Annotated in this window: 47 protein-coding genes, 1 tRNA gene and 2 pseudogenes (2 of these 50 running past the window's edge); 48 read left to right on the forward strand and 2 right to left on the reverse strand. The window is 62.8% G+C overall.

Annotation, left to right across the window (positions count from 1 at the left end):
• From E1742_RS23320 to E1742_RS23335, 4 genes are all read left to right on the forward strand, one after another.
• Positions 1–215, forward strand: the end of a protein-coding gene (locus tag E1742_RS23320) for an acyl-CoA dehydrogenase family protein (RefSeq protein ID WP_134387471.1). It extends 964 nt beyond the left edge of the window; 215 of the gene's 1,179 nt are visible here — the last part of the coding sequence; its start codon lies beyond the left edge, outside the window; the stop codon is at positions 213–215.
• Positions 215–604: a RidA family protein gene (locus tag E1742_RS23325; RefSeq protein WP_134387472.1), complete on the forward strand. Its 390-nt coding sequence runs from the start codon at positions 215–217 to the stop codon at positions 602–604. The genes E1742_RS23320 and E1742_RS23325 overlap by 1 nt, the downstream gene beginning before the upstream one ends.
• 83 nt (positions 605–687) lie before the next feature.
• On the forward strand, positions 688–1,272 hold the full coding sequence (locus E1742_RS23330) for a serine acetyltransferase (protein ID WP_134387473.1): 585 nt from the start codon (positions 688–690) through the stop codon (positions 1,270–1,272).
• Between the two features lie 117 nt (positions 1,273–1,389).
• Complete coding sequence (locus E1742_RS23335; RefSeq protein WP_134387474.1) at positions 1,390–2,094, forward strand: PEP_CTERM-anchored TLD domain-containing protein; 705 nt, start codon at positions 1,390–1,392, stop codon at positions 2,092–2,094.
• A 254-nt stretch (positions 2,095–2,348) separates the two neighbouring features.
• Here E1742_RS23335 and E1742_RS23340 read toward each other — a convergent pair.
• Positions 2,349–2,422: transfer RNA gene (locus E1742_RS23340), tRNA-Arg, on the reverse strand.
• Positions 2,423–2,524: 102 nt separating this feature from the next.
• Here E1742_RS23340 and E1742_RS23345 point away from each other — a divergent pair.
• The 44 genes and pseudogenes from E1742_RS23345 (at position 2,525) to E1742_RS23560 (ending at position 56,883) form a co-directional block, all read left to right on the forward strand.
• Positions 2,525–4,429, forward strand: coding sequence for an ATP-binding cassette domain-containing protein (locus tag E1742_RS23345; RefSeq protein WP_134387475.1), 1,905 nt, complete (start codon positions 2,525–2,527; stop codon positions 4,427–4,429).
• Between the two features lie 120 nt (positions 4,430–4,549).
• On the forward strand, positions 4,550–5,272 hold the full coding sequence (locus tag E1742_RS23350; RefSeq protein ID WP_134387476.1) for a CAAX prenyl protease-related protein: 723 nt from the start codon (positions 4,550–4,552) through the stop codon (positions 5,270–5,272).
• Between the two features lie 29 nt (positions 5,273–5,301).
• Entirely contained in the window at positions 5,302–6,510 is a 1,209-nt protein-coding gene (gene epsL, locus E1742_RS23355) for an XrtB/PEP-CTERM-associated polysaccharide biosynthesis outer membrane protein EpsL (protein ID WP_229466269.1), read from the forward strand.
• An 11-nt stretch (positions 6,511–6,521) separates the two neighbouring features.
• Positions 6,522–7,905, forward strand: a pseudogene (locus E1742_RS23360) (undecaprenyl-phosphate glucose phosphotransferase).
• 62 nt (positions 7,906–7,967) lie between these two features.
• Positions 7,968–8,033 (forward strand): annotated as a pseudogene (locus E1742_RS27435) (hypothetical protein); the annotation flags it as partial.
• Positions 8,034–8,094: 61 nt separating this feature from the next.
• Complete coding sequence (locus E1742_RS23370) at positions 8,095–9,024, forward strand: EpsD family peptidyl-prolyl cis-trans isomerase (RefSeq protein WP_229466271.1); 930 nt, start codon at positions 8,095–8,097, stop codon at positions 9,022–9,024.
• A 31-nt stretch (positions 9,025–9,055) separates the two neighbouring features.
• The gene (gene epsE, locus E1742_RS23375) at positions 9,056–9,844 is read left to right on the forward strand and encodes a polysaccharide export protein EpsE (protein WP_134387477.1); all 789 of its coding nucleotides are present in this window, start codon (positions 9,056–9,058) and stop codon (positions 9,842–9,844) included.
• Between the two features lie 29 nt (positions 9,845–9,873).
• Entirely contained in the window at positions 9,874–11,277 is a 1,404-nt protein-coding gene (epsF, locus tag E1742_RS23380) for a chain length determinant protein EpsF (protein ID WP_134387478.1), read from the forward strand.
• Positions 11,278–11,290: 13 nt separating this feature from the next.
• A complete protein-coding gene (epsG, locus tag E1742_RS23385; protein ID WP_229466272.1) occupies positions 11,291–12,169 on the forward strand; it encodes a chain length determinant protein tyrosine kinase EpsG in 879 nt (292 codons plus the stop codon).
• Positions 12,169–13,068, forward strand: a complete 900-nt coding sequence (xrtB, locus tag E1742_RS23390) for an exosortase B (RefSeq protein ID WP_371860181.1) — start codon at positions 12,169–12,171, stop codon at positions 13,066–13,068. The genes epsG and xrtB overlap by 1 nt, the downstream gene beginning before the upstream one ends.
• The gene (epsI, locus tag E1742_RS23395) at positions 13,065–13,748 is read left to right on the forward strand and encodes an exosortase-associated protein EpsI, B-type (RefSeq protein ID WP_134387480.1); all 684 of its coding nucleotides are present in this window, start codon (positions 13,065–13,067) and stop codon (positions 13,746–13,748) included. Before xrtB ends, epsI begins: the two co-directional genes overlap by 4 nt.
• A 9-nt stretch (positions 13,749–13,757) precedes the next feature.
• A complete protein-coding gene (locus E1742_RS23400; protein ID WP_134387481.1) occupies positions 13,758–15,338 on the forward strand; it encodes a hypothetical protein in 1,581 nt (526 codons plus the stop codon).
• Positions 15,335–16,600, forward strand: coding sequence for a lipopolysaccharide biosynthesis protein (locus tag E1742_RS23405; protein ID WP_134387482.1), 1,266 nt, complete (start codon positions 15,335–15,337; stop codon positions 16,598–16,600). Before E1742_RS23400 ends, E1742_RS23405 begins: the two co-directional genes overlap by 4 nt.
• A complete protein-coding gene (locus E1742_RS23410; RefSeq protein WP_134387483.1) occupies positions 16,597–17,307 on the forward strand; it encodes a glycosyltransferase family 32 protein in 711 nt (236 codons plus the stop codon). The genes E1742_RS23405 and E1742_RS23410 overlap by 4 nt, the downstream gene beginning before the upstream one ends.
• A gap of 326 nt (positions 17,308–17,633) precedes the next feature.
• A complete protein-coding gene (locus E1742_RS23415; RefSeq protein WP_229466273.1) occupies positions 17,634–19,859 on the forward strand; it encodes a DUF4962 domain-containing protein in 2,226 nt (741 codons plus the stop codon).
• A gap of 852 nt (positions 19,860–20,711) precedes the next feature.
• Entirely contained in the window at positions 20,712–21,368 is a 657-nt protein-coding gene (locus E1742_RS23420; RefSeq protein WP_134387484.1) for a PEP-CTERM sorting domain-containing protein, read from the forward strand.
• A gap of 1,140 nt (positions 21,369–22,508) precedes the next feature.
• On the forward strand, positions 22,509–24,353 hold the full coding sequence (locus E1742_RS23425) for a DUF1800 domain-containing protein (RefSeq protein ID WP_229466274.1): 1,845 nt from the start codon (positions 22,509–22,511) through the stop codon (positions 24,351–24,353).
• 11 nt (positions 24,354–24,364) lie between these two features.
• Positions 24,365–25,792, forward strand: coding sequence for a DUF1501 domain-containing protein (locus tag E1742_RS23430; RefSeq protein WP_134387485.1), 1,428 nt, complete (start codon positions 24,365–24,367; stop codon positions 25,790–25,792).
• Positions 25,793–25,998: 206 nt separating this feature from the next.
• On the forward strand, positions 25,999–27,231 hold the full coding sequence (locus E1742_RS23435) for a glycosyltransferase (protein ID WP_134387486.1): 1,233 nt from the start codon (positions 25,999–26,001) through the stop codon (positions 27,229–27,231).
• Positions 27,232–27,270: 39 nt separating this feature from the next.
• Positions 27,271–28,368, forward strand: a complete 1,098-nt coding sequence (locus E1742_RS23440) for a glycosyltransferase (RefSeq protein ID WP_206076703.1) — start codon at positions 27,271–27,273, stop codon at positions 28,366–28,368.
• A 280-nt stretch (positions 28,369–28,648) separates the two neighbouring features.
• On the forward strand, positions 28,649–29,962 hold the full coding sequence (locus tag E1742_RS23445; protein ID WP_134387488.1) for a phenylacetate--CoA ligase family protein: 1,314 nt from the start codon (positions 28,649–28,651) through the stop codon (positions 29,960–29,962).
• 117 nt (positions 29,963–30,079) lie between these two features.
• Entirely contained in the window at positions 30,080–32,080 is a 2,001-nt protein-coding gene (locus tag E1742_RS23450) for a heparinase II/III family protein (RefSeq protein WP_134387489.1), read from the forward strand.
• A gap of 478 nt (positions 32,081–32,558) precedes the next feature.
• Positions 32,559–33,869, forward strand: a complete 1,311-nt coding sequence (locus tag E1742_RS23455) for a nucleotide sugar dehydrogenase (RefSeq protein WP_134387490.1) — start codon at positions 32,559–32,561, stop codon at positions 33,867–33,869.
• Entirely contained in the window at positions 33,853–35,109 is a 1,257-nt protein-coding gene (locus E1742_RS23460; protein WP_134387491.1) for a glycosyltransferase family 4 protein, read from the forward strand. The genes E1742_RS23455 and E1742_RS23460 overlap by 17 nt, the downstream gene beginning before the upstream one ends.
• Complete coding sequence (gene galE, locus E1742_RS23465) at positions 35,110–36,108, forward strand: UDP-glucose 4-epimerase GalE (protein ID WP_134387492.1); 999 nt, start codon at positions 35,110–35,112, stop codon at positions 36,106–36,108.
• A gap of 18 nt (positions 36,109–36,126) precedes the next feature.
• Positions 36,127–37,299: a nucleotidyltransferase family protein gene (locus E1742_RS23470; protein ID WP_134387493.1), complete on the forward strand. Its 1,173-nt coding sequence runs from the start codon at positions 36,127–36,129 to the stop codon at positions 37,297–37,299.
• Positions 37,296–38,714, forward strand: a complete 1,419-nt coding sequence (locus tag E1742_RS23475) for a mannose-1-phosphate guanylyltransferase/mannose-6-phosphate isomerase (protein ID WP_134387494.1) — start codon at positions 37,296–37,298, stop codon at positions 38,712–38,714. The genes E1742_RS23470 and E1742_RS23475 overlap by 4 nt, the downstream gene beginning before the upstream one ends.
• Positions 38,715–38,972: 258 nt before the next feature.
• Positions 38,973–40,262, forward strand: a complete 1,290-nt coding sequence (locus E1742_RS23480) for a N(5)-(carboxyethyl)ornithine synthase (protein ID WP_206076704.1) — start codon at positions 38,973–38,975, stop codon at positions 40,260–40,262.
• 104 nt (positions 40,263–40,366) lie between these two features.
• Complete coding sequence (locus tag E1742_RS23485) at positions 40,367–41,371, forward strand: TIGR03790 family protein (RefSeq protein WP_307721895.1); 1,005 nt, start codon at positions 40,367–40,369, stop codon at positions 41,369–41,371.
• Between the two features lie 213 nt (positions 41,372–41,584).
• Positions 41,585–44,572 carry an ExeM/NucH family extracellular endonuclease gene (locus E1742_RS23490; protein WP_134387496.1) on the forward strand — a complete coding sequence of 996 codons (2,988 nt, stop codon included), beginning with the start codon at positions 41,585–41,587 and terminating at the stop codon, positions 44,570–44,572.
• 10 nt (positions 44,573–44,582) lie between these two features.
• Entirely contained in the window at positions 44,583–45,224 is a 642-nt protein-coding gene (locus E1742_RS23495; RefSeq protein WP_134387497.1) for an NF038129 family PEP-CTERM protein, read from the forward strand.
• Positions 45,225–45,400: 176 nt separating this feature from the next.
• Entirely contained in the window at positions 45,401–46,147 is a 747-nt protein-coding gene (locus tag E1742_RS23500) for a LuxR C-terminal-related transcriptional regulator (RefSeq protein ID WP_134387498.1), read from the forward strand.
• A 479-nt stretch (positions 46,148–46,626) separates the two neighbouring features.
• Positions 46,627–47,067: a type II secretion system major pseudopilin GspG gene (gspG, locus tag E1742_RS23505; protein WP_134387499.1), complete on the forward strand. Its 441-nt coding sequence runs from the start codon at positions 46,627–46,629 to the stop codon at positions 47,065–47,067.
• Positions 47,068–47,121: 54 nt separating this feature from the next.
• Complete coding sequence (locus tag E1742_RS23510; protein WP_134387500.1) at positions 47,122–48,309, forward strand: type II secretion system F family protein; 1,188 nt, start codon at positions 47,122–47,124, stop codon at positions 48,307–48,309.
• Positions 48,306–50,009 (forward strand): GspE/PulE family protein, encoded by a 1,704-nt coding sequence (locus E1742_RS23515; protein WP_189568714.1) that lies wholly within the window; start codon positions 48,306–48,308, stop codon positions 50,007–50,009. The genes E1742_RS23510 and E1742_RS23515 overlap by 4 nt, the downstream gene beginning before the upstream one ends.
• Complete coding sequence (locus E1742_RS23520; protein WP_134387501.1) at positions 50,002–50,835, forward strand: hypothetical protein; 834 nt, start codon at positions 50,002–50,004, stop codon at positions 50,833–50,835. Before E1742_RS23515 ends, E1742_RS23520 begins: the two co-directional genes overlap by 8 nt.
• Positions 50,832–51,383 carry a PilN domain-containing protein gene (locus E1742_RS23525; RefSeq protein ID WP_307721896.1) on the forward strand — a complete coding sequence of 184 codons (552 nt, stop codon included), beginning with the start codon at positions 50,832–50,834 and terminating at the stop codon, positions 51,381–51,383. Before E1742_RS23520 ends, E1742_RS23525 begins: the two co-directional genes overlap by 4 nt.
• The gene (locus E1742_RS23530) at positions 51,380–51,928 is read left to right on the forward strand and encodes a hypothetical protein (protein WP_134387502.1); all 549 of its coding nucleotides are present in this window, start codon (positions 51,380–51,382) and stop codon (positions 51,926–51,928) included. The genes E1742_RS23525 and E1742_RS23530 overlap by 4 nt, the downstream gene beginning before the upstream one ends.
• Positions 51,925–52,473 carry a hypothetical protein gene (locus tag E1742_RS23535; RefSeq protein WP_134387503.1) on the forward strand — a complete coding sequence of 183 codons (549 nt, stop codon included), beginning with the start codon at positions 51,925–51,927 and terminating at the stop codon, positions 52,471–52,473. The genes E1742_RS23530 and E1742_RS23535 overlap by 4 nt, the downstream gene beginning before the upstream one ends.
• Positions 52,473–54,509, forward strand: coding sequence for a secretin GspD/PilQ domain-containing protein (locus E1742_RS23540; protein ID WP_134388317.1), 2,037 nt, complete (start codon positions 52,473–52,475; stop codon positions 54,507–54,509). The genes E1742_RS23535 and E1742_RS23540 overlap by 1 nt, the downstream gene beginning before the upstream one ends.
• Positions 54,509–54,997 carry a type II secretion system protein gene (locus E1742_RS23545; protein ID WP_134387504.1) on the forward strand — a complete coding sequence of 163 codons (489 nt, stop codon included), beginning with the start codon at positions 54,509–54,511 and terminating at the stop codon, positions 54,995–54,997. The genes E1742_RS23540 and E1742_RS23545 overlap by 1 nt, the downstream gene beginning before the upstream one ends.
• Before the next feature lie 5 nt (positions 54,998–55,002).
• On the forward strand, positions 55,003–55,383 hold the full coding sequence (locus tag E1742_RS23550; protein ID WP_134387505.1) for a type II secretion system protein: 381 nt from the start codon (positions 55,003–55,005) through the stop codon (positions 55,381–55,383).
• 4 nt (positions 55,384–55,387) lie between these two features.
• Positions 55,388–56,230 (forward strand): type II secretion system protein, encoded by an 843-nt coding sequence (locus E1742_RS23555; RefSeq protein WP_189568717.1) that lies wholly within the window; start codon positions 55,388–55,390, stop codon positions 56,228–56,230.
• 173 nt (positions 56,231–56,403) lie between these two features.
• Positions 56,404–56,883 carry an FxDxF family PEP-CTERM protein gene (locus tag E1742_RS23560; RefSeq protein WP_134387506.1) on the forward strand — a complete coding sequence of 160 codons (480 nt, stop codon included), beginning with the start codon at positions 56,404–56,406 and terminating at the stop codon, positions 56,881–56,883.
• A gap of 219 nt (positions 56,884–57,102) precedes the next feature.
• On the opposite strand, the gene murJ is transcribed toward E1742_RS23560, so the two are convergent.
• A protein-coding gene (murJ, locus tag E1742_RS23565; RefSeq protein ID WP_134387507.1) for a murein biosynthesis integral membrane protein MurJ crosses the window boundary here: on the reverse strand, positions 57,103–57,671 show its 3' portion. The gene runs 982 nt beyond the window's last position; 569 of the gene's 1,551 nt are visible here — the last part of the coding sequence; the start codon falls outside the window, past its right edge; it ends in the stop codon at positions 57,103–57,105.

The following is a 57,671-nucleotide window of genomic DNA, read 5'->3' on the forward strand; positions in this document are numbered from 1 at the left end:
AGGAGGCGGCGATGGCGAAGATGACGGCAACGGAGACGGCGCAGGAAGTCATCGACGCGGCCGTGCAGCTGTTCGGCGGCCTGGGCGTCGTCAGCGGCCATCCGGTGGAGCGCCTGTATCGCGAGATCCGCGCGCTCCGAATTTACGAAGGCGCGACGGAAGTACAGCAACTGATCATCGCGCGCGAGCTGCTGCGCGCGGCGGAGGCGCCGTGATGGAAGTGCTGCAACCGCCGGGCTGGGCGCGGCCGAAAGGCTATGCCAACGGCATCGCCGCCAGCGGCAGGATGGTGTTCGTCAGCGGCATGATCGGCTGGGACGGCGATGGCGTCTTCCACAGCGACGATTTCGCCGCGCAGACGCGCCAGGCGCTGGTCAACATCGTGCAGGTGCTGGCCGAGGCAGGCGGCCGTCCGGAACATATCGTGCGGATGACGTGGTATGTGGTGGACCGGGAAGAGTACCTGGGTGCCCAGCGCGAGATCGGGGCGGCCTATCGCGACGTGATCGGCCGCCACTATCCGGCCATGACGGCGGTGGCGGTCAGTGCGCTGATGGAGGCGCGGGCACGGGTGGAAATCGAGGTGACGGCGGTCGTCCCGTAGCATCGATTTGTTGTCGGAAAAGCTGCGCTAAATGCAATACAATACCAAATTATTATTATTGAGCGTTCCGACGCAATCAGTCCATGAGCCTGACACCCTTGCAAGCCGACACGCATCGATTCTATGGCCGGTCCAGCACCGCATTGGTCGTGCGTGGTTTCCTGACGAACCGGACGTTCCGTCCGCTGATCACGCTGCGATGGTGCCAGAATCTGCGCCGCAGTGGCGTCGGGCGCCTGTTGCTTCCGTTCTGCAAGGTACTGCACCGGTTTGCGACGCATAACGCGTGCATGGACTTGAGCTGGGCCACCGTGATGGGGCCTGGCGTCGTGCTGACGCATGGCTGGGGACTCGTCGTCAGTCCGGGGGCGCGGATCGGTGCCAACGTTACGTTGTTTCACGGTGTCACCCTGGGACGACGCGATCGTATCGCGGCGGACGGCACGCGGCAGATTGGCTACCCGACGCTGGAAGATGAAGTGTGGGTCGGGGCGCACGCCGTGATCGTCGGCGCCATCACGATCGGCCGCGGCAGCCGTATCGGCGCGGGGGCGTTCGTTACGGAAGATATTCCACCGTACAGTGTCGTTACCGGTAACCCGGGTCGTATCGTCAAGTCGCAATGCACCCCGGATGTTTACAATCCGGCGCCCGTCGGCACGGACTGACCGCCGAGGGGCGCGCTATTCCGCAAAAACCCCGCACACGGCGAATCGCTGCGCGGTGATTTCCGGGTGCCGGGTTACAATCAAGCTGTGTTCGCTTGATGTATTCTCGGAGGCTATATGAAGGCTTTATTGAAGAGTGTCGTCGGCATCTGCTCGGCGGCGTTGATGGGTGTTGGGACCCCTGCAAATGCAGGCTTGCTGATCCCTTCCGATGAGCAGAGTCTTACCGCATGGCTGGGTGAAGGTCCGATCAGCCTGAGCGCTCTTTACGCCAAGCAGGCCGGCGACAGTGCCGCCGACTTTCACGCGGCGGTGAATGGGAAAGGCAAGACAGTATTCGTTGCCGAGGTTACGACGCAGGAAGGCGCCAGCTTCCTGGTTGGGGGATACAACCCGCATAGCTGGAATTCCAGCGGCGGCTATACGATGACCAGCGCTAACGCGGACCGTAAGGCATTCCTGTTCAATCTGTCGACCGGGGCCGTGCACCGTCAGATGCAGCGTGGCGTGGGCACGGAACAAATCGGCGCGTACCAGACGTTCAACGACAATGCCCTCGGACCAACGTTCGGCTCGGGTCACGATTTCTCCATCAGCGAAGACCTCCAGTCGGGTTATTCGCTGCTGTATTCGTACGCCGAAGCCGGGCTGGGAAACCTGAATCGCAGTATCGCCGACGGTTCGTACTTTAGGAGCATGGACGATCTGTCGATCGGTCAGCTGGAAGTCTATTCGGTGGCGGTCGTGCCCGAACCGGCGCAGATATCGCTGCTGCTGGGCGGGCTTGCGGTCGTCGCTGTGGCTCGCCGGAAGAAGCGCTGACCCAGGTCGGGCGTCCGCAGGCGCCTGACGCTGAACACTGGATGGTCAGGATGAGGCTCCGGCAGCTCTCCGGTTGCCGCGGTTGCTTGCGCTCGCGCCAGTTGGTCGCGCACGGCGGCCCCATATGACCACGTGCAGCTCGAAAGGCCGTTTCTTGCGGGCATTCACCGGATAACCTCGTAGCGTCGGGATGCCACCGCGCATTCGGCTGCAGGAATGGCCAATCGCGCTCTGGATGCTTTGGCGCCGGCTGCTGGTCCCCCGACTGGAATCGAACCAGTATCCCACGCTTAGGAGGCATGTGCACTATCCATTGTGCTACGGGGAGGACGCTGAGCGAGCGCAATTATAGCCGACCAGGCGGCAAATGTTAGTGTCCATCGCGGTCTGTCGGTACAATGCCGGCTTCACGCATTGAAAGCAGGTCATCATGGCAGTCATTTCCCTCTCGCAAGCGCAGCTGGCCTTTGGCCACCATGCGCTCCTCGATCACGCCGAATTTTCGCTGGAAACCGGCGAACGCGTCGGGCTGATCGGTCGTAACGGCACCGGCAAGTCTTCGCTGCTGAAAATTATTTCGGGCCGCCAGAAGCTGGACGACGGCCTGCTGGTCATGCAGCAGGGTGTGCAGATCGCGTATGTCGAGCAGGAGCCCCAGTTCGAGCCGGAGATGTCCGTGTTCGACGCCGTGGCGTCCGGGCTGGGCGAACTGCCGGCGCTGGTCAAGGAGTACGACGCACTGACGGGGCAGTTCGGCCAGGGCGACGACGAAGCGCTGATGGAACGCATGCACGACATCCAGGTCAAACTGGATGCCGCCGATGCCTGGAGCATCAACAACAAGGTCGAGCAGACGCTGGAGCGCCTCAACCTGGGTGCGGACGCGCTGATGAAGACGCTGTCGGGTGGCATGCAGAAGCGCGTGGCGCTGGCCCGCGCGCTGGTGGCGGGACCGGATGTCCTGCTGCTGGACGAACCGACCAACCACCTGGACTTCACGTCGATCCAGTGGCTTGAAGGCTTGTTGCGCGATTTCAGGGGCAGCGTGCTGTTCATTACCCACGACCGCTCGTTCCTGGACAATGTGGCGACCCGGATCGTCGAACTGGACCGTGGGCGGCTGATGTCGTATCCCGGCAACTTCACGACCTACCAGACCCGCAAGGCGGAGCAACTGGCGATCGAGGAAATCGAGAACGCCAAGTTCGACAAGTTCCTGGCGCAGGAAGAAGTGTGGATCCGCAAGGGCGTGCAGGCGCGCCGTACCCGCGACGAAGGCCGCGTACGCCGGCTCGAGCGACTGCGCGAGCAGCGCGCCGTGCGCCGCGACCAGCAGGGCCAGGTGCGCCTCGAGGTCACGTCCGGCGAGCGTTCCGGCAAGATCGTTGCGGAACTGGAGAACGTGGGCAGGCATTTCGACGACAAAGTCATCGTGCGCGACTTCACGACGACGATCCTGCGCGGCGACAAGGTCGGCCTGATCGGTGCCAACGGCGCCGGCAAGACGACGCTACTCAAGCTCATCCTGGGTGAGGACCAGCCTGACAGCGGCACGGTCAAGCAGGGCACCAAGCTGCAGGTGGCGTATTTCGACCAGATGCGCACGCAGCTGAACGAGGAAGCCAGCCTGGCCGACACGATCTCGCCCGGCAGCGAATGGGTCGAAGTCAATGGCCAGAAGAAGCACGTGATGAGCTACCTGGGCGACTTCCTGTTTGCGCCGGAACGCGCCCGCTCGCCCGTCAAGACGCTGTCCGGTGGCGAGCGCAACCGCCTGCTGCTGGCACGCCTGTTCGCCAAGCCGGCCAATGTGCTGGTGCTCGACGAACCCACCAATGACCTCGATATCGATACGCTTGAGCTGCTCGAGGAGCTTCTGGAAGAGTACCAGGGCACCGTGTTCCTCGTCAGCCACGATCGCATGTTCCTCGACAACGTCGTGACGCAGGTCATCGTCGCCGAAGGCGACGGTGTGTGGCGCGATTATATTGGCGGCTATACCGACTGGGAACGGGTGCGCGCAACCGCGGCCGCGGCGGTGCGCAAGCCCGAGGCGAAGGGCGACGGCAAATCCACAAAGGCTGCCCCGGCGGCGCCGACGGCGCCGAAAAAGAAGCTCAGCTTCAAGGAGCAGCGCGAACTCGATGAGCTGCCGCAAACGATCGCATCGCTGGAGGCGGAGCAGGCGTCGCTGAACGTTATGCTGACAGACCCGGATCTTTACAAGAAGGGCCCGGCCGAGGCCAAGCTGTTGCAGGAACGCATGACGAACATTGAGGATTCGCTGATGAAGGCGCTGGAACGCTGGGAAGAAATCGAGTCGCGCGCCGGCTGACGGCCGTTTGTTTCATTTCCGTTACGCACGATTGTTACGGTACAGGTCGGCCAAGTTGTTGTAAAATTTGCCAAAGTGGCTGCGCTGGGTCGGCCATCTTGACGGAACTTGGAAACACCTATGACATTGCCGCAGCGATCGACCAATACCCCAGCCGCAGTATCCCCGCGCGCCAACGCGCCCGCCGGGGGCGCTGTCTCGCGTATTCTCCCTTTTGCCGCCTACATCGCATTTATCGCCATTGCTGACGCGCTCAGCTGGCTGGGCGTGTCCGAGCGCGACCTGCGCTGGCTGTACCCGATCAAGATCGCCGTCGTCGTCGCGTTGCTGCTGACCTTCCGGCGCGCTTATTCCGAATTGGCCCGGCCCAGGATGAGTATGCGGTGTGCCGCGTTGTCGGCGGCGGTCGGCGTCGCCGTGCTGGTGCTGTGGATTAACCTCAACGCCGGCTGGATGCAGATCGGCGCGTCCGCAGGATACGATCCGCGCAATGACACGGGAGGCATCGACTGGCTGCTGGTGGCTATCCGGCTGGCTGGCGCTGCTCTCGTCGTTCCCGTGATGGAGGAACTGTTCTGGCGCTCCTTCCTGCTGCGCTGGCTTGAGGAGCGCGACTTCCTGAGCGTCGATGCGGCCCGCGTCGGCATGCGCTCCGTGCTCGTCACGGTCGTGCTGTTCGGCATCGAGCATAATCTCTGGCTGGCCGGCATCGTGGCCGGTGCTGCGTACAGCTGGCTGTACATGCGTACAAGAAATCTTTGGTCCCCCATCCTCGCGCATGCGATCACGAACGGCTTGCTGGGGGTGTGGGTAATTCAGACCGCCAGCTGGACTTACTGGTAATATTGCGGGATAGACAACAATTGAGTGTAATGATGCTGAACGATAAGTCCAATGTTGTAAGGTATGCGCCGATCGCCTTCGCCGCGTGGCTGTGCTCCGGTGCCGCCCAGGCGCAAATCAGCGATACCATCCATCCGATTGCCGTCATCGGCTACACCTATGACGATAACCTGCTGCGCCTGTCCGACAACGTGGCTCCAGGCGAGCAGCGGTCGGACCGCATGAGATCGGCGCAGGCTGGGCTGTTGTTCGATCGCCAGATCAGCCGCCAGCGCCTGACGGGCCGCGCCAAGGTGTCGCGCGTCACATTCGAACACTACGACCAGCTCGACTACAACGGCAAGGATTTCGCGGCCGACTGGGCCTGGCAGCTGGGTAACCACCTCAACGGCAATGTCGGCGGCACGTACGTCGAAACGCTGACGTCCTTTACCGACTACCACAACGACGAGCGCAACGTGAGAACGCAGAGCTCGCGCTATGGCAACGCGGCGTGGCGCTTCCACCCGAGCTGGCAAGTGCGCGGCAGTTTCGTGCGCAACAAGTTCGAATACGAATTGCCGGCGCAGCGCCTGAACAACCGTACCGAGGACATCAGCGAGGCGGGCACCGATTTCCTGGCGGCCAGCGGCAGCAAGTTCGGTATCGTTGCCCGGCGCCTGGAGGGGAAGTACGACACCCCGCGCCTCGTAAATGGTCAGCGCCTTGATGACGATTACGTGCAGGACGAGCTGAAAGCCAATGTCTACTGGCTTGCCAGCGGCATCACGCAGGTCCGGCTGCTGGCCGGCTACGCTAAGCGCAAGCACGACCGCTTCACCAGCCGCGATTCGAGCGGCGCGAACGGCCGGGTGACTGTCAACTGGGCGCCGCTCGGCAAGGTCCGGTTCACGGCGGGCGCCTGGCGCGAGTTCGCGGCGGTCGAGAGCTCGATCATCACAAACAGCCTGAACAAAGGTGTCAGTGTCGGTGCAACCTGGGATATTTCCGCCAAGGTGCAGGCGAGCGTGACGGCCCGCCGCGAGAAGCGCCAGTTCGAACAGACGTCCGCGGCGATCTTCACGGGTGACGGCGACGACAAACTCGAGGGGAACACGGTGACGCTCGTCTGGGCACCGCTGCGCAGCGTCCAGATCAGCGCCAGTGGCTTCCTGGACAAGCGCACGGGCAGCCGCCTGGTCGGCTCCAGCGACTACCGCGCCAAGGGCGCGTCAATTAATGCCAGCGTGCAGTTCTGAAGAAGTTCGCAATGACAATCAACGAAATTCCACTGATTTCTTTCTTTCAGCGCATCCTCGATCCGCTGATCATCATGGGCATGCTGTATGCATCCTCGATGCTGTACGGCGAGCCCTTTACCGGCTATTCTCTGGTGCTGATGATACTGGCGTTCTTCATCTCTTCCGCCATCTATCAGCACATCGACCCATACCGCACCTGGCGCAGCGGCCGGATGCTGGCATATTCGCGTGACGTGACGGTAGGGTGGGCGCTGACCGCAGCGGTCCTCGTCCTGCTGGGCTCGGTAAGCGGCCTGGACTACCACTACGAGGAGCGCGTGGTCCTGACGTGGTTCGTCGCCACGCCGTTTGTCCTGCTGGCCAGCCACCTGGCCGCACGCAAGGTGGGAACCAACCCGGCCAGTGCCAGCGAGGTGCGCTCGGTGCTGATCGTCGGCGTCAACGACGTCGGCATCAAGTTCGCGCAGACGACCGAGCGTTACCCCGGTCTCTTCATGCAGGTGCGCGGATTCTTCGACGACCGTACGGCGGACCGCCACCCGGCGAACCTGAGCTACCCGGTACTGGGCAAGATGAGCGACGTGGCGGCGTTTGTCCGCGAGAGCAACATCAAGATGATCTTCATCAGCCAGCCGATCTCGGCCCAGCCGCGCATCCGCAAGTTGCTCGACGAACTGCAGGACACGACGGCGTCGGTCTACTTCCTGCCCGATATTTATGTATTCGACCTCATGCAGGCCCGGTTCGACAGTGTCGGCGGCATGCCCGTCATCGCGATCTGCGAGACGCCATTCACCGGTTTCAACAGCCTAGTCAAGCGGGCCAGCGACATCGTGCTGGCACTGATCATCCAGTTGCTGCTGTCGCCGCTGATGTTGCTGATCGCCATCGCGGTGAAGATGAGCTCTCCGGGCCCGATCATCTTCCGGCAGCGCCGCTATGGCCTGTACGGCGAACAGATCTACGTCTACAAATTCCGTTCGATGACGGTCACCGAAGACGGCGCCAACGTCGTCCAGGCAAAGAAGGGCGATCAGCGTGTAACGAAAGTGGGGGGGCTTCCTGCGCAAGACGTCGCTGGACGAGTTGCCACAGTTTATTAATGTGCTGCAGGGCAGGATGAGTATTGTCGGGCCGCGGCCCCATGCAGTGGCGCACAATGAGCAATATCGCAAGCTTATCAAGGGATACATGTTGCGGCACAAGGCCAAGCCGGGCATTACCGGCTGGGCCCAGGTCAACGGCATGCGTGGCGAGACGGACACACTGGACAAGATGGAAGCGCGCATCCGCTACGACCTGGACTACCTGCGCAGCTGGTCGCTGTGGCTCGACCTGTGGATCATCATCAAGACAGTCAAGGTGGTATTAGCGCGCGAAAACGCGCACTGATAAAGCGTAGTTTAAGCATTTATTCAGACATGGCCACCCGTAGACCGTTAGAATAGTGACAACGCAGGTTTGTCATCACGCCGACGGGACGCAAGGTGCATTATGTTGCCAAATTGCTTCTAGTGTGATAATTTTGCAAATGTTCAATCGCCCGTCATTGCGCGATATCAATTAATCGGAGGAGTAATCTTGAAAGACATCCAGCAGTCTCGGTTCAAACGCTCGATGATGTGCACTGCGGCCATGCTGCTGGTCGCGACGCTTGCCGCATGCGGTGGCAAGGCAGAGAAAAAGCCGGGTCAGGCGCTCGCCAGCGTCAACGGTCAGGAGATCACGGTGTTGCAGCTCAATGAGGAGCTGATGCGCGCCAACGTGCCTGCCGCGCGCCAGGAAGCGGCGCGCAAGCAGATGCTCGAAGCGCTGATCGACCGCCAGTTGCTCGAATCCGAGGCTACCAAGGAGAAGATGGACCGCGATCCGAAGGTCATGCAGGCGATCGAGCGTGCCAAGTCGACCATCGTGGCGCAGGCCTACCTGCAAAAGCGGGTCGGCACGATTGCTCGTCCGACGGCGACGGAAGTCGAGGAATACTTCAACAAAAACCCGCAGTTGTTCGCCAGCCGCAAGGTCTTCGACATGCGCCAGCTCGTCCTGGCCTCGAGCGACGTAACTGACAATGTCAAGGCGGCGATCGATGCCTCGAAGTCGCTGGATGAAGTCGCGGCCTGGCTCGATGAGCACAAGGTGAAATACGGTCGCGGTCAGCTGGCACGTTCGACGCAGGAACTGCCACCGGAGCTGGCCGGCAAATTGCTGGCGATGCCGAAGGGCCAGCTGTTCATCATCCGCGAAGGTGACCGCAGCATGCTGCTGTCCATCAACGAGGTGAAGGATGCTCCGGTCACGCTGGCACAGGCAACGCCGCAAATCGAGCAGTTCCTGGTCAACAAAAAGAACAAGGAAGCAGCCGAAGCGGAACTCAAGCGTCTGCGCGCCTCTGCGAAGATCGAGTACCTCGGCCAGACGCAGGCACCGGCCACGGCGGCGGCACCTAACGCCGGCGCGCAGCCGGCGGCCAACCCCGACGCGCATGCACGCGGCGTGGCCGGGCTGAAGTAACACGACAATAAATCAATACAAGAGGGATAAAATGTTCAAGCGATTCATGTTTTGGCTGGCCGCCTTGATGCTGGCAGGCGCCGCCGGCTTTGCCTCCGCGCAATCGACGCTGGGCCCGGGGGACGTCGTCAAGATTTCCGTGTACGGCAGCCCCGATCTGGGACTGGAAACACGGGTGACCGACAACGGCACCATTACGTTCCCGCTGGTGGGGCAGGTGCAGGTGGGCGGCTTGTCCGTGCCACAGGCGGAAAAGAAGCTTGCCGGTCTGCTTGAGAGCGGCGGCTATGTCCGCAAGGCCCAGGTCAACATCATCGTGACCGGCGCGCAAAGCAGCCTGGTATCCGTCCTGGGCAATGTTAACCGTCCAGGCCGCTACCCGCTCGAGGCGAAGCGCACCGTTATGGACCTGCTGGCCGTTGCAGGCGGCATTGGTCCGGACGGCGGCGATACCATTACGCTGATCCGCAAGGTGAACGGCAAGCCGACCAAGGAATCCATCGACATCATCGAGATGGTCCGCACCGGTCAGCTGAACCGTGACCTGGAGCTGGCGTCGAACGACATCATCTATGTCGAACGTGCACCACGCTTCTACATCTACGGCGAAGTGCAGCGCCCGGGCGCGTTCCGGCTCGAGCGTTCCATGACAGTGCTGCAGGCACTGTCGGTTGGCGGCGGCCTGAGTCAGCGCGGTACGCAGCGCGGCATCGTCATCAAGCGTCGCGACGAACAAGGCAAACAACAGATCATTCCGGCGAAACATGACGACCTGGTCCAGACGGACGATGTAGTGTATGTGAAGGAAAGCTGGTTCTGACCCGCATTAAACCCATTTGAGAGTTTGCTATGAATTTCCACCAGTTTTTCCTGATCCTCCGCGCTCGACGCTGGATTCTGTTCGCGACGTTGCTGTTGACGGTCGGCGCGACGATGATCGTCAGCATGCTGCTGCCGAAGACCTACAAGGCCTCGGCATCCGTGCTGATGAACTACAAGGGTGTCGACCCGGTGACCGGTCTGGCCATGCCCGGCCAGCTGATGCCCGGCTATATGGCCACCCAGATCGACATCATCTCCAGCAAGAACGTCGCACTGCGGGTGGTTGACAGGATGAAGCTGGCGGAAAGCCCTGCCGTCATTGCGCAATACAACGAGGCAACCAAAGGCGAGGGCACCGTGCGCGACTGGCTGGCCGATCTGCTGCTGCAGAAGGTGGAAGTCCAGCCTTCGCGCGAAAGCAGTGTCGTCAACATCAGCTTCTCCGGCAGCGATCCGCAGTTCGTCGCAGCCGTGGCAAACTCGTTTGCCGAGGAATACCAGCGTGCCACCATCCAGCTGAAGGCCGATCCGATGAAGAAGGCCACCGGCTACTTCAACGACCAGACCAAGCAGCTGCGCGACAACCTGGAAGCGGCGCAGAGCCGCCTGTCGAAGTACCAGCAGGACCACGGTATCGTCAGTGTCGACAACCGCCTGGACGTCGAAACCCAGCGCCTGAACGACCTGTCGGCGCAGCTCGTGGCGGCGCAGTCGCAGGCGATGGAGGCAACTTCGCGCCAGCGTTCCGCACAGGGCAACGCCGATGCGCCGGACGTGGCCAATAACCCGATCGTGCAGAATCTGAAGATGAGCCTGGCGACCGCCGAGAGCAGGCTGGCGGAAATCGGCCAACGCCTGGGTCGTAATCATCCGCAATATCTCAGCGCCCGTGCCGAGGCGGATCGCCTGCGCACCGAACTGACTACCGCGACGCGCTCGACGTCGGCTTCGGTCGGCAACAACGCTTCCATCCTTGTGCAGCGCGAAGGCGCGCTGCGCCAGGCCCTGGCGGAACAGAAAACAAAAGTGCTGGAACTGAACCGTACCCGCGATGAGATGAACGTCCTGCAGAAGGATGTCGAAAGCGCGCTGCGTGCCTTTGACGTGACGTCGCAGCGTCTGGCGCAGACCCGTATCGAAGGCCAGGCGGACCAGTCCGACGTCGCAATACTGAACCCGGCGGTGGCCCCGCTGCGCCCATCGGGTCCAAAGGTCATGCTCAATACGATCCTGGCGCTGTTCATGGGCACCCTGCTGGGCGTCGGTTTCTCAATGCTGGCGGAGATGATCGACCGGCGCGTGCGCAGCGACGGCGACCTCAGCGATCTGCTGCAGATCCCCGTGCTGGGCGACATTTCGTGGAAGGCCCCAGCCCGCAAACGGTTGAGCCCATTCAACATTTTCACGCCGCGCAAACTGCGCCTCAACTAGGATGGAACAGAACATGAATTCCGCACTGCAATCGGTTACTCCTCCTGCGTCCGTGAACCGCGGCGGCGAGTCCAATATCGGCAGCCTGCTGCTTGAATCGGGCAAGATTACGCCGGAAAACGCCGAGCGCGTGCTGCGTATGCAAAAAGAGCTGGGCATCCGCTTCGGCGAGGCGGCACAGCGACTCGGTCTCATCAACGAGTCCGACATCCAGGAAATCCTGGCGCGCCAGTTCGACTACCCGTACCTGCAGCCGGGCGCCGGTAAGTTTTCGGACAAGCTCGTCGCGGCCTACCAGCCATTCAGCCCGCAGGTGGAACGCCTGCGTGCCGTGCGCAGCCAGCTGATGCTGCGCTGGATGGCACGCGGCCATAAGTCGCTCGTGATCGCCAGTGTGGCGCCGGGCGAAGGCGCCAGCTTGTTTGCGGCAAACCTGGCCGTCGTGTTCTCGCAGCTGGGCGAGCAGACGCTGCTGGTCGATGCGAACCTGCGTGCCCCTGCTCAGGCGCGCATTTTCGATCTGCGCAACAGCCAGGGGCTCTCCGACATGCTCGCGGGCCGTGTCGGCCGCGACGCAATCGCGAAAATTGATTCGTTCGTCGACCTGTCCGTGCTGAGTGCGGGTACGCTGCCGCCGAACCCGCTGGAACTGCTGAGCCGTTCGACGTTCGCAACGATGTCGCGCGAACTCGAGGCCCAGTACGATACGGTGCTCTACGATGCTTCCGCGTTCTCGATCGGTTCCGATGCGCTGGCGGTGGCGTCGCGCATCGGTGGCGTGCTGCTGGTGGTCCGGAAGAACCATACGAGCGTTGCCGAGGTCCATGCGGCGACCGAGCAGCTGGTTCAGTCGGGCGCACAGGTGGTCGGATCCGTTCTGGTGGACTTCTGATGATACCGATGGCGCGCGAGCAGGTGTTGGCTGCCGGAACCCGGCAGCGCCCCGACGGGCTGCTGGACTGGCTGCCCATAACGTTTGGATTTCTTGTCCTGTATATCCCGTCGTTCTACTCGCTGTTCACGGGTATCTGGATGTCCGAGGAACAGGCGCATGGTCCCATCATCCTGTTCCTGTCGATCTGGCTGATCTGGCGCAAACGACATGAGATGCTCGCCGCGGCGCAGCCCGGCAAGGGCACCATCGCCGGCTGGCTGCTGTTCGTCGTCGGCCTGCTGCTGTACATCTTCGGCCGTTCGCAGCAGATTCTCGCGTTCGAGATCGGTTCGTTTATCGCCATCGTGGCGGGTTTGCTGTGCATCAAGCTGGGTACGCCGGCATTGCGCGTCGTCTGGTTCCCGTTCTTCTTCATGTTATTCATGGTTCCGCTGCCATCGGCGGTGGTTGCGGCACTGACATTGCCGATGAAGATGGCGGTTTCGTATGTGAGCGAGCATATTCTGTACTGGGCCGGCTACCCGATCGCCCGCAGCGGCGTCATTTTACAGATCGGCCAATATCAGTTGCTCGTGGCGGACGCCTGTGCAGGTCTGCAGACGCTCCTGACGCTGGAAGCGCTTGGCTTGTTCTACCTGAACGTCGTGCGTCACACGTCTACGTTCCGCAACGTGGCGCTGGCACTGATGATCATCCCGATCTCCTTCACAGCGAATGTAATGCGGGTGATGGTGCTGACCCTGATCACATACCACTGGGGTGACGCGGCAGGACAGGGTTTCCTGCACGGTTTCGCCGGGATGGTGCTGTTCGTCAGTGCCCTGGTCCTCATTCTCGGCATCGATTCGCTGCTGCAGTGGTTTGTTACTTATCGTCAGAAAAAGGAAATGCGATGAAGCGGTCGACGATTACCAGCTGGATACTGGGCGGCACGATGTTGCTGTCCGCCTGGGCGACTGTGGCAATCACACCGACGGTCAAGCTGTCGGAGACGCGCCCGCCTATCGTGCTGGCGCAAAGTATTCCGGAACGCTTTGGCGACTGGCAGGTGGACAAGGCCCAGGTTGCCGCGGTCGTCAACCCGACCACCGTCGCGGAACTGAACAAGATCTATGCGGAAACCCTGTCGCGTACGTACGTCAACAGCAGCGGCGAGCGCATCATGCTATCGATTGCGTATGGCACCGACCAGCGCGACAACCTTGCGGTGCACTTCCCTGAAGGCTGCTACGGTGGCCAGGGCTTCGCGGTGGAGCAGACCGTACGTGGCCAGCTGACGACGGTTGCCGGCAAGATCCCTGTCTCCCGCACGATGGCTACCCTGAACACGCGCATTGAACCGATCACTTACTGGGTTGTTGTCGGCAATCGGGCCGTACCAACGTCGTGGGAAGTCAAGAAAGAGAAGCTGGCATATGCTGTGCGCGGGCTGATTCCGGACGCTACCTTGATGCGCGTCTCCAACGTCACTGCGGACAAGGAGGCGGGATACCGCCTGCAGGAGCAGTTCGTCGCTCAGTTGATGGATGCACTGCCACCGGCCTCGCGGTCTCATTTCAGCGGAACAGGCGACTAAGTATTCCCTATGAGTTCTCTGCTACAAAAGCTGCACCTGCCCGGCAGGCTGCGACCGGGCACCTCTGCCCGTGCCCGCTTCAAGGCGCCAAAGGCGTCCGCGGCAATGATGGTACTGGGTGCTATCTCCATTGCGCTCCTGATGGGCGCAGTCGTCGGCCTGGGCGCCGTGCAGCTGACGGTTGCGCTGTCGGGGCTGCTGTTATTTCTGCCTCTCCTGTTCCTCATCAATACCCGGGTATTGATGCCGCTCCTGCTGGTGATGGTGTTCGTGATCCAGGGATCAGCTCAATATGCATTCAACATGCGGCTGGCGACCTGGCTGGCGACGATGCTGTGCGGACTGTTCTTCATTCGCGCCATTCTTGAGCTGACGAACCGGCGCGGCAGCACGCCCGCGCCTTCGCGCCAGTTCCCTGGACCGGGGACCGTCATCACGGCGGCGTCGCTGTATCTGCTGTGCTACTTCTTCAGTCTGGCTCTCGGCCACGCGACGCCGCTCCAGATCATTTCGACTGTACGGTTCACATTGCCGATGTTTGGCGTTCTGTTCGCGTTTTACTGGTTCAACTGGCAGGAAGAGCGCATCACGCGTCTGTGGTGGATTCTCGTGATGATCACGGTGCTGCAGGTGCCGGTGGTGGTATATCAGCACTTCATCATGGTGAGCACTGTTGGCTGGGATGCCATTTCCGGCACATTTGGTAGCGGCATGAGTGCGATTATGGTCATATTCGCCATTGCGACGCTGATGTTCGTCCTGGCCCGCTGGTCGAGAGGGCTGACGAGCACTTCGGTCCTTGTTTGCACCACGGCGTGCGTACTCGCCGTGATCCTGCTCGGCGAGGTGAAGGCGGCGCTGGTCTGGCTCCCCTTGGGCGTGCTGTGGATCCTGCGGCGTCGCGTGCTGCGCAACGTCGTGGGGTTTATTATGTATTCGTGCCTTGTGCTTGCGTTCACCGCGGGTACGTATGCGGCCTATAAAGCCATGTACTGGAAAGCTGGCGCGGCCCACGCCGAGACTCTGGCTGAAAAGCTCGACTATATCTCCGGCTATGCTATCGATCCGAACAACATTAATAACCGGACGGGCGAGGTAAGCCGGGGCGCCTCGATGATGCTGTGGTATCGCGACAGCGTCTCGGCAACGAAAGAGCGGCTGATCGGGTATGGACCCGGTGCCAGCGCCAGCAGCTCCGCGACAGGTTTCGGCGTAGTGGCGATGCGCTATCGGCCACTGGGGATCGCCGCAACGACAGTGGCAGCGTTATTGTGGGATGTCGGTGTGGTGGGATTGCTCTGCTACATCGTTTTCCTCGTGACAGGAATTGTCGCGGGCTTTCGCTTCGTCCGGCGCGGTACCGCAAGCCCGGCAATTCTCAGCATTGTCGATGCGTCAGTAGGGACACTCACCCTGCTCCTGACGACACTGTTCTACAACCGCGCGCTGCTCGACGAACCTACCGTTCAGCTCTTGTGCTTCCTGAGCCTCGGCTGGATCGTACAATGCTGCCGCTACCACGACAAAGGTGAGTCCTCCACCGTCAGCTCGGCCTCCCCGGTGGCAATGCCTGCCGTGAAAACGGCATGACGGCGAACGCGGCTTTCCGCAATCTCGTCAAGAACAGCTCCATGATGTTCCTGCTGAATGTGGCGGGTGCGGGGGTGAGCGTGATTACGATCCCCATCATGCTGAAAATCATGGGCGTCGAAAGCTATGGGCAGCTCGTTCTCGTCCAGGCGATTGCGCTCGCCGTCTTTACCGTATGTACGTTCCAGTACTGGCAAGGCCTGTTGATCGCGCTGCCGGGACATCGCATGGGGCATGTAGCGCTGCGCCGCGCCGTTCTGCGCAGTTTCGCGTTCGAATCGGTCGGTATTGCTGTCGTGCTCGTGCTCCTGACCGCCCTGTCCCTGTTCGGCATCAAGCAGTTCGGCAAGTTCAGCACCCTCGAGGTGTTGCTGCTCTCCGTGGCAGCGGTATTCCCCATGCTGGGCACACACACGGCGTACTTCCGCCTGGTGAATAAATATAACGTATTGATGATGGCGGGCTTCCTGGCCAGTTTGATCAAACTTGTACTGCTGATGCTCGTCGCGCGTTTCAGCCCGTCGATTTCCATGCTCGTGGCCGCGTTTGTGCTGCCGGAGCTGGTACGCTTCCTGTTGTTGTTCTACATGATTTTCCGCTGGCGGCACGGCGTGGAAGGCCAGCTCGACGCGAACGCCATTAACCAGCGTAAGTTGATCGATGCCGGCCGGTGGAGTACATTGCAGGCCATCTGCGACCTGCCGGTGGTACAGCTCGACCGCATTATCATTGGCTTCACCTTGCCCGGGCATAACCTCGGCGTCTTTGCGATCTTGAAACGCATTTACAGCCTGATCAATATGGCGACAGCGCCGTTCTACTCGACGTCGATCCCTGAGTTCGCTGCCCGCGTAAACGCCGGCGATATTCCCGCCGCGTTTGGCTTGTGGCGACGAACGATGAAGCTGCTGTTTGGCGTGTCCGCTCTGGCGGCATTCGGGTGTTTTGCGCTGAAGGGATTGTGGATGCCCTACCTGTTCCCAGTGCTGCAGGATTATCAGGGCGAGTTTTTTGTCGTGCTGCTCAGCGCCGTGGTCGCGGGCGGGTTCATCACCACCCACTCCCTCTACTGGGCACTGGGTAATCTGAAACGGTCGACGCTCATCACAGTCCTGACGAACTTGCTGTACCTTGGACTGCTGTGGCTGCTCACCTGGGCATTCGGACTGATTGGCGCGTTGAGTGCCTTCCTGGTGCACGTATTCGTTGTCGCGGCCGTTAAAATAACTCTTCTCAACAGTAAATATACTTTGCAACCATGATTCCCAAGATTATTCATTATTGCTGGTTCGGCGATGGCCAGATGGGTGCGATTCACCAGCGGTGTATTGAGTCTTGGCGAAAGTATTGCCCTGACTATGAATTGCGGCTGTGGAATGAATCGAATTCGAATATCGATAATATATACTGCAAAGAGGCCATTGCCCGGAAGAAATGGGCTTTTGTCGCGGACTATGTGCGCTTCGACGCGCTAGCGAAACACGGAGGGATCTATCTCGACACCGACGTCGAGCTGATTCAGTCGCTCGACAGTATTCTCGACCACGATAACTGCGTGATCGCTCGCGAGTCGCCGATGAGCATTGCCACCGGGTTTATCGCCTGTAGCGCGAACGATCCGGTTATGCTGACGGCGCGCCGCCTGATGGACGAGGAATTGCCGCGCAAGCGCATCTTCGCCACATCGCCGGTGATCGTTAAGCATGCCATCTCGCTGCACTCACCGCAGAGCGCCCTGATACTGGCGGAAGAAACCTTCTACCCGTTCAATCCATATGACCGCTCACGCAAGCCGAACGCAAGACAATTGATGTTCAGTGATGTTACCGCCTCGACTATCGGTATCCATCATTATGGTCCCGTGGTTTCGTGGGCTGACTCTCGGTACAAACGCGCAATTGCCAGAATACGTCGCGCATTGTCAATCAAGCTCAACTGGGAATTATCCTTCACGCCCTTCAGTTCCTGAGTGCGCAAATGTGCCGCCGCCCGGATGAGCGAGTAACGGCGGCCACGTTTCATCCGCGCCGGATATCGATGAGTATTTATTATGTGTTTTAGCGACTGAGCAAGAGATGCACCGAAGTCAAGATCCTTGATAATCAGTTATTGCATCGATATATCAATGCGGCGTTTTCAACACATTCTCAAAAAAAGTTTCAGTTCATTACCTTGTGGCAACGATTTTTTTGTTCGCTCCGTGTATATTACGTCCCAGGTCGCTCGTTTCCATGCGGCATGTTCCAGTTGGCGCCGCTTCATGCGCGCCACGACGTACCAAACACAGGAGTTAGAATGAAGGTCTTCAAACACGCGATCGGGGTCGGCGTTGCTGCTGCGCTGGCACTGATGGCAGGTCCGAGCCGCGCCGACTGGGCACTCTCGTCAAACATGGCGGTCGTGCGTGCGGCCCCGACGTCTCTGGCGGTGCAGGCACAGAACCCGCCTTCCTTCACATGGGCGAAATACCGCAACGCCCCCGGTTATATCGTCGAAGTATCGGCTGGCAGCACCGTGTACGCGACGTACACCACGTCGCGGAACTTCTATCTGCCATCCCGGCGTTTTCCGAACAACACCTATACGTGGCGGGTGCGCCCCACGCACGTGGTTGACTGGTCGACGCCGCGTTCGTTCGTGATCAACGCCAGCTCGACGGTATTTGAAGTGCCGGAAAACGACGCGCTGCGCGCCACCGTCCTGTCGCGCCCCCACCCGCGTTCAGTCGAGCAGGGCTTCCTCATGGCCAGCAACTGGTCTCCGGAACTGCGCGCGAAGCGCGGCCCTGCGCTGACGAAACTCACGACCGACGTTCTAAAACAGGTTACGACCTACACTATCCCGGCGGACTCGCAGTGGCCTGTCACCTCGTCGACGCCAAGTGCGGCGCGCCAGGCATATCTCGGCACCATCACGAACGTGATCGGCCAGAACGTGCGCCAGCTGGAATCGGCAGCGCTGCTGTACCGCCTGACGAAAGAGTCGCGTTACTTCGACGAAGCGTTGCGCCGCGGCGATGCCCTGGCTGCACTCGACCCGAACGGCATGACGAGCTACGTCAATCACGATATCGTTCACCGTCAGATCATCATTTCGCTCGTCAAAGCGATGGACCTGATCGACGGCGACCTCGACGCGACGCGTCGGGCCAAGTGGCAGGCAGTGATCAAGACGCGCGTGACGCCGATGTACAACGATTTGATCTCCAACAACTTCCGTCTGGACGAGTTGCCATACGACTCGCACGGCGGAACTGCCTTGCTGTATCTGGCGACCGTGTCGGCGCTGACGCTGGGTGACTTCCCGGAAGCGTCGGCGTGGTTTGACGCTACGGTGCGGGCGTACATCAATTCCGTCAATCCGTGGAGCGGCAACGAGGGCGGCTATGCCAACGGCGGTGCCTATGCGATGTACTCGACGGACTTTTTCATCCAGCTGTGGCAGCCTCTGGCGCGCGCGACCGGTGTGGATCTGTTCAAGAAGCCATGGACCGTCGGTTTCGCGAACATGATTGCCGAGTTCATGCCGCCCGGCGCAACGGGTCTGGTATTTGGCGATCAGCACGAGTCCTACCTGTATACGCCGCAACTGAAATCGTTTATGGGGCGCATTGCCACGCCCGCAGCGGCATGGTATGTCCGAAACACCATTGGCGACGAACCTCCACTGCATCTGCTGCAGGCGCCGTATCCGCTGCCCGTGGACACCGTCGCCGCGCCGGCGCCCCCGCCGAACGCGATTGTCCTGCCAAGCACCGGCTGGGTGGCCATGCACAGCAATCTGGCAGATCGGGGGAGGACGTCGGTGTACTTCAAGTCGAGCCCGTACGGTTCGTACAACCACAGCCACGGCGATCAGAATTCACTGGTCATCGACAGTGGCGGTCGCCGGATGCTGATCGAAGCAGGCTACCAGGACTATTATGCTTCGCCTCTGGGTATTTCATGGTACCGTCAGACGAAAGCGCACAACGCCATCACTTTTGATGGCGGCGTGGGACAGATCACGACGGATAACGTGAACAACCTGCTGCGTAACGGGAAGATCACGGCGTTCTCGGCCACTCCTACCGTCGATTACGCACAAGGCGACGCGGTGCCGGCTTACGGCGGTGCCTTGACGACCGCGACGCGTTCGGTCTGGTACCTCCGCAACAGCGACACGGTGGTCGTGCTGGACAAGCTGGCATCGCCAACGGCCCGCAAGTTCGAGTGGAATCTGCATACTCGGGCGCCGATCGTGGCGGAGAGTGCCAGCGCGCTGAAGGTGACGAACGTCGATCGCTCGCTTTGCATCAGCTCGCTGTCGACGGACGGCACGACGTACAAGCCGCTGACCGGCCCGGCGAACCCCAACTACGCCGAGTATCATGGCGCATGGGTAAAAGGTACCGCGGCTACTTCCGCCGAGTTCCTGGTGGTGCTGGATGTCGGTTGCAAGCGTCCGCCGGTATCGCTGCGCCGCTCCACCTCCGGTCGCACACTGGTGGTCGGGACGACGTCAATCGTACTGCCACAGTAACCGGGCTTCGGTCTTACTGTACAAAGGCTGCCTCCGGGCAGCCTTTTTTTCGGTTCTACGTGGGAATGGGGGGCGACGAGTTTGACGAACTGAGAAGGTGGTCGTGGTGGAGGTCTGTAGTTGGTCGATGATGGCCGCCAGAAAGTCGATCTGCCAAACCGCCGCCGTGATCAATGCTATGCCGTCCGCCCCTTCTTGGGAAGGCGATGCTGTCGACTTCGTCCAGGATCTTCGATTTCGTCTCAGGGCCGGAGGCTGTCACTGCCGAGCAACTGACTGCCTGCTCCGCTGCTCACCATTACGTGCTGTCGGCGACCGATGCTGCGGCGGCGTGCCGTGCATTGTGCAGGGGGCCTGCGTAGAACACCGGGCGGTTAATCTGCGCCAGCGCATTCGCGTTCCGGACCCGTCTCCATGCAAACGCGGATCGCCATCCCAGCTTGATCAGGCATGGCTCTCCAATTCCGTGGCGGTGCCAGCCGCTACCTCCCGCATGACCTGAGCTGGCTTTACAAGCTCCAGCGAAGAACCCCGCCCTCAACCGCGGCAATTCCTGCAGCAGTATTATTCCCGGCTGGAAGTTGATGCGGAAGGGGCAGGTCGTGGCTGACGGAGCACCGTTGCGCGGCCTGCTTGCGCGCAACCTGGTCGGTGCAAGCCCGCCCCGCGCTGACCACATCGGGCGCTGCAACGTCCAACTGTGGAAACATGATTGATCCGGCCGCGGGTGTTGTTGTCCTACACTCCCGTTGCGCAAACGAGGATTTTAACGGTGCGGACCTTGCATTTATTGTAACGGTATAGTGAAATGCTAATGGGTGCTTCTAGAAGGTCAACAATAAGGAGGATAGCGTGTTTTCAAAAAACCTAGCTGCCGTAACCGTTGCGGCCGTGTTTTCGCTGGCAAATTTTGCCAACGCTGCAGTGACCGTTGTAAGCAATACGTCGTCGATCACTATTTATGAGGATCAGACCCAGTTCGCCACCGCAGCAGGGCGCCTGGGGACCGATTCGTTCGATGACCTGACTTTCGGCGACCAAGGCATCGCCGCTGTACGCCAGGCCGGTTCCGAGTCGTACACGATCGCCGCGGGTCAGGGCCTTTGGGGTTCGGAGTACGCCGGCAACCGCTATCTGTCTAGTGCTGACAGCAGCGACCTGCTGCTGTTCTCGGGCTTCTCCGCAGCAACACGTGGCTTGGGCGGCACGTTCTTCGGCAGCAACGATAATGGCGAACCGGTCGCCCGCGGTGCGATCAACGTCACCGTCACGGACGCAACCGGCGTGCTGGTGCTGACGGTTTCGGGCGGCATCGGCCAAGGTTTTGTCGGCTTCCTCTCGACGGCGGCAGTGCAGGCCATGACATTGCAGGCTCAGGCTCCCGATCGCTATTTCCCGAGCGTGGACGACATCCGTATCGCCGCGCCGGTGCCGGAACCCAGCACCGCAGCGATGATGCTCATGGGTGCCGCCGTTCTGCCGCTGCTGCGTCGGCGCAAGGGAAAATAGGCGTCGCGTGACGGTTACAGGCGGCAGGCCCTCAGCACTCCAGTTGCAATGGCGGCTGTATGCGTATCTCTCGTTGCCGTGTCGTTGATGGCACTGCCGTGTGACGTGGAGGTAACGGGCAGCGTCTGTATCGGTATCTACCAGGGCTCGAGCCCCGGAAATCGCGAGGACGGTTCGGCGGCGGCCACCGGGGCGCATCAACACTGAGCCGACAGCGGCCGATGCGCGCCATCGTCGCTGTCAGGGGGCATCAGTGATGGCCTGCGAGCCATCACTCCTCGTGACCCCAAGCCCTTCGCTGCCGCTGCCACCGCCTCAGGAAGGCGTGAAAAACCGGTTATAACCCCCATTTTGCAAAACATTGTTCGAAAAGCGATTGCTCCCCCCGGTTATCGTGCACGCCCTGAATCGGCGGCTGATCAGATCTGCCAGACACGGCGGGGCAATGCAGGAGTTCAGAAGAGCAGCGCCCTGGCTTGCGCAGCGGTGATCTCTTCCACGCTATCGCTCCTCCCTGACCGCAGTTTTCGGTCCCGGACGTAAGTACTCTCCAGCGCTCGCTGGGACCCCTCAAGTGACCGCCGTTAGCGCCGCACCCAGTTTTACGAGGCGTCCAGGATGATGCGACCGATCGTCTTGTTCGGTGCACTATTGTCCTCGCGGCTTGGTCGCCAGGACTGGTCGCCAGAGGCTTGGCGGCTCGCGATGGTTGCGCGAGCATCCCTCTCCGATCCCGCAGGCCTGTGACTTCCTCGCGGCCGGATCCGAACCGCGCCGCAATGTAGTCTTTCGCTCTCTCCATAATCTCCGCTTTTCAGGCCACCTCGCGCCGTTTTCCCGACCTTTTACTGGCTTCCAATTGTGTGAGTCACGAAAAGTCTTAGAAATACAACTGTAATTCGCCGAAAGACATAGTAAACGTCGCGTTTTCGCAACAGTACGCGCTTTTATTGACATAATAGTTGATTAAGACCACTTTCATATCGGAAACTTCGCCTATTTTGCTTCTAAAATGCGGCGAAATAACGTTAAAAAGATGAAACATTGCAAAGCTTACTTCCGAATCATATCAAGTGAACAGCAGCAATGTTCCCGCCTCACTTAATATGCGCTTTGTTCAAAGTTCCACAGGGAAAATAAATGTCCAGGATTAAGAGAAATGCCGTCAGTATGGCTTGTTTGCTTGCCTTGCTCGCCGCGTGCGGCGGCTCTGGCAGCGATCCAGACGTCAAGGCTGGCGGCGCTACCCCGACATTGCTGGCCGGGTCTGTCGTTACTACGCAAGAGCCCCTTGTGTCCGCATCGCGTATCGCCGGTGGCATGGCGGCACAGGAGGCTACCGCAGGAGCGATTCCGGTATTGCTTGCGCCCTCCGAGGCAAGATCGCGTGAACTGAGCGGTACTGTGCCCACCGCACCGGGCGTCACGCTGGCCGGAGCATCCCGTCTGCTGTCACAGGCCAGCATGGGCGCCACGATGTACGATATCCAGCAGGTAGCGATCAAGGGTATGGTGCCGTGGCTTAACGAACAGTTCGCGATGCCGCAGCTGATGCACCGATGGTATATCGACAATGCAATGAGGAAGGCGGGAGTTGGCGGCTGGGGGACACAGGATCAGTTTTACGAGTCCTTTTGGCAACAGGTGTGCACCGGCCAGGATCAACTGCGCCAGCGGGTGGCCTTTGGGCTGTCGCAGATTTTCGTCGTGTCCTTTGTTGATGACAATCTGGGGAGTTCGGGCCGGATGATGGGTGGCTACTACGACATGCTCGGCAAGAACGCATTCGGAAATTTCCGTACGCTGCTTGATGACGTTGCACACCACCCGGCAATGGCAATTTATCTGAGTTTCCTGCGCAATAAAATGGAAACGGAGACTCGCGTGCCGGATGAGAACTTTGCACGCGAGCTGATGCAGCTGATGACGATCGGTCTGTACGAGCTCAACCAGGACGGGACCGAGAAGCTCAAGAACGGCAAGCCAATCGAAACGTACACCCATGATGACGTGGCGGGGCTGGCCAAGGTGTTTACTGGCTGGAGCTGGGCCGGCCACGACAAGAGTAATGCGCGCTTCTTTGGTACCATTGAAGACCCTTGGCGCGACTGGCTGCCACTGCAGAACTATCCGAATTTCCATTCCACCTCGACGAAGCAGGTCCTGGGCCGTCCCCTCACCGCGACCACCGCGGAAGGCGAGCTGAAGGAAGCGCTCGACCGGCTGTTCAACCACCCGAACGTGGGCCCGTTCATTGGCCGCCAGTTGATCCAGCGCATGGTGACCAGCAACCCATCGCCGGCGTATGTGTCGCGCGTGGCTGCCGCTTTCAACAACAACGGCTCCGGTGTGCGCGGCGACATGAAAGCGGTGATCAAGGCGATCCTGCTGGACGACGAAGCACGCCGGCCCGGTGCCAACGCGGGCGGGCGGGTGCGGGAACCCGTACTGCGCCAGGCGAACTGGATGCGTGCGTTCTACGCCTCGTCCGTATCGGGGAAATACACCATGTGGTCCATGGATGACCCCGTCCGCGGTTTGGGTCAGTCCGTGTTGCGGGCGCCGTCCGTCTTCAACTTCTATCGTCCCGGCTATGCGCCGCCTGGCACGGCGCTCGAATCTGCGGACATGGTCGCGCCCGAGTTGCAAATCGCCTCCGAGCCGGCTGTCGTGGGTTATCTGAATACGATGAAAAATGCGATCTATAACGGCATGGGGCGCAACTACGATATTCGCACTGGCTACGTGAAGGAATTGGCGATCGTGGCAGACGAAGACAAGCTTGTCGATCGACTTAACCTGCTGCTGATGGCCGGACAGATGACGCCCACCACGCGCGCGCACATCAGGAACGCGGTGCGTTCCATTCAGATGCCGGCCGCGTGGAACACCGATCCGGCTGACATCAGCTATCGCCGCACCAACCGGGTGTATCTGGCGGTCTATCTGACGATGGCCTCGCCCGAATATATTATTCAGCAATAAAGAGGTACGAAATGAACGATCAAATTACCCGGCGCCGCTTTCTCGGCGGCCTGTTGGCCGCCGCCGGCAGCAGTGCTGCACCGTTTGCGCTGAATCTGGCCGCGGTCGGCAACGCCGCCGCGGCAACTGCCACCGACTACAAGGCACTGGTGTGCCTGTTCATGACAGGGGGCAATGACCACTACAACACATTGCTGGCCACCGATCCGGAGTCCTGGCGCGAATACCTGCGCCTGCGTGACACCGGTGACGCGCGCTCCATTGCATTGCCTGCCGTCGGCGCCGCGAAAGGCGTGTTGCCGATTACTCCCAAAACATCTCAGGCGGGCCGGAGCTTCGCGCTGCATCCACAGTTGACCGGTCTAAAAGCGCTGTTCGATGCGGGTCGCGCCGCGGCTGTCGCGAACGTTGGTCCCCTGATCGTACCGACCACCCGCGCTCAGTACCTCGGCCGTGCCGTGCCGTTGCCACCGAAACTGTTCTCGCACAACGACCAGCAGGCCGTCTGGCAGGCGTCCCGGCCCGAGGGGGCGCGGGTCGGTTGGGGCGGGCGCATGGCCGACATGTTGCGCAGCTCCAATGGGAACTCGTCATTTGCCTGCGTCTCGACAACCGGCAATGCTGTGTACCTGAATGGCCAGTACATGCGGCAGTACCAGATCGCGGCGGACGGCGAGCTGGCCAGCATTGACGGCCTGAACGGCAACGTCTATGCGGGAACCGCTCCGTTGCGCGCCATTGTCACGGGCCGGACGGCAGGCGTGATCGGCTCGGCTTACGCCGATATCGTTGACCGGGCCATCGACCTGGAAGCGACGCTGTCGTCTGCGTTGGTCCCTGGCGGGGCCGGCGGCGTACCGGCCCCGCCTCCGTTCATCGTCCCCAGTACGGGCTCAAGCTCGGTTAATCCGCTCGCGCTCCAACTGCAGACCGTCGCGCGCATGATCGCTTCGCGCAACAAGCTGGGCATGAAACGACAGGTCTTCTTTGTCAATCTCGGCAGTTTTGACACGCACGATAACCAGAAAGTGCGGCAGGCCGACCTGCTGGCGCGCCTCTCGCATGCGCTGAGCTATTTCGACAGCGTCCTGGGCAGCCTCGTCGGCACCGACATGCGCAAGCAGGTCACCACGTTCACGGCATCGGACTTCGGCCGCGCGCTGACGAGCAACGGTGACGGCACGGACCACGGCTGGGGCTCGCACCACTTTGTTGTTGGCGGTGCGGTGGCGGGGCGAAATATTTACGGCACCATGCCGGAAATCGGTCTTGGTCATGCTCATGACGTGTCGCAGGGCTCGCTGCTGCCGAATTACTCGGTCGAACAATATGGCGCAACGCTGGCCAAATGGTTCGGGTTGTCGGCTTCTCAAACCCTTGAGGCGTTTCCGAATCTGGTCAATTTCACCCAGCGTGACCTCGGATTCATGATTGCCTGACGCTCCCGTGCGCTTGCACGGCGCACACGTCCGTGTGATATCATTGACGGAATTGCAATTCTGGACGTGTGCGTTCACCACTTGGGAGTCAGTGATATGGGTAGTAAAGTCGATGCCGGGGCAGCGCTCGCACCCCGGTCGGCCCGTGGCGGCATTTGTGGCGCGAGGCGGAGCGTGCGCCGGGCTGTCAAGTGCAGGGAGCAACAATGAGCGAGCGCAACCCGCGTGGTTCCGCCGGTGCGCTCCGTGTCCTGCAGCTGGTTCCCGACGCACTGCCAACCTTTCGCGTAGACGTATCTGTCCTCTTCGGCAAGTATCTGCCACGTTACGGCGTGCAATGCGACGTCGTAGGCAAAACCAGCGATGCCCCGCTCTTGGATCAGGGATTCTCATCGGTACGGCGCGCCCCCACCGGCAAGAAGTGGCGCGTTGAATTATCGTATCTCTGGTTGTACATTCGCACCATTTTCAAGGCCCGTCGCGAGGAGTGCAATGTGATCCAGGTGCGCGATATGGTCACGCACGGCCTCATCGGCCTGCTGTGCGCGAAACTCAAGCGGGTCCCCTTCGTATATTGGATGTCGTACCTGATGTCCGAGTCACGCATCGACCGGGCCAGGACGAGCCTGCGCAACGGTGGCGGGCTGCGTGCCCGCATGGTGCTGCTCAAAGGGCTTGTCGAGTACTCCCTGCTGTATAAGGTCGTGTTGCGCTTTGCCGACCATGTCTTCGTCCAGACTGACACGATGCTGGATCGCGTGGAGCAAAAGGGGATCCCTCGTAGCAAGATGACCCCAGTGCCAATGGGGGTGGATATGGAGGCGGTGATGGCGCGGCCGGAACCGCGTCGTCCGGAAGGCTGGGATGCCGGGCCCCTGCTGGCCTATCTCGGCACGCTCGATCCGGTCCGGCAGATCGACCTGATCATTGACGCGCTCGTGCTGATCCGGCAAGTACAGCCGGATGCACGTCTGCTGCTGATCGGAGACGCATCCACGAAGGCCGACGCGCAGCGCCTGCTGGACCACGCGGCCAAGGTGGGCGTCGGCGACGCCGTGCGCATCACGGGATGGCTGCCGATCCAGGAGGCATGGCAACTGCTGATGGGGGCAGATGCCGCGGTATCGTACATACCGCGCGGCCCGATCCTCGACACCGGCTCGCCCACCAAGGTACTGGAATACATGGCTCTGGGCATTCCCAGCCTGGGCAACGACAATCCGGACCAGCGCGTCATAATGCTGGAGTCGGATGCGGGCTGGCTGACCGACAGCACGCCGGCTGGAATGGCCGATGCTGCGATACGTATTTTTGCCGATCCTCAGTCGGCCGCCCGCCGCGCCGCCGCGGGTCCAGGTTATATCGAAGCCAAGCGCAGCTATCGCGTGCTTGGCGAGATGGTGGCTCAGCGCTACAAAGTGCTGGTCGCCCAACAATAATTGTGTAGAGCTATGGCAAATCAAGGCAAGTCTATCGTCATGCTGGGCACCAGCCTGACGGCGAAGGGAGGTATCTCCGCCGTCGTCCAGGTGTATGTGGATACCGGGCTGTTCGAACGTTTCCCGATCCGCTATATTGCCACGCATCGCGATGGCGGCGCTGCGGCGAAGCTGGTTGCCATGGGGCAGGCGTACCTCGCACTCCTGTGGATACTTCTGCGCGGCAAGGCTGCTTTGGTGCACGTCCACACGGCGTCGCGGGCGAGCTTCTGGCGCAAATGCGGCATGCTGCTACTGGCCAGGCTGTTTCGCGTGCCCACGATCATCCACCTGCACGGCGGTGGCTTCGCGGAATTTTACGAGAAGGAATGCGGGCCGGCGCGGCGCTGGCTGATCCGCAACATCTACGACAACGCCAGCCGCGTCATCGTGCTGTCCGGACAGTGGGAAACCTGGATGCGTGGCGTGACGCGGAACCGGAATGTGACCTCTTTATACAATCCTGTCGTCGTCAGGGACACCGTGCCAGACTGGAATGTGCGCGACCGCGCAACGGTATTGATGCTGGGCCGGCTGAACCGTGGCAAGGGCGCATACGATCTGGTCCAGGCGGCAGCGGCCATCGCGCATGGCGACTTTCGCCTGAAGCTGGGCGGTGATGGCGAGATCGAAAAGGTCCGCGAGGCGGCGCGCTCGGCCGGCATCGGCGATCACGTCGATCTGCTGGGCTGGGTCGGCCCCGAGGAGAAGGCGCGTCACCTTGGTACTGCGACCGTGTTCGTGCTGCCGTCCTACTACGAGGGGTTGCCCATGAGCGTGCTGGAAGCAATGGCCGCCGGAATGCCTGTCGTGACTACGCCGGTAGGTGGTATTCCTGAAGCAGTGACGGACGGGGTTGAAGGTTTCCTTGTTGCGCCCGGTGACACCGCCGCGCTGGTCGACCGGCTCAAAACGCTGCTGGCCGATCCGGCGCTCGCGCAGCGCATGGGGCAGGCCGGGCGTCGCAAGGTCGAGAACACATTTGCCCACAGCATCATCATGCCGCAACTCGAGCGCATGTATGTGGAACTGGGCGCTGTGCCGACGCAACCGTCGCGCGTTGCTGCATCGCTGCCGAGGGCGAGCGTGCCGGAATAAAATGCATATGCTGTCAATGTACTTGTAATACTTGCCAGATATGATTGTGATAAACGTGTCGCCCACATCACCAAATCGCCGCAGTGCCTCATCGCAGTGTGCTACCACGTAGCGGCTTACGCATGTCCTGGATATGCCCTTTTTCCACTAGGAGAAAACATGAATGATTCAATAGCAGGTGCCGGTTCCCCGGCCGCGTCAATAGTGGCGGCGCCGTTTTCTGCCGGAACGCAGCCTGAATTTTTCCGCAATCGAATTTCCGCAATCATAGGTTAAACGGATGAGTTACATCGAAATCCTGGAGAAACAGTACTACAAGTACCGCAAGTACATCCCCGCTCGCATACTGTATCACCCGGAATATTTCCGGGTAATGAAGCTGCTCGACGCTAGTCCCGAGGTGATCCAGGCCGCCGCCGATGCCCAGCTGCGCCATATCCTGACGACCGCCTGCACGCACGTGCCGTACTACCGCAGCACGATGAAGCTGAGTGCGGCTGAACTGGCCAACGAGCCGCCGCGCGAACTGCTGCAGCGCTTCCCGTTCCTGACGAAGGCGGAAATCATGAGCCGTCAGCGTGATTTCCTCGACGAGCGCCTCAATCCGCGCTTCCTGAACTATAAGACCAGCGGCGGTTCGTCGGGGCAGGGGATCGGCATGTGGCGCAACAAACGTCTGGCTGACATCGAAAAAGCGTTCCTGACGCACGAGTGGGGCAAGGCCGGTTTCACATTCGACAAGAGCATTTACCTGCGCCTCGGTGCCGACGCGCGCCGGCTGGCGCACGAAGAGCCGTCGCGCGTGATCGGCAACCGGCTGATGCTGTCGCCGTACCATGTGGAACCAAAACACCGCGACCACATCGTGCGTGCCCTGAATACCGTCAAGCCGAAATACGTGCATGCATACCCGAGTTCGGCGGCAGCGCTGGCCGAAATCATCCGCGACAGCGACCTGGACTTCCGCGTCACGGAAGTGGTCCTGACGTCCGAACCTGTCACGATGCAACAGCTGGTGGCGGTCGACGGGCTGTTCCATGCACCGATATCGATCGCCTACGGGCTGTCCGAGCGCACCAATCTGGCGTGGCGCAGGTATGAGTCCGGCCAATATTCGCCGTACCGCTTCGTGCCGCTGTACGGAGTTACGGAAAACCGTATCGAAGGCAATGCGGCCGAGATCGTCGGCACGTCCCTCTGGAATGACGTGATGCCGCTGATCCGCTATCGCACCAACGATTTCGGTCGCGTCGACAGCAACGGCGTTTGCGAAGACATCGACGGTCGCGAACAGGAGTTCCTGATCGACCGGACGGGCAACCGCATCCCGGGGCTGTCCATCATCATCGACGAGGTGACATGGGACTTCGTGCGGCTGTACCAGATCCGCCAGCAGCGTCCCGGTGCCATCCGTCTCGTGGTGGTGGGCAAACACGGTCCGCTGAGCAGCGAGCAGAAGGACTTCGTGCTGGGCGCCCAGATCAAGCGCTGGGGTTCCTTCTTCGACATCGATCTCGAGGAAGCGGACGACATTCCGCTGGCACCGAACGGCAAGCGCAGGCTCGTTGAAACCCGAGGCCGCATTGCGGCTTGAGTCCTGAGCGGCGGCCGGCCCGGCGCAATCGCTGCGTCACTATTACCCGCCAAAACACTTGAATACCCGCAGCGACAGGCGCCTGGCCAGGCGCCTGTCGCTGCGGCACTGTAACTGATGAGCACACTGGCCTGGAAGATGAACCGCATGAAGCTGATGACGGCACCGGAGATCCTCTGGCGCGTCCGTCAGCTTGCGCAAAAGAAGGCAAGCAAGCTCGGCATCGGGCTGGCAGCCAGGGCGCCCGCGCCGGATCTGCATGCCACGGGCGCGACGTTCATCGCCGCGCCGGCTGCCGGCGTCGATGTTGCCGCCCTGCGCGAAGCGGCCGACCAGGTGCTGGCCGGCCGCTGGAACGTGTTTGCCATGCGCGGCATGAACATGGGCTTCCCGCCGCAGTGGAACCGCGACCCGAAGACGGGCACGAAGGCGCCGATGAAACTAGGCAAGGCCATCGACTACCGGCGCGAGTCGGTCGTCGGCGATATCAAGTATCTGTGGGAGCCAGGCCGTCACCTGGAACTGGTGACCCTGGCGCTGGCCTGGCGCGCCAGCGGCGAGCAGCGCTACGCGGCCGGCGCCCGGCTGCTGCTGGAATCGTGGTTCGACCAGTGCCCGTACCCGAACGGCGTGCACTGGACCAGTTCGCTGGAACTGGCCGTGCGCCTGCTGAACTGGGCGTTTGCCTGGCAACTGCTGGGCGGCGCCGACAGCGCACTTTTCAAGGGCCAGGAAGGCGCCAGCTTCCAGCGCCGCTGGCTCGACAATATCTACCAGCACTGCCACTTCATCCGCGGCTATTTCTCGCGTCATTCGTCCGCCAACCATCACTTGTTCGGTGAGTACATGGGCCTTTTCGTTGCCAGCTTGCAATGGCCATGCTGGCCGGAAAGCGCGGGCTGGCAGGCGCTGGCCCGGCGTGGCCTGGAAGCGGAAGCGCTGATACAGAATACGGAAGACGGCGTCAACAAGGAGCAGGCCATCTATTGCCAGCACGAAGTGATGGACATGATGCTGCTGTGCCATCACATTGGCAAGGCCAACGGCACCGGTTTCTCCGACGCCTACCTGGAACGCCTGGAGCGCTTGGCCGAGTTTGTCGCCGCGCTGATGGACGCGGACGGCAATGTGCCGATGACGGGCGATGCCGACGACGGGCAGATGGTGCGCCTGGCGTACGAACGCGGCTGGAGCCCGTACCGTTCGCTGCTGGCCAGCTGCGCGCTGCTGTTCAACCGCGGCGATTTCAAGCGCAAGGCGGGTAACCTGGACGACAAGAACCGCTGGCTGTTCGGCGCGATCGGCGGGGCCTGCTGGGAAGCGCTGCCGGCCGCGGAACAAGAGAAGCCCGTGATGGCGTTCCCGCAGGGCGGCTATTATCTGCTGGGCCGCCGCTTCGGCACCGAGCAGGAAGTGCGCATCGTCGTCGACTGCGCGCCGCTGGGCTACCTGTCGATCGCCGCGCACGGCCATGCCGACGCATTGTCGTTCACGCTGTCAGCCGCCGGCGAAGAGCTGCTGACCGATCCGGGAACGTATGCGTATCACACGCAGAAGGCGTGGCGTAACTATTTCCGCAGCACGGCCGCGCACAACACGGTGCAGGTGGACGGCCAGGACCAGTCCGAAATCGGCGGCAATTTCATGTGGCTGAGGAAGGCCAACGCCCGCCTGCGCATCCATGCGCCGGGCGACGCCGTGCAGGTCTTCGAAGGCGAGCAGGACGGTTACCGCCACCTGGCCGACCCGGTACTGCACCGCCGCCGCATCGATTTCGATCCGGTCCGCAACGAGCTCGTCGTACGCGACACGCTCGAGTGCCGCGGCCAGCACGACGTGGCGCTGCACTGGCACTTCGCGGAAACATGCCGCGTCGAAGGCCGTACGCAGACGCTGTACGCGCTGGGCCATCGCAGCCGGCTCGATATGCGCTGCGACTGGGGCGACGGGCCCGAATTGTTGCGCAGCAGCGAAGCGCCGCTGGGCGGCTGGATTTCCCGCCGCTTCGACGAGAAGGAAGGCATCACGACGGCCGTCTGGCGCGGGCGTATCGACGGCACGACGGAAATCGAGACGGTGATCGCGCTCTCGATCGAGCCGACGCGGCACGAAGGGTGACCCCGGCAGCAGTGGGGATACTATCAAAATGTAATTGACATTTTTACATCGCCGACGCTACCCTTGTGCTAGCGAAACTTTTGCCGCGGGCCTTGCAGCCGGGCACATACCTTTGGACTGGCCAGGACCGATGCGGCAATTTCTTTTGCGCTGCCGCAAAAGTTGCGTTGTCTTCGAATTGTAACGCTGTTGTTGTAAAACTTATATTAGAATAGCGGGTGCGCCGGACACTCGACTGTATTTCGGGGACAGCAGGACAGTACAAGACAGTCGAGTCGGGGCATGCGCCAGCATACCTCCGCCACACGACGGGGCCCGTCCCGGGGAGCAGGTATCGGCAGAATTGTTGCGTTGCAGCGAAGCGTTTGCGGCAGCTGGAACTAGGGCTGGCGCCGTCAGGCGGATGTCCGCACGGCAGGAGCGGGGAGCACGCCGTACGCCGTGCGGACGAAATACCAAACATTTAAGGAGCAGTATCTTGAAAATCAGTATCTTTGGCTTGGGCTATGTGGGGGCCGTGTCGGCCGGTTGCCTGGCAACGGACGGACATGACGTCATCGGTGTGGACCCGAACCGCACCAAGGTGGACCTGATCAACCAGGGCACCACCCCCATCATCGAGAAAGACATCGGCGAGATGATTTCCAAGACCGTCAAGGACGGCCTGCTGCGCGCGACCACCGACGTGCGCGATGCCGTCCTGAACAGCGACATGTCGCTGATCTGCGTGGGCACCCCGTCCCAGCTGAACGGCAACCTTGACCTGTCGCACGTGCGCAAGGTGTGCGAACAGATCGGCGAAGCGATCAAGGAAAAAGACAGCTTCCACGTCGTCGTGGCACGCAGCACGATGCTGCCGGGTTCGATGAGCGCCGTCGTCATCCCAACCCTGGAAGCGGCCTCCGGTAAAAAGGCCGGCGTCGACTTCGGTGTCTGCAACAACCCCGAGTTCCTGCGCGAAGGCACCGCCGTCTACGATTACTATCACCCGCCAAAGACCGTCATCGGCGAGACCGACGAGCGGGCAGGCGAGATGCTGGTCAAGCTGTACGAAAAAATGGAAGCGCCGATGGTGCGCACCGACGTGGAAACGGCCGAAATGGTCAAGTACACCGACAACACCTGGCACGCCGTCAAGGTGGCCTTCGCCAACGAGATCGGCAACATCTGCAAGGCCGTGGGCATCGACGGCCACAAGGTCATGGAGATCTTCTGCCAGGATACCAAGCTGAACCTGTCGCCGTACTACATGAAGCCGGGCTTCGCCTTCGGCGGCTCGTGCCTGCCGAAAGACGTGCGCGCGCTGACGTATAAAGCCCGCTCGCTGGACCTGGAACTGCCGCTGCTCGATTCGATCCTGCCATCGAACCGCAAGCAGGTGGAAAAGGGCGTCAAGATGATCGTCGACAAGGGCACCCGCAAGGTCGGCATCCTGGGCTTCTCGTTCAAGGCCGGCACCGACGACCTGCGCGAATCGCCGCTGGTGGACGTGATCGAAACGCTGCTGGGCAAGGGCTACGAGCTGAAGCTCTACGACAAGAACGTCAACCTGGCCGCGCTGACCGGCGCCAACCAGGACTACATCCTGAACCACATTCCGCACATCTCCAAGCTGATGGTGAACTCGATGGAAGAAGTGCTGGCGTTTGCCGACACCATCGTGATCGGCAACGGCGCCGCCGAGTTCAAGCAGGTTCCTGGCCTCCTGAAAGACGGCCAGACGATCGTCGACCTGGTGCGCATCAGCAGCGAGCAGAGCGGAGGCCAGTACGATGGCATTTGCTGGTAAGGCAGGCCACGGCCGCCGCGTCCTGATCCTGGTCGAGAACCTGCCGTCGCCGTTCGACCGGCGCGTGTGGCAGGAAGCCACCACGCTGTTCGCCAACGGCTACCAGGTCTCGATCATCTGCCCGACCGGCAAAGGGCATGAAAGCCGTTACGAGGAAATCGACGGCATTCATATCTACCGCTACAAGCTGCCGCTGGAAGCGGAAGGCGCGAAGGGCTACGCGATCGAATATTCGGCCGCGCTGTTCCACACCTTCCGCCTGGCGTGGAAGGTCAAGCGCGAGCGCGGCTTCGACATCATCCACGCGTGCAATCCGCCCGACCTGCTGTTCCTGATCGGCGGCTTCTTCAAGCTCTTCATGGGCAAGAAGTTCGTGTTCGATCACCACGACATCAATCCGGAGCTGTACGAGGCCAAGTTCGGCCGGCGCGACTTCTTCTACAAGCTGATGGTGCTGTTCGAGCGCTGGTCGTTCAAGACGTCCGACGTGTCGATCGCCACCAACGAATCGTACAAGCGCATCGCGATCACCCGCGGCGGCATGGACCCGGACAAGGTCTACGTCGTGCGCAGCGGCCCGAAACTGGATCGCCTGCGCATCCTGCCGCCGGTCGAAAGCCTCAAGAAAGGCAAGCGCTTCCTGATCGGCTACGTGGGCGTGATGGGCGCGCAGGAAGGCATCGACCTGCTGCTCGAAGCAGCCAGGCACCTGATCGTCGACATGGGGCGCACCGACGTGCACTTCGGTATCGTGGGCGGCGGCACGTCGCTGGACCAGATGAAGGCGCTGGCCGTCAAGATGGGCATCGCCGACTACGTCACGTTCACGGGCCGCGTGCCCGACCAGGACTTGCTGGAAATGTTGAACACGGCGGACGTCTGCGTCAATCCGGACGTGGCCAACGACATGAACGACAAGTCCACGATGAACAAGATCATGGAATACATGGCGCTGGGCAAGCCGATCGTGCAGTTCGACCTTGTGGAAGGCAGGGTATCGGCCCAGGAAGCGTCGCTGTACGCGGTCAAGAACGATCCGGTGGACATGGCGAGGAAGATCGCCGAGCTGCTGGACGATCCGGCGCGCCGCGAGCGCATGGGGGCCTATGGCCGCCATCGCGTCGTCAACGAACTGGAATGGGAATACGAGGCACCGAAACTGCTGGCGGCCTACGAGCGGCTGTATTCGGCCAACGCTCCGCTGCCCGGTGCCGTACCGCCATCATATAAAGGAAGCTGAATGAAAATCCTGGTTACCGGAGGCATGGGCTATATCGGCTCGCACACCGTTGTCGAACTGGCGAAGGCCGGCCACGACGTGGTGGTGGTCGACAATCTGTCGAACGCGGATCCTTCCGTGCGCGAGCGCGTGGCGAGAATCACGGGCAAGTCGTTCGACTTCGTGGAAGCGGACATCCGCGACCGCGCTGCCATGGAAGCGGCGTTTGCCGCCCACAAGGTGGACGCGGTCATCCACTTCGCCGGCCTGAAGGCGGTCGGCGAGTCGGTGGCGCAGCCGCTGCGCTACTACGACAACAACGTCTCGGGCAGCGTCGTGCTGTTCGAGACGATGGCCAAGTTCAACGTCAAGTCGCTCGTGTTCAGTTCCTCGGCGACGGTGTACGGCGACCCGGCCACGGTACCCATCACGGAAGACTTCCCGCTGTCGGCCACGAATCCGTATGGCCGCAGCAAGCTGATGATCGAAGACATCCTGCGCGACTTGTACAAGGCCGACAACACATGGTCGATCGCCCTGCTGCGCTACTTCAATCCGGTCGGCGCGCACGAGAGTGGCCTGATCGGCGAAGCGCCGAACGGCATTCCGAACAACCTGCTGCCGTACGTGGCGCAGGTGGCGGAAGGCCGGCGCGAATTCCTGTCGGTCTACGGCGGCGATTATCCGACGCCCGACGGCACCGGCGTGCGCGATTACATCCACGTCGTCGACCTGGCCATCGGCCACGTCAAGACGCTGGACAAGCTGGCGACAGGGTCTGGTATTTTTACCTACAATCTGGGAACGGGGCGCGGTAACAGCGTCCTGGAAATGGTCCGTGCCTTCGAAGCTGCCAGTGGCAAGAAGGTACCCTACAAGATCGTCGACAGACGACCAGGAGACATTGCGTCCTGCTACGCTGACACGGCACATGCCGAACGCGAGCTGGGTTGGAAAGCACAATATGACATCGCGCGCATGTGCACCGATGCATGGCACTGGCAATCCTCACCGAAATAATTTCCGAAGGGGTTACAGATGAAAGCAATGATCCTCGCAGCCGGCAAAGGCACGCGCGTTCGTCCACTGACCTATGAACTCCCGAAGCCGATGATTCCAATCCTGGGCAAGCCCGTCATGGCTTACCTGGTGGAACACCTGGCCCGCTACGGCGTGACGGAAATCATGGTCAACGTCAGTTATCTGCATGAAAAGATCGAAGAGTACTTCGGCGAAGGGCACCAGTTCGGTGTCCAGATCGGCTACTCGTTCGAAGGCTATACGAATGACGAAGGCGAAGTCGTGCCCGAGCCGCTCGGTTCGGCCGGCGGCATGAAGAAGATCCAGGAATTCGGCGGCTTCTTCGACGAAACGACGATCGTCCTGTGCGGCGACGCGCTGATCGACCTGGACCTGAAATCGGCGCTGTTCGAGCACCGCCGCAAAGGCGCGCTGGCGACCGTCATCACGCGTGAAGTGCCGATGGACAAGGTGTCCAGCTATGGCGTCGTCGTCAGCGACAGCGAAGGCCGCATTACCGAGTTCCAGGAAAAGCCGTCGCCGGAAGAAGCCAAGTCGAACTTCGCCAGCACGGGCATCTACATCTTCGAGCCGGAGGTAATCGACCTGATTCCGTCGGACCGTCCGTTCGACATCGGCTCGGAACTGTTCCCGCTGCTGGCCGAGAAGGGCATGCCGTTCTACAGCCAGACCCGCAAGTTCAACTGGATCGACATCGGCTCCGTCAAGGACTATTGGGAAGTGCTGCAAGGCGTCTTGCTGGGCGAGGTGTCCAACATGGCCGTGCCGGGCATCCAGGTCGACGAAGGCCTGTGGGTCGGCCTGAACACCAGCATCGACTGGAGCGACGGCACGAAGATCGAGGGTCCCGTCTATATCGGTTCGGGCGTGAAAGTCGATGCCGGCGCCACGATCATCGGCCCGACATGGATCGGTCACGGCAGCCATATCTGCGCCGGTGCCACGGTACAACGCAGCGTGTTGTTCGAATATACTCGAGTGTTACCGGATGTTACGCTGGACGAGCTGATCGTCTTCAAAGACTATAGTGTCGACCGGGCCGGTGAAATGAAGCATATTTCGCAGTACGAAGACGGCGAATGGGCGAATGCGCGCGACCGCCGTGCCGGACGCCGCCGCGAGCATGAACCTACAGCTGAATTACATCACTTAGAACAGAAAAAAGCATGAAGATATATCCCGTTATCCTGTCCGGCGGCGCCGGCACCCGCCTGTGGCCCCTGTCGCGCGCGGCCCTGCCGAAGCAATTGCTGCCACTGGTCAACGACAAGACCATGTTGCAGGACACGGCACTGCGCCTGGCTGGCCGCCCGGAGCTGATGCAGCCCCTGATCATCTGTGGCAACGAGCACCGCTTTCTGGTCGCCGAGCAGCTGCGTGAAATCAACGTCAAGCCGCTTGGCATCCTGCTGGAGCCGGAAGGGCGCAACACGGCACCGGCCGTAGCTGCCGCCGCGCATTACCTGAAGGCGGTCGATCCGGAAGCGGTCATGCTGGTGCTGCCGGCCGACCACGTGATCGCCGATGCGCAAGCCTTCTACGGCGCCATCCTGCGAGCCGCCAACCTGGTGCAGCATGGCGCGCTGGCGACGTTCGGCATCGTGCCGACGGCGCCGGAAACGGGCTACGGCTACATCAAGAGCGGCGAGCCGCTGCCGACCGAGGATAACGGATTCAAGGTGGAACGCTTCGTCGAGAAGCCGGACCGTGCGACGGCGGAAAGCTTCGTCGCCGCCGGCAACTACTACTGGAACAGTGGCATGTTCCTGTTCCAGGCCGCCAGCTACCTGAAAGAGCTGGAACAGTATCAGCCAGCCATCGCCACGGCCAGCGGCGAAGCCGTCGCCAAGGGCTACCGCGACCTGGACTTCTGCCGCCTGGACGAAGCGGCATTTGCCGCCAGCCCGTCCGATTCGATCGACTACGCCGTGATGGAACACACCCGTCACGCCGTGGTCGTGCCCGCCTCGATCGGCTGGAGCGACGTCGGTTCGTGGTCCGCGCTGTGGGAAGTGCAGGAACGTAATGCGGACGGCAATGCCTGCCGCGGCGACGTCTACCTGGACGGCGTCAAGAACTCGCTGGTGCGCGCCGAAAGCCGCTGCGTAGCCGTGATCGGCGTGGAGAACGTCGTCATCGTCGAAACCAACGACGCCGTGCTGGTCACCCACAAGGACCAGGTGCAGCGCGTCAAGCAGGTGGTGGAACACCTGAAGTGCCAGGACCGCACGGAACACCTGCACCACACCAAGGTGTACCGTCCGTGGGGCTGCTACGAAGGCATCGACATCGGCGAGCGTTTCCAGGTCAAGCGCATCACGGTCAATCCCGGCGGCAAGCTGTCGCTGCAGATGCACCACCACCGCGCCGAGCACTGGATCGTCGTGTCCGGCACCGCCAAGGTCACCTGCGGCGACAAGGTCGAACTGCTGACCGAAAACGAATCGACGTATATTCCAATCGGCATGAACCACCGGCTGGAAAACCCGGGCAAATTGCCCCTGCACCTGATTGAAGTGCAGTCGGGCAGCTACCTGGGCGAGGACGATATCGTCCGCTTCGAGGACGTTTACCAGCGCGCTTGAGCGTTACCGGCCCCCGGTGCACGCTCTCATGCGTCGCCGGCCGGGATGGCCTGCGCCGTCCTTCGCACACGCCTGTCCCTGCGTCAGGCGTCTCGCTACGGCGCGGCAGCCGGGCATCCGGTGATGTCGAAATAATCATTCTAAATTCGCTGCCTGCCCGTAATTCGCATAGTACAATGCTCAAATGACAACACTGAGCATGTGATGCCTGCGGTGGCCAGTCTGGTGCGGTCATCGATAGCGGGAAGTGAGCTCTGTGTGTGGCTTGACGCCGCCGTGCTGTACGGGGTTTCGTTGCTCCGGGTGCGCCAACTGGCCAGACTCCGCCTGTTTGCAGCGCTCTTCGAATCGGCCACTGTTGGCACTCAGCAAATCAAACGATCTGTCCAGGAAGAAAATATGAAAATCGCAATGTTCAAGACGTCGCAGCACGAGAACGAGCACCGTCTCCCACTTCATCCCCAGCATCTTCCGCTGATTCCTGAAGCGCTGCGCAGGAAACTGGTATTCGAGACGGGGTACGGAAACGACTTCGGCTTTGACGACGAATACTTCCGCCAGCACGGCGTTGAGATGAGCGACTACGCTTCGCTGTTCGGCAAGTGCGAAATTATCGCCATGCCCAAACCGCGTGTCGCCGACCTGGAGCGCATGAAGGAAGGGCAGACGCTGTTCGGCTGGGTACATGCCGTTCAGCAGCGCCCGATCGCGCAGAAAGCAATCGACAAGAAGCTCACGCTGATCGCGTGGGAAGCGATGCATCATTGGAGCTCCGTGGACGAAAAGCAGTTGCACGTCTTCTATACGAACAACGAAATCGCAGGCTACTGCGCAGTGCTGCACAGCCTGCAATTGCTGGGCATTGACGGCTTCTACGGCCCAAGAAGGCGAGTCCTCGTCCTCGGCTACGGCTCGGTCAGCCGGGGCGCCATCCACGCGCTGCACGGCCGCGGTTTCAACAATATCCACGTGTTCACGCAGCGCCCGTCCCACCTGGTCGCGCACAAGAACCCGGACGTCTATTTCGGCCAGTACTTCACCGGTGAAGACGGCAAGCTGATGGTGCGCGATTCGGAAGGCCGCGTGCGGCCGCTGATCGAGGAAATCGCCGAGGCCGACATTATCTGCAACGGCATCCTGCAGGATCCACTCAATCCAGTCATGTTTGTCGAGCCCGAGACCGCGGAACGCCTCAAGCCGCGCTCACTGATCGTCGACATCAGCTGCGATGAAGGCATGGGCTTCCCGTTTGCTCGGCCGACGACGTTCGACGAGCCGACATTCACCGTCAACCGTGGTGTGACCTACTACTCCGTGGATCACACGCCCACCTACCTGTGGAACGCGACGACACGCGAAATTTCGAATTCGGTACTGCAGTATCTGGATGTGCTGTCCGAAGGGCCGGATGCCTGGGAAACCGACAAGACGCTTAGCCGCGCCATCGAAATCAAGGACGGGGTCGTACGCAACCCCGCCATCCTGAAGTTCCAAAACCGCCATGACCAATATCCGCATCCATATCGGACGGAGCTTGGGCTGGGCTGACAGCGAGCTGTATGCCGCTGCCGGGGTATGGCCAGGCGATGACGCTATAATGAAAACGGAAGCGCTGCTTCCGTTTTTTTTGTCCGCATTCTGGAGCCTCGATCTTGCACGCCATTCTCACCGCTTTGCTGCTTGCAGCAGCCAACGCCGCTGCCCAGGGCACGTCCGCCACGCTGCAACCGTCCCAACTGGCCCTGGTCATCAACGACGACGAGCCGAACAGCGTGGAAATCGGCGAGCTGTACCGCTCAGCCCGGAATATTCCGGAAAAGAACGTCGTGCACGTGCGCATCCCGAACCGGCCGCGCAAGCTCGATGCAGAGGGGTTCGCGAAACTGAAGGCCGAGATCGACGCTAAGCTGGGCGCGCACGTGCAGGCCGTGCTGATGGTATGGACAGCCCCGTACGCGGTGGAATGCAATGGCATCACGGCCGCGTACACGCTGGGCTTCGACGCGCAGCAGTGCGTCAAGACGTGTGCGCCCGGCACGCAAAGCGGTTTCTTCAACGCGCCTGCGGCCGTGCAGCCGGCCGACCGGCAGATGCGCCTGTCGATGCTGCTGCCGACCGAGTCGGTGGAGAGCGCGAAGGCGCTGATCGAGCGCGGCAAGGCGAGCGGTTTTCGCATGCCGACGGCCGGCGCGTATTTTCTCGTCACCAGCGAAAGCGCCCGCAACAGCCGGGCCAGGTTCTTCCCGCCGTCCGGCACGGTGCCACAGCGCAAGCTGACGATCCACACGCTGCGCGAGGATGCCATCGAAGGCAAGCGGGACATCATGTTCTACCAGACCGGCAAGGCGCGCGTGGACAAGCTCGATACCCTGGGTTTCCTGCCCGGTGCGCTGGCCGATCACCTGACGTCGTTTGGCGGCGACCTGCTGGGCAACGGCCAGATGAGCAGCCTGAAGTGGCTGGAGGCGGGCGCCACGGCCAGCTACGGCACCGTCAGCGAGCCGTGCAACTACTGGCAGAAGTTTCCCAATCCCAACCTCCTGCTGCGCAGCTACCTGGGCGGCACGACGGCCGTCGAAGCTTACTGGCGCAGTGTGGCGTGGCCCGCGCAGGGCGTGTTTATCGGCGATCCGCTGGCGGCACCGTATAGAAAATAAGTGCGGAAGCGCACCGCAGGCGGGCGGCCGGCACGGTCGTTGCGCCGATGCCGCACCGTTTAGTCCATTCAGACTAATACTGTGTCATTAAGCGGTCATACCAAATCGATATTATGTAAGATGCAACACAGAATACACGTGTTCCATTTTCATTAACGACGATCAGCCGGCTCCGCGGCACCCTGGCGGTCGTCTCATATCGCAGGGATTCACATGACCACTCACGCTCAACCACGCGCCGTGCCAGGCCGCCTGACCGTCCTCGCCGCGTTGCTGGCGGGCCTGTCCGCGCCGGCGCTGGCCGCATCCGATATCGTCGTCAGCCAGGTGTACGGCGGCGGCGGCAACAGCGGCGCCACGATCAAATCCGACTTTGTCGAACTGTTCAACCGCGGCAATGCAGCCATCAGCATGACGGGTTGGAGCGTGCAGTACGCCAGCGCCGGCGGCACGTCGTGGCAGGTCACGGCCCTGCCGTCGATCACGCTGCAGCCGGGCCAGTATTACCTGATCCAGCAGGCCACGGGCAGCGGCGGCAGCGTCGCGCTCAATCCCGACCTGACGGGCACGATCCCGATGGGCGGCAGCGGCGGCAAGATCGCTCTCGTCAGCGCTACCGGCGCACTGAGCGGCGCCAACCCGACGGCCAACGTCGTCGACCTGGTGGGCTGGGGCGCCGCCAGCGGCTACGAGGGCGCCGGTCCTGCCGGCGGCACCGGCAACCCGACGGCGGCCCTGCGCAACGATGACGGCTGCCTGGACACCGACAACAACGCCACCGACTTCACGGTTGCCACGCCGACGCCGCGCAACACGAGCGCGCCAGTGCGCGTCTGCAGCGGCCCTGTGATCCGCCCGATCGTCACGAACTGCCCGGCCAGCCTGGGCGTTGCGCAGGGCTATGCCAGCGTCGCCATGCTGGCGGCCAGCGACGTGGATGGTATCGTCAACGGCGCCACGATCACGTCCGCATCCGTGCCGGGCATCGTGCTGACCGGCTTCAACGCCGCGTCGGAAGCGGGCGCCAGCGCCAGCGCGCGCCTGGAAGTGGCGGCCAATGTGCCGCAGGGCAGCTACCCGGTAACGGTGCGCTTCGTCAACGACCAGGCGCAGGAAGCCTCGTGCACCGTCAACGTGGCCGTGCAGGCACTGGCCGCCGTGACTCGCACGATCCCGCAAATCCAGGGCAGCGGCGCAGCCAGCCCCGTGGCCGACACCGTGCAGACGACGCAGGGTGTCGTTACCGCCAAGGTGGCGGGCGGCTTCTTCCTGCAGGATGCGGCCGGCGACGGCGATCCCGCCACGTCCGACGGCCTGTTCGTCTACAGTGCCACCGCCGCCGACAACGTGGCCGTTGGCCAGCTGGTGCGCGTGACGGGCACGATCGTCGAATTCACGCCGAGTGGCGCCAACCGTTCGTACACGGAAATGAAGGACGTCAGTGCTGCCGTGCCGCTGTCGAGCGGCCACAGCGTCAACCCGACCAATATCGCATTGCCGAACAGCCGCCTGGACGGGGTCGAAGGCATGCTGGTGCGCTTCACCAGCCCGCTGACGATTTCGCAGACGTCCTACGTGGGCAGCCGCGGCGAGCTGACCCTGTCGTCGGGCCGCCTGGAAATCCCGACCAACCGCTACGCGCCGCGCTCGGCCGAAGCCCAGGCGCTGGCCGCGGCCAATGCCAACAACCGCATCGTGCTGGATGATGGCCTGTTCACGACGCCGACGACCATCCCGTACCTTGGCGAAGGCCCGACCGTGCGCGCCGGCGACACCGTCAGCGACCTGACGGGTGTCGTCGACTTCGGCGCGCTGGGCGGTGGCGGTGCCGGCTTCAAGCTGCAGCCGACAGTCGCGCCCGTCATCTCGCGCGACAACCCGCGCGCCGACGCACCGGCTCTGCCGGAAGGCAACGTCAAGGTGGCCAGCGCCAACGTTCTGAATTACTTCACGACGTTCACCAACGGCATGAACCACCTGGGCCAGAACACGGCCGGCTGCACCATCGGCGGTACGACCAGCCGGGGCAATTGCCGCGGTGCCGACAACCTGGTCGAATACGTGCGCCAGCGCGACAAGATCGTCGCCGAGCTGAAAGGCATCGATGCGGACGTGTTCGGCCTGATGGAAATCCAGAACGACGGCGACTACTCGGCCGGCGTGCTGGTGGACAGCCTGAACGCCGCCTACGGCGCAACCGTCTACGCGGTCGTGCCGAAGCCGCCGGCAACGGGCACGGATGCGATCCGCGTGGCGATGATCTACAAGCCGGGCAAGCTGACTCTGGCCGGCCCGGCACTGTCGGATGCGGACGGCATCAACAACCGTCCGCCAATGGCGCAGACGTTCAAAGCCAGCAACGGCGGCAAGTTCACGCTGGTCGTCAACCACCTGAAGTCGAAGGGCGGCTGCCCGAGCGGCGGCGGTGTCAATGCCGACAACGGCGATGGCCAGTCGTGCTGGAACGGCACCCGTGTGCAGCAGGCGCAGCGCCTCGTCGGCAGCTTCCTGCCGCAGGTCGTCGCCACGGCGAAAGACCCGGACGTGCTGGTGATCGGCGACATGAACGCCTACGGCATGGAAGACCCGATCGCGACGATCACGGCGGCCGGCTACGTCAACCAGCTGGAACGCTTCGTGCGACCGCTGGGCATGCCGTACTCGTACGTGTTCGGCCATGAGGCCGGCTACCTGGACCACGCGCTGGCCAGCAATGCGCTGAGCCCGCAGGTAGTGGGTGCGGCCGAATGGCACGTCAACGCGGACGAGCCGGAGGTCATCGACTACAACACCGACGGCAAGCCCCAGGACCTGTACAACGCGCTGCCGTACCGCGCTTCCGACCATGACCCGGTCGTCGTCACGCTGAACCTGCTGCCCGGCGCGGTGGACGTCACGGCCGGCGTGCAGCGCGTCAGCTCCGGTCTCGTCTTCAATCGTGCCACGGGGCTGTTCACCGGCACCGTCACCCTGGTGAACAAGTCCGGCGCCACGCTGAACGGTCCATTGCACCTGGAACTGGCTGGCCTGACGAGCGGCGTCACGCTGGTCAACGCCACGGGCAGCCACGACGGCGCGCCTTACGTGACCGTCAACGGCGGCCTGGCCGCCGGCGCATCGGTCACCGTGCCCGTCAGCTTCAGCAATCCGGCAAAAGCCGGCCTGACCTATACAGCAAAAATCTACAGCGGCAATTTCTAAGGAATCCACCATGAATCACTCCATGTTCTCCCTGCGCCACGCCGCTGCCGCGCTCGTGCTGGCCCTGTCCGGCGGTTACGCCTTTGCTGACACGACGCTCGACGTGTCGATCCGTACCGCCGACTTCGGCGTTTCGTCCGGCTGGCTCGACCTGCAATTCAACGGCCCCGGCGTCGGCCTGGCGCCGGCCGCCACCGTCACGCTGACCGACTTCGTCGGCTTCGATGCGGGCGCGCAAGTCATCACGGCAGGCAACGTCGGCGGTTCGCTGGCGGCCGGCTATGTGATCGGCAACGACGCCGGCTGGAACGACCTGTTCCACGCCGTCAGCTATGGCAACGTGCTTAGCTTCAAAGTAACGTTTGCCGGCGACGTGGATCTGTCCGGCAACATCGGCCAGTCCATCTTCGGCATCTTGGCCTACGGTCCCGACCAGACGACGCTGCTGGGCAATCCGGCTTCGGCCGACGGTACGCTCGGCACGATTACGTGGACGCCTGCAACGGTCGTGGGCGGTGCGGGTGCCGTGGACTTCGCCATCCATGCGTCCGCCATCGACATCGCTCCCGTGCCGGAACCGTCGGCGTGGCTGATGATGGGCATCGGTGCGATGCTCGTGGCCGGCGCCGCGCGGCGCCGCGCCGCGCGTTAAGAGCTGTACCAGGCACCTTGCGCAAGGCGGAAGGTGCCTGCTCCCGAGTATTGCGTTCCCTCCAGCGCGGCCGTATTTAGTCGCGCAACCTATCAATACACCAGAAAAATCGTATTGGCCTGGACAGGACAGTTGCGCGCATAGTTCAATCCGCGCTTTGTTTCGTCACATGCCCCATGTCCCAGCTGCTGCCGGATATCCTGAATGCCAAAGAGCAGGAACGCCTGCTGCATGCGCTGACGTCCGCGCTCGATCTTTGCGAGCTGGAGAGTTTGCGCCGGTGGGTCCGGGGACCTTTGCAGGCGCTGCTGCCGCACCGCGTGCTTGCATGCGTCCGCCTTGGATCCGATGGCGAACCGCTGCGTATCGAGTGCCTGCATGCCGGCCCGCCGGAGCCGTTGGTGCATGCCGGCGCATGCGATCCCGTGCACGGACTGGCGATGGCCGCATATCGCCTGTGGCGCCAGCGCGGCACGCCGCTGGTGCTGCACGAGGACAGTGGCGACCATCCCGATCCGGTTCCGCGCCGCCTTGCCGCACTGGGACTGGCCAACGCGCTGGCGCACGGCACACCCACGCTGCCAGGCGGCAGTACGTTCTTCCTGCTGGGCGGGCTGCCGCAACGGCCCGCCGCGCACCACGCCTATCTGCTGCGGCTCCTGCTGCCGCATCTGCACCTGACGCTGCAACGGGTCTGCGTGGCACCGGCTACCACGTTGGCGGTGCCCCGTGCGCTGTCGCCGCGCGAGGCGCAAGTGCTGCGCTGGCTGCGCGAGGGCAAGAGCAACGACGAGATCGGCATCATCCTCGGTATCAGCGGCCTGACAGTGAAGAACCATTTGCAGCGGCTCTACAAGCTGCTGGGGGCCAGCAACCGCGCCCATGCCGTGGCGCGCAGCGACGGTCTGGCCGGATTCGAATAACGTCGCGGCCAGTCATTTGTATCGCCACGTCGGGGACGGGCGATAGACGGACGACAGACGGCCGACAGACGGGCGACAGACGGCGAAGCCCCGCGGCCCCACAATGGACGGCGTCATCGACATTTTCTCACTTACCGTTTTTCAATCTATTTCCAAATCTGGACGCTACCGATAGTTACATGGTCGCTAATAACCAAGTGTGTGATATTTGCTCAACCGTTGGGGGTGGTGTCAATAAAAACCCGGGCCCATGGGCCGGGGTTGCAACGCCTGCATTAAAAAATTGTCTAAACCTTAAATGACGTGGTAGCCTTCGGTGTTATCGCGCCTGTCCTGGACCGCCAGAACACCGGCGCGAAGCACTGTAGCGCGTGGTCGCCCCCCCCCACGCATGGCACGCCATTCGGGCCATGAGGCGAGCGCGGTTCCGGCGCTGTTTTGGTTTTTTCGCGGTAGTCGTAAATCGGAGGTTTGTTCGGATGCAAGCAGCAAAGTTTTACCGCAAGCAGGGCCGCGCGGCGCGCGGATTCACGCTGCTCGAATTACTCGTCGTGATCGTGATTATCGGTTTGCTGGCGGCCTATGTCGGCCCCAAGTATTTCTCCCAGCTGGGCAAATCGGAAGTGACGGTGGCGAAGGCACAGATCGAGGCGTTTGAAAAATCGCTCGACACGTATCGCCTCGATGTCGGCCGGTATCCCACCACGGAGGAGGGCATGGGCGCCCTGATGACGGCACCGCCCACGGCGGGCGCCAAATGGAACGGGCCCTACCTGAAGAAGGGTGTGCCGGCCGATCCGTGGGGCCGCCCGTATGCGTACAAGTCGCCCGGCAGCAAGGGCGACTACGAGATCACGTCGCTCGGCAAGGACGGCCAGCCCGGCGGTACCGGCGACAACGCCGACATCAGCTCGCAGTAAGCTGCGCCGCCTGCGTTTCCCAGCACAAGCAACAGCACCAGCGCCCCCGCTCCCATGCAGTTCGATGTTCGTACCCTGTCGCCCGACATGGCGATCGGCCACCTGGTGGTCGATGGCCGTGACGAATCCGACGCGCGCCGGCAGGTCGAAGCGCGCGGTCTGTTCGTCAGCAGCATCCGCCCCGTGCGCGGCGCCTTCAAGGCCGGCAAAGGCAAGAAAGCGCTTTCCCTCGTGCTGTTCAGCCAGGAACTGCTGGCGCTGCTCAATGCCGGCCTGGGCATCGTCGAGGCGCTGGAAGCGCTGCTGGAAAAGGAAGCCAGCCCCGCCACGCGCGGCGTGCTGGAACGCCTGCTGGGCGGCCTGCGCGAAGGCCAGCGTTTTTCCACCGTGCTGGCCGAGCAGCCGCAACTGTTCCCGCCGCTGTACGTGGGCATCGTCAAGGCCGCGGAAGGCACGAGCGATCTGCCCCGTTCGCTGGCCCGTTATATCGACTACCAGCAGCGCATCGACACGGTGCGCGCAAAAATCGTCAGCGCCGCCATCTATCCCTGCATCCTGCTGCTGGTGGGCGGCGGCGTGTCGATGTTCCTGATCGGTTACGTCGTGCCCCGTTTTGCCGAGGTCTACCAGGGTGCCGGGCGCAACCTGCCGTGGATGTCGCAAGTGATGCTGTCGTGGGGCCAGTTCGCCGGCAACCACACGGGTGCGCTGGTGGGAGGCCTCGTGCTGGCGCTGTCGGCTGCGGTCTTCGGCGTGCGCCGCCTGGCGGGCAGTGGCGGCCTGGTGCGGCTGCTGGGACGCCTGCCCGCCATCGGCGAACGGGTGCGCATCTATGAGCTCTCGCGGCTGTACCTGACCCTGGGCATGCTGACGGAAGGCGGCATCACCATCGTGCAGGCCATCGAGACCGTGCAGGGCATGGTGTCCGCCAACGTCCGGTCGGGCCTGCAGCTGGCGCGCCAGGCTGTCGAGGCGGGTTTGCCGCTGTCCACTGCCTTCGAAGCCAACGCGCTGACGACGCCAATTTCGCTGCGCATGCTGCGCGTGGGCGAGCGCACCGGCGACATGGGCCCGATGCTGACGCAGTCGGCCGCCTTCTACGACGGCGAAATCAGCCGCTGGATCGACCGTTTTACGCGCACGTTTGAACCGCTGCTGATGGCCGGCATCGGGCTGATCGTGGGCGCCATCGTGGTATTGCTGTATATGCCTATTTTTGATCTTGCCGGAGAAATGTCGTGAACGATCCGGCCATCCATCCCATCGCCGCCCTCGACCATGCGTTGCTGACGAAGGCGCGGGCCCAGCAGCTGCATTCGAAGCGCACGCTGGTGGAAGAACTCGAAAGCCTGACGGGCATGGAGCCGCGCCTCGTCGTGCGCGCGCTGGCCCAGCCGTTCGGGCTGGCCGTACTGGAGACGGTCGAGATGCTGGCCTTTACGCCCGCGTTCGACCTGCTGCCGCTGTCGCAGGCAATGGCGAAGAAATGCGTGCTGCTGCGGGCGCACGACGGTGTCGTTGTCGGTGTCATTGCCGATCCGTTCGACCTCGACCTGCAGACATGGCTGGGCACCCAGGCACGCGCGCCGGCGCACGCGCCGCTGCAGATGCGCCTGGCGTTGCAGTCCGATATCGCCGCCTACCTGTCGAAGCAGGAGGAGTCCGCCCGCGCGACCGATACGCTGCTGCCGGGCGGCGACAATTCCCGCCGCGACGGCAAGACGGCCGCCGTGCTGTCGTTCGCCTCCGTGTCGGAAGCGGCCAGCCCCGCCGTGCGCCTGGTCAATTCCACGCTGTACGATGCGCTGAAAGCGGGCGCCTCCGACATCCACCTGGAAAGCACCTCCGGCGGCCTCGCGGTCAAGTACCGTGTCGACGGCGTTCTCGACCATGCCACGGCCGTCAACGGCATCGAAGTGGCCGAGCAGATCATCTCGCGCCTGAAGGTGCTGGCCGAACTGGACATCGCCGAACGGCGCGTGCCGCAGGACGGCAGCTTCCGCGTGGAGTCGGGCGGGCGCGAGATCGACCTGCGCGTCTCCATCATGCCCAGTATCCACGGCGAGGATGCCGTCATCCGTATTCTGGACAAGCGGGCCATGATCGAATCGTACGGCTCGCTGTCGCTGGAATCGCTGGGCTTCGATGCGCCATCGCTCGTCACGTTGCGCACCCTGGCGCAGGAGGCGTACGGCATGCTGCTGGTGACAGGGCCGACGGGTTCGGGCAAGACGACAACGCTGTACGCGGCGCTGACGGAAATCCACAACGGCCGCGAGAAGATCATCACGATCGAGGACCCCGTCGAATACCAGCTGCCGGGCATCCTGCAGATTCCCGTCAACGAGAAAAAAGGCCTGACGTTTGCCAAGGGCCTGCGCTCGATCCTGCGCCACGATCCCGACAAGATCATGGTGGGCGAGATCCGCGACCGCGAAACGGCGGAAATCGCCGTGCAGTCCGCGCTGACGGGCCACCTGGTGCTCACCACCGTGCACGCCAATAACGTGTTCGACGTGTTCGGCCGCTTCACCCACATGGGCATCGATCCGTATGCGTTCGTGTCGGCGCTGAACGGCATCTGGGCCCAGCGCCTGGTGCGCATCAACTGCCCGCACTGCGCGGCCGAATACACGCCGGGCGACGAGGAGCTGGCCAGCGTGGGCCTGTCGCGCGCGGACGTGTTCGACTACGACTTCAAGGAAGGCAAGGGCTGCGGCGACTGCCGCGGCACGGGCTACAAGGGGCGCCGCTCGATCGCGGAGATCCTGACGCTGAACGACGAGATCCGCGAACTGATCGTGGAAAAGCGCCCGATCCGCCAGGTCAAGCAGGCGGCCTATGAAAACGGCACGCGCAGCCTGCGCCAGGCGGCGCTCGAACTGGTCAAGCGGGGCGGCACCACGCTGACGGAAATCAAACGGGTGACCTTGCATGCGTAGATTTCCCGGACAAGCGCTGCGGCTTGGCATCTCGGCCACCGCCGTCAGCCTGTTGCGCACCAGCCGCTGGCGTGGCGACAAGGTGGCCGTGCTGGCCGAATACGCGCTGCCCGAAGACGAGCCGAATATCGCCTCGGCCGCCGGCGCAACCATCCTGGCGCAGGCGTTGCGCACGCTGCTGGAAGGACAGGACGTGGCGGGCTGGCCCGTCGGCGTCGTGCTGGCGGACGAACTGTGCCGCCTGTGGCAGGTCAATCCGCCGCCCGGGGCGGCCCGCCTGGCCGATATCGAGGCGGCAGCCGCGCTGCGCTTCCACAGCCTGTACGGCGAAACGCCGGCCGCCTGGGCGTTCAGCGCCGACTGGGACGCCCGCCAGCCGTTCTATGCTGCCGCGCTGCCGCGCGCGCTGCTGGCCGTGCTGCACGCGCTGGCCGACGACAAGGGCATGCACCTCGTCGAGATCGTGCCGCACTTCGTCACGGGCTGGAACCGCTGGCACCGCGCCTTGCGCGCTGGCGGCTGGTTCGGCCAGTGGCACGACCGCATGCTGACCCTGGCGGCGATCGAGGACCACAGGTTGCGCGCGATCCGCGCCGTGCCGGTGCCGCAAGGCGCCGACCACTACTGGCTGACGCAGACGATCGGCCGCGAAGCGCTCCTGCTGGGTCTGAGCGCACCGGCGCAGGTGCAGCTGTGCGGCGCACTGCCGCCCGCGCTGGCCAAACCCGTGCAGGCCGGACAGGTAGCGTGCGTCCAGCTGGGCGCGGCTCAGGGCAACGGCATGTCGCCCGCCAGCCTGCTGGCCGCCGCCGGGAGTCCCGCATGAGCCTGAGAACGATCCGTATCGATTTTGCCCCGCCAGGCTGGCGCCGCACGCTGCACCGGCTGCATCCGGCCCTGGCCGTGGCCGGACTGCTGGGCGTGCTGCTGTGCCTGGGCGGGACCTGGATGGCCATGGACATGGCCGAGCGGCGCGCCGCCCGTGCCGCCGAGATCGAGCAGCTGCAGGCGCGTAGCCGGGCGCTGTCGAAAGTACGCGCCACGGTGCCGGAAACGGCGATTCCGGAAGCGCAGGCGACGGCCGTCAACACCGCGATCCTGCAGCTGAACGTGCCATGGCGCGAGCTGGAGGATGCGCTCGCCACGGCCACGCCCGCCAATATCGCGCTGCTGGCCCTTGATCCCGACGCGCGCAAGCGTATCCTGAAGATCACGGCCGAGGCGCGCAACAGCGACGACATGGTCGGTTACGTGCAGGTGCTTAAGCAGCAGGAGTTCTTCAGCGGCGCGGCACTGGTGCGCCACGAAATCGAAGAGCAGGATCCGAACAAGCCGATCCGGTTCCAGGTCGAAGCGCAATGGAGGGGACGATGAAGGAAATCCGCCTGGCCCCGGTGCTGCTGGAAGCGCGCCTGCGCCTCTTGCGCGCCGGTCCCGCCGCCAGCCTGTGCGCCGTGCTGCTGCTGGCCGGCGCCGCCCTGTGGGCATGGCTGCTGCCGCAGCGCGCCGCGCTGCAGGACGAGCTGGCCCGGCCGCTGCCCGCGCCATCGGCGCTCGTCGTGGCGCCGCCGCCGCCCACCGCCAATGAAAACCTGGCCGCGTTCTACGCCACCCTGGGCGAGCAGCGCCATGCCGAGCAGCAGGTCAAGGTGCTGTTCGACCTGGCCGCCAAGGCGCAGCTGGTGCTGGACCACGGCGAATACAAGACCGGTTTCGACAAGGGCGCCGGCGTGGCCACGTACCAGATCATCCTGCCCGTCAAGGGGCCGTACCGCAATATCTGGCAGTTCGCACTGCAGGCGCTGCTGGCGATGCCGTTCGCGGCGCTGGACGAGGTGAGCTTCCGGCGCGACACCGCGGCCGACCCGACCGTCGACGCGCGCCTGCGCTTCACGCTGTACCTGAAGGCACAGCCATGAAGCCGCGCCACCTGCTGATGGGGGCGGCACTGGTCGCGGCGGCCGGTCTCGTGCTGCTGGGCGGTTCCGCGCCGGAGCCGGACGTGGCCGAACCTGTCGAGCGTGCCCAGCGTCCCGCCCCAGTCGCGCCCGTGGCGGCCCCCGCCAATGCCGCCGCCGGCGCGGATACGGGCAAGATCGTGCGCCTGATTCCCCGAGCCGAACTGATTGGCGCGACGGGGGAGGGCGCGTTCGGCGGCAATGGCGGTCTGTTTGCCGGCCAGAACCTGAATCCGCCGCCGGCGCCGCCCAGCGAGCCGCCGGGACCGCCACCGCCGCCGCCCGTGCCGACGGCGCCGCCGGTACCGTTCACGGTAATCGGCAAGGGGCTTGCCGACGGCGCCTACGAGGTCTACCTGGCCAACGGCGAGCGCACGTATGTCGTGCGCGCGAAAACGGTCATCGACGGCATGTACCGGGTCGACGCCATTGCGCCGCCCACGCTGACGCTTACCTATCTGCCCCTGAACCAGGTGCAGCAGCTTAATATTGGAGTCCTGGATTGATGTCTCGCCACAAGCCAACCGCGGCGGCCCGCCTGCGCCGCACGCTCACCCTGTCCACGATGGTGCTGGCGCTGTCCGGCTGCGCCGCCCAGATGGCGTATCGCGACGCGCGCAACCTGATCGAGAAGGACCAGGTCGAGGCGGGACTGCTGAAGCTGCAGGAAGCGATCGCGGCCGATCCGGGGAACGCCCAGTACCGCGCCACCTGGCTGCAGGCACGCGACCGCGCCATCATGCGCTATCTCGACCAGGCCGACCGGCAGATGGCCGAGGGGCAGCGCGCGCTGGCGTTGCAGAACATCCAGCGCGTGCTGGCCCTGAATCCCCAGAACGAGCGGGCCCGCGGCGCGCTGCGGGCGCTGGACATGGCCGAGCGGCACGACAAGCTGCTGGCCGAGGCCACCGAGCTGGCGGACAAGAAGGAATACGACCAGGCGAAATCAAAGGTCGACATCGTGCTGTCCGAAAAGCCGGACCAGCCGCGCGCCCGTGCGCTGCTGCGCGAGCTGAACGAAAAGAATCCGCCGGGCGGCGCCGAGAACCAGCTGGCGAAGACGTTCAAGCAGCCTATCACCATCGAATTCCGCGACGCGCCGCTCAAGCAGGTGTTCGACGTGATCTCGCGCCGCTCGGGCCTGAACTTCGTGTTCGACAAGGATGTCAAGGCCGATGCCCGCACGACGATCATGCTCAGGAACAGCACCGTCGAATCGGCCGTCTACTACCTCCTGATGACGAACCAGCTGGAACAGCAGGTGATGGATGCGAACACGATCCTGATCTACCCGAACATCGCGGCCAAGCTGAAGGAATACCAGGAGACGGTCATCAAGACGTTCTATCTGGCCAATGCGGAAGCGAAGCTGGTGGCCAATACCCTGAAAACGATCCTGAAGTCGCGCGACGTGGTGGCGGACGAGAAACTGAACCTCGTTATCATGCGCGACAACGCGGACGCCATCAAGCTGGCCGAGAAGATCGTCGCGGTGCAGGACATGGCCGAACCGGAAGTGATGCTGGAAGTGGAGATCCTGGAAGTGAAGCGTTCGCGCCTGCTGGAGCTGGGCGTCAACTGGCCCACGACGGCGACGTTCTCGCCGCTCATTTCCAGTGGCGGCTCCACCCTGACGATCCGCGACCTGGACACGCTCAACAGTGCGTCGATCGGCGTCTCGTCGCTGCAGGCCAAGATCACGGCCAACAAGACGGACGGTGATTCGAACCTGCTGGCCAACCCGCGCATCCGCGTGCGCAACAAGCAGAAGGCCAAGATCCTGATCGGCGACAAGGTGCCCGTCATCACGACCACCGTCTCGCCCGGCACGGCCGGCTTCGCCCAGGAAAGCGTCAGCTACGTCGACGTGGGCCTGACGCTGAACGCGGAGCCGACCATCTACCTGAACAACGAAGTGGCCATCAACGTGTCGCTGGAGGTGTCGAACATCGTCAGCCGCATCGAGACCAAGTCCGGTACGACGGCCTACCAGATCGGCACGCGCCAGGCGTCCACCGTGCTGCAGCTGAAGGACGGCGAAAACCAGGTGCTGGCCGGCCTCATCAATAACGAAGACCGCAAGAGCGGCAGCAAGGTGCCGGGGCTGGGCGACATTCCGATCCTGGGCCGGCTGTTCGGCGCGCAGACGGACGACAACCAGAAGACCGAAATCGTGCTGTCGATCACGCCGCGCCTGGTGCGCAACCTGCAGCGTCCGCAGGCGGATGCCGCCGAGTTCTCGGCCGGCACGGAAGCGAACTTCCGCCGCAAGCCGGATGTGACGGTGCGCGCGCCCGTGCTGCTGCCGGGCCGCAGCCCGACCCCGGCACCGGAGCAGCCGCAGGCGCCGCAGCAGCCATCGCCTTCGCCACAGGAGACGGGCACGCCCGCCAACGTGCCGCTGTCGACCACGCAGCCAGGTCCGCCGTCGAGCGTCACGCAGCCGCCTGCGACGGCTCCGGCGGCACCGGCGCCACAGCCGCAAGCCCAGCAACAGCCGCCGTCGGCCGCGACGCCGGTGCCGCCAGCGCAGAACCAGTGATGAACACGGCAGTGTTCCCGCGCCGACGCGGCTTCACGCTGATCGAGCTGCTGGTCACGCTGGCCATCATGGGCCTGCTGGGCGCGCTGGTGATTCCCACGGCGCAGGTGACGATCCAGCGCCGTAACGAAGCGGAGCTGCGTGCGTCGCTGCACCTCATCCGCAAGGCGCTGGACGACTACAAGCAGGCCTACGACGACGGCCGCGTCGCCAAGACGGTGGGCAGCAACGGCTATCCGAAAAGCCTGGATCAGCTGGTGGAGGGCGTGCCGGACCTGCGCAGCCCGAAGCGGGCGAAAATCTATTTCCTGCGGCGCGTGCCGCGCGATCCGTTCAACAGCGACAGCGAATTGCCGGGCGCGCAGACGTGGGGCAAGCGCAGCTATGCCAGCGAGGCCGAGGACCCGCGCGAGGGCGAGGATGTGTACGACGTCTACTCGCTGTCCGAGAAGGTGGGGCTGAACGGCATACCGTACCGCAAATGGTGAAACAGATGATCAAATGGAAACGCCGGGGCTTCACGCTGATCGAGCTGCTCGTCGTGCTGGGCATTATCGCGCTGCTGCTGACTCTCGCCGTGCCGCGCTACTTCCCCAGCGTCGACAAGACCCGCGAAACCATCCTGGCCGACAACCTGCGCAACACGCGCGCCGTCATCGATCAGTTCTACGGCGATACCGGCCGCTATCCGGACTCGCTGGAACAGCTGGTCGAGAAGCGCTACCTGCGCGCGCTGCCAGTCGACCCGATCACGGAGCGCAACGACAGCTGGCTGTTGCAGCCGCCGGAGGACCCGGGCAAGGGCGCTGTCGCCGACCTCAAGAGTGGAGCGCCCGGCAATGACCGCAGCGGCAGGCCGTACGCGGACTGGTAACGCCATGCGCTGGCTCACGCCACCCCGGCGGCCGGCGCGGGGCTTCACACCCGCGCGCCCGGCACGCGGATTCACCTACGTCAGCGTCATCATCCTGGTCGCGATCCTCGGTCTCGTTGCAGCCACGACCGTGCGGCTCGGCGCCACCATACAGCGCGCGGCGGCCGAGCGCGAGCTGCTGTACATCGGCGAGCAGTTCAGCGACGCGCTCAAGAGCTACGCCGCGGCAACGCCGCAGGGCCAGCCGCAACAGCCTCCCACGATGAAGGAACTCTTGAAGGACCCGCGTTTTCCCGGCACGCGCCGGCACCTGCGCAAGGTCTTCGTCGACCCCATGACGGGCAAGCCGGAGTGGGGCATCGTCTACATGGGCGACAAGCTGGGCGTGCTGGGCATCCACAGCCTGTCCACAGCCGAGCCCATCAAGGTCAGCAATTTTCCGTCGCGGTTCCAGGCGTTCGAAGGCAAGCGCAAGATTTCCGACTGGGTGTTCACGTTCAACGGCCAGGAGCCGCCGCCGGGACAACTTCCCGCCAAGCCGGGCGCGGGCCCGGCCACGCCGATGACAGGCAGCCCGCTGACGGGCAAGCCGACCGGGACAGGCACGGGCACGGATACCGGAGCGGGCAGCGGCACCGGTACGGGCGCCGGCACGCCGGCGGCAGGTACCCAGCCGGCTACGCCCTTGACGGGCAGGCCGCCCACGCCGGTGCAACCGCCCCAGCCGGCCGAGCCGGAACCCGAGCCCGAGCCGGAGCCGCTGCCCGAGCCGCCACCACCAGATCCTGCACCGGAGCAGCCGCAGGAGCAGCCGGCGGAGCCGCCTGAACCGGCTAACAGGAAGTGAGGCAGATTCTGGAGAACATGTGGTTGCTTTCGTCAACCGGTGTTGTAAAAAAACCAGAAAAAGTGGTTTTTTTATATCGTGCGTAACGTTGCCACGGAAATAACTGTGTTACGATTCTTTCAGCAGTTGATCACCGAACAGCGACAACACTACTCTCACAAGGATAACTACTCATGAAACTGAAATTCGCTATCGCAGGCCTGCTGGCTGCCGCTTCCTTCTCCGCAATGGCTGCTGACCAGTCCGTCGCCATCATCGACGGCGTCGGCTCGTTCGATTCGCTGGTCGTGGGCAACGACGGCGTGCTGTCGGGTGGCCTGGACGTTCTGACGTTCAACGGCGTGGGCCCTGGCCTGTATGACGTCGTTCTGACCATCAGCGGTCAGAATCTGTCGTTCGACGCAGCCGCGAGCACGCTGAACGGCTTCAAGGGCGAAGCCTACGGCGTCGGCAAGCTGAAGTTCTTCGGCGTGGAAGCCACCACCGAAAGCCCATTCGTGCTGAACCTGGCTGGTGTCGCCAACAACGCCAAAGCCATCTACTCGGGCGAACTGACCGTGGCAGCCGTACCTGAGCCAAGCACCTACGGCATGCTGCTGGGCGGCCTGGGCATCATGGGCTTCCTGGCCCGTCGCAAAGCCAAAAAAGCTTAAGTTTCAGTTTCATGCGTAAAAAAACCCGCTGCCTCGGCAGCGGGTTTTTTTATTGGCTCAGCGTTTGATGAGTACCGGGTCAGACCCGCTGGGTCTGACCCCGGCCCTTCTCAGCCGTCTAACCAGCGGGGACAGGTCCGACATTCAACCAGAGGGGGCGGATCCTACACTCGGACATCCTGCAGCAAGCATGTCCGAATGTCGGACCTGACCCCGTCCTTATTTGCCGGTGCGCCGAAAATCCCGCACCCGGAACCCCAGCAACAGCAACAGCCCGAAGTACACCAACCCGCAAACCGCGATCACGCCGGCCAGTGCCCCGGCCCGCAGCAGCGGCGTGCTGCGCAGTGCCAGCCAGTCGAACTGCTGGGCGCTGAACCATGCCGTCAACCCCATGGCGGCCACGGCAACGACCAGCTTGAGGAAGAACTTGCCCCAGCCGGGCAGGGGTACGTAGATGCCGCGCCGGCGCAGACCCGTAAACAGGAACAGCGCGTTCAGGCAGGCAGCCAGGCCGATCGACAGCGCCAGCCCGGCGACCTGGATATACGGCACGAAGACCAGGTTCATCAGCTGTGTTGCCACCAGCACCCCCAGCGCGATGCGCACGGGCGTGCGGATGTCTTGGCGGGCGTAGAACGCGGGCGCCAGCGTCTTGACGAGGATGATGCCGATCAGGCCGGTGGCATAGGCGATCAGCGGGCGCGCCGACATCTCCGCCGCGCGGTCGCTGAAGGCGCCGTAATGGAACAGCGTCGCGATCAGCGGCAGCGCCAGCACGGCCAGGC

This window comes from Pseudoduganella plicata, from assembly GCF_004421005.1.
Classification (GTDB): domain Bacteria; phylum Pseudomonadota; class Gammaproteobacteria; order Burkholderiales; family Burkholderiaceae_D; genus Rugamonas; species Rugamonas plicata.

Excerpts from the sequence above, each read along its gene's own strand:
- E1742_RS23325 (WP_134387472.1), top strand. The coding sequence starts at position 215 with ATGGAAGTGCTGCAACCGCCGGGCTGGGCGCGGCCGAAAGGCTATGCC.
- E1742_RS23330 (WP_134387473.1), top strand. The coding sequence starts at position 688 with ATGAGCCTGACACCCTTGCAAGCCGACACGCATCGATTCTATGGCCGG.
- E1742_RS23335 (WP_134387474.1), top strand. The coding sequence starts at position 1,390 with ATGAAGGCTTTATTGAAGAGTGTCGTCGGCATCTGCTCGGCGGCGTTG.
- E1742_RS23345 (WP_134387475.1), top strand. The coding sequence starts at position 2,525 with ATGGCAGTCATTTCCCTCTCGCAAGCGCAGCTGGCCTTTGGCCACCAT.
- E1742_RS23350 (WP_134387476.1), top strand. The coding sequence starts at position 4,550 with ATGACATTGCCGCAGCGATCGACCAATACCCCAGCCGCAGTATCCCCG.
- epsL (WP_229466269.1), top strand. The coding sequence starts at position 5,302 with ATGATGCTGAACGATAAGTCCAATGTTGTAAGGTATGCGCCGATCGCC.
- epsE (WP_134387477.1), top strand. The coding sequence starts at position 9,056 with ATGTTCAAGCGATTCATGTTTTGGCTGGCCGCCTTGATGCTGGCAGGC.
- epsF (WP_134387478.1), top strand. The coding sequence starts at position 9,874 with ATGAATTTCCACCAGTTTTTCCTGATCCTCCGCGCTCGACGCTGGATT.
- epsG (WP_229466272.1), top strand. The coding sequence starts at position 11,291 with ATGAATTCCGCACTGCAATCGGTTACTCCTCCTGCGTCCGTGAACCGC.
- xrtB (WP_371860181.1), top strand. The coding sequence starts at position 12,169 with ATGATACCGATGGCGCGCGAGCAGGTGTTGGCTGCCGGAACCCGGCAG.
- epsI (WP_134387480.1), top strand. The coding sequence starts at position 13,065 with ATGAAGCGGTCGACGATTACCAGCTGGATACTGGGCGGCACGATGTTG.
- E1742_RS23400 (WP_134387481.1), top strand. The coding sequence starts at position 13,758 with ATGAGTTCTCTGCTACAAAAGCTGCACCTGCCCGGCAGGCTGCGACCG.
- E1742_RS23405 (WP_134387482.1), top strand. The coding sequence starts at position 15,335 with ATGACGGCGAACGCGGCTTTCCGCAATCTCGTCAAGAACAGCTCCATG.
- E1742_RS23410 (WP_134387483.1), top strand. The coding sequence starts at position 16,597 with ATGATTCCCAAGATTATTCATTATTGCTGGTTCGGCGATGGCCAGATG.
- E1742_RS23415 (WP_229466273.1), top strand. The coding sequence starts at position 17,634 with ATGAAGGTCTTCAAACACGCGATCGGGGTCGGCGTTGCTGCTGCGCTG.
- E1742_RS23425 (WP_229466274.1), top strand. The coding sequence starts at position 22,509 with ATGTCCAGGATTAAGAGAAATGCCGTCAGTATGGCTTGTTTGCTTGCC.
- E1742_RS23430 (WP_134387485.1), top strand. The coding sequence starts at position 24,365 with ATGAACGATCAAATTACCCGGCGCCGCTTTCTCGGCGGCCTGTTGGCC.
- E1742_RS23435 (WP_134387486.1), top strand. The coding sequence starts at position 25,999 with ATGAGCGAGCGCAACCCGCGTGGTTCCGCCGGTGCGCTCCGTGTCCTG.
- E1742_RS23440 (WP_206076703.1), top strand. The coding sequence starts at position 27,271 with ATGCTGGGCACCAGCCTGACGGCGAAGGGAGGTATCTCCGCCGTCGTC.
- E1742_RS23445 (WP_134387488.1), top strand. The coding sequence starts at position 28,649 with ATGAGTTACATCGAAATCCTGGAGAAACAGTACTACAAGTACCGCAAG.
- E1742_RS23450 (WP_134387489.1), top strand. The coding sequence starts at position 30,080 with ATGAGCACACTGGCCTGGAAGATGAACCGCATGAAGCTGATGACGGCA.
- E1742_RS23460 (WP_134387491.1), top strand. The coding sequence starts at position 33,853 with ATGGCATTTGCTGGTAAGGCAGGCCACGGCCGCCGCGTCCTGATCCTG.
- galE (WP_134387492.1), top strand. The coding sequence starts at position 35,110 with ATGAAAATCCTGGTTACCGGAGGCATGGGCTATATCGGCTCGCACACC.
- E1742_RS23470 (WP_134387493.1), top strand. The coding sequence starts at position 36,127 with ATGAAAGCAATGATCCTCGCAGCCGGCAAAGGCACGCGCGTTCGTCCA.
- E1742_RS23475 (WP_134387494.1), top strand. The coding sequence starts at position 37,296 with ATGAAGATATATCCCGTTATCCTGTCCGGCGGCGCCGGCACCCGCCTG.
- E1742_RS23490 (WP_134387496.1), top strand. The coding sequence starts at position 41,585 with ATGACCACTCACGCTCAACCACGCGCCGTGCCAGGCCGCCTGACCGTC.
- E1742_RS23495 (WP_134387497.1), top strand. The coding sequence starts at position 44,583 with ATGAATCACTCCATGTTCTCCCTGCGCCACGCCGCTGCCGCGCTCGTG.
- E1742_RS23500 (WP_134387498.1), top strand. The coding sequence starts at position 45,401 with ATGTCCCAGCTGCTGCCGGATATCCTGAATGCCAAAGAGCAGGAACGC.
- gspG (WP_134387499.1), top strand. The coding sequence starts at position 46,627 with ATGCAAGCAGCAAAGTTTTACCGCAAGCAGGGCCGCGCGGCGCGCGGA.
- E1742_RS23510 (WP_134387500.1), top strand. The coding sequence starts at position 47,122 with ATGCAGTTCGATGTTCGTACCCTGTCGCCCGACATGGCGATCGGCCAC.
- E1742_RS23520 (WP_134387501.1), top strand. The coding sequence starts at position 50,002 with ATGCGTAGATTTCCCGGACAAGCGCTGCGGCTTGGCATCTCGGCCACC.
- E1742_RS23525 (WP_307721896.1), top strand. The coding sequence starts at position 50,832 with ATGAGCCTGAGAACGATCCGTATCGATTTTGCCCCGCCAGGCTGGCGC.
- E1742_RS23530 (WP_134387502.1), top strand. The coding sequence starts at position 51,380 with ATGAAGGAAATCCGCCTGGCCCCGGTGCTGCTGGAAGCGCGCCTGCGC.
- E1742_RS23535 (WP_134387503.1), top strand. The coding sequence starts at position 51,925 with ATGAAGCCGCGCCACCTGCTGATGGGGGCGGCACTGGTCGCGGCGGCC.
- E1742_RS23540 (WP_134388317.1), top strand. The coding sequence starts at position 52,473 with ATGTCTCGCCACAAGCCAACCGCGGCGGCCCGCCTGCGCCGCACGCTC.
- E1742_RS23545 (WP_134387504.1), top strand. The coding sequence starts at position 54,509 with ATGAACACGGCAGTGTTCCCGCGCCGACGCGGCTTCACGCTGATCGAG.
- E1742_RS23550 (WP_134387505.1), top strand. The coding sequence starts at position 55,003 with ATGATCAAATGGAAACGCCGGGGCTTCACGCTGATCGAGCTGCTCGTC.
- E1742_RS23555 (WP_189568717.1), top strand. The coding sequence starts at position 55,388 with ATGCGCTGGCTCACGCCACCCCGGCGGCCGGCGCGGGGCTTCACACCC.
- E1742_RS23560 (WP_134387506.1), top strand. The coding sequence starts at position 56,404 with ATGAAACTGAAATTCGCTATCGCAGGCCTGCTGGCTGCCGCTTCCTTC.